The sequence below is a fragment of the Bartonella sp. AP30XZML genome (genome assembly GCF_042195945.1).
Taxonomy (GTDB): Bacteria; Pseudomonadota; Alphaproteobacteria; order Rhizobiales; family Rhizobiaceae; genus Bartonella.
Genome location: NZ_JBHIPJ010000077.1, coordinates 57672 through 115342, shown reverse-complemented (window position 1 = coordinate 115342; position 57671 = coordinate 57672). Strand labels below are relative to the sequence as shown.

At 37.0% G+C, this 57671-nt stretch carries 40 protein-coding genes, 1 tRNA gene and 1 pseudogene (2 of these 42 cut by a window edge); 20 read left to right on the top strand and 22 right to left on the bottom strand.

Annotation, left to right across the window (positions count from 1 at the left end; translation table 11 throughout):
- The 5 genes from ssb to ACFIL2_RS05855 all read left to right on the top strand — a co-directional run.
- Nucleotides 1-218, top strand: partial view of a single-stranded DNA-binding protein gene (gene ssb, locus ACFIL2_RS05875; protein ID WP_375633841.1) — the 3' end only. The gene continues 289 nt to the left of window position 1, outside the view; 218 of the gene's 507 nt are visible here — the last part of the coding sequence; its start codon lies off the left edge, out of view; it ends in the stop codon at nucleotides 216-218.
- Between the two features lie 227 nt (nucleotides 219-445).
- Nucleotides 446-3229, top strand: a complete 2784-nt coding sequence (gyrA, locus tag ACFIL2_RS05870; RefSeq protein WP_375654997.1) for a DNA gyrase subunit A — start codon at nucleotides 446-448, stop codon at nucleotides 3227-3229.
- 24 nt (nucleotides 3230-3253) lie between these two features.
- Nucleotides 3254-3760, top strand: a complete 507-nt coding sequence (gene coaD / locus ACFIL2_RS05865; RefSeq protein WP_375634457.1) for a pantetheine-phosphate adenylyltransferase — start codon at nucleotides 3254-3256, stop codon at nucleotides 3758-3760.
- 2 nt (nucleotides 3761-3762) lie between these two features.
- Nucleotides 3763-4356 (top strand): peptidylprolyl isomerase, encoded by a 594-nt coding sequence (locus ACFIL2_RS05860; RefSeq protein WP_375654998.1) that lies wholly within the window; start codon nucleotides 3763-3765, stop codon nucleotides 4354-4356.
- Between the two features lie 18 nt (nucleotides 4357-4374).
- Nucleotides 4375-4887 (top strand): peptidylprolyl isomerase, encoded by a 513-nt coding sequence (locus ACFIL2_RS05855; RefSeq protein ID WP_375654999.1) that lies wholly within the window; start codon nucleotides 4375-4377, stop codon nucleotides 4885-4887.
- A 305-nt stretch (nucleotides 4888-5192) separates the two neighbouring features.
- Here ACFIL2_RS05855 and ACFIL2_RS05850 read toward each other — a convergent pair whose 3' ends face one another.
- Nucleotides 5193-5315: a hypothetical protein gene (locus tag ACFIL2_RS05850; RefSeq protein ID WP_375633837.1), complete on the bottom strand. Its 123-nt coding sequence runs from the start codon at nucleotides 5313-5315 to the stop codon at nucleotides 5193-5195.
- A gap of 1007 nt (nucleotides 5316-6322) precedes the next feature.
- Between ACFIL2_RS05850 and tgt the strand changes: the two genes are divergently transcribed.
- The gene (gene tgt, locus ACFIL2_RS05845) at nucleotides 6323-7441 is read left to right on the top strand and encodes a tRNA guanosine(34) transglycosylase Tgt (protein ID WP_375680605.1); all 1119 of its coding nucleotides are present in this window, start codon (nucleotides 6323-6325) and stop codon (nucleotides 7439-7441) included.
- Nucleotides 7442-8719: 1278 nt separating this feature from the next.
- Entirely contained in the window at nucleotides 8720-9919 is a 1200-nt protein-coding gene (locus tag ACFIL2_RS05840; protein WP_375680604.1) for an MFS transporter, read from the top strand.
- A 44-nt stretch (nucleotides 9920-9963) separates the two neighbouring features.
- Here the strand turns inward: ACFIL2_RS05840 and ACFIL2_RS05835 are convergent, their stop codons facing one another.
- The 3 genes from ACFIL2_RS05835 to ACFIL2_RS05825 form a co-directional block, all read right to left on the bottom strand.
- Nucleotides 9964-11391, bottom strand: a complete 1428-nt coding sequence (locus ACFIL2_RS05835) for an MFS transporter (RefSeq protein WP_375617767.1) — start codon at nucleotides 11389-11391, stop codon at nucleotides 9964-9966.
- Nucleotides 11392-11509: 118 nt separating this feature from the next.
- Nucleotides 11510-12724, bottom strand: a complete 1215-nt coding sequence (locus ACFIL2_RS05830; RefSeq protein ID WP_375639866.1) for an NADP-dependent isocitrate dehydrogenase — start codon at nucleotides 12722-12724, stop codon at nucleotides 11510-11512.
- A 784-nt stretch (nucleotides 12725-13508) separates the two neighbouring features.
- Nucleotides 13509-13583: transfer RNA gene (locus tag ACFIL2_RS05825), tRNA-Glu, on the bottom strand.
- 1254 nt (nucleotides 13584-14837) lie between these two features.
- On the opposite strand from ACFIL2_RS05825, the gene ACFIL2_RS05820 reads away from it, so the two are divergent.
- A complete protein-coding gene (locus ACFIL2_RS05820) occupies nucleotides 14838-16154 on the top strand; it encodes a homoserine dehydrogenase (protein WP_375633188.1) in 1317 nt (438 codons plus the stop codon).
- Nucleotides 16155-16297: 143 nt separating this feature from the next.
- Nucleotides 16298-17284 carry a class II fructose-bisphosphatase gene (glpX, locus tag ACFIL2_RS05815; protein WP_375634464.1) on the top strand — a complete coding sequence of 329 codons (987 nt, stop codon included), beginning with the start codon at nucleotides 16298-16300 and terminating at the stop codon, nucleotides 17282-17284.
- Nucleotides 17285-17389: 105 nt separating this feature from the next.
- On the opposite strand, the gene ACFIL2_RS05810 is transcribed toward glpX, so the two are convergent.
- Nucleotides 17390-18496 carry a branched-chain amino acid aminotransferase gene (locus ACFIL2_RS05810; RefSeq protein ID WP_375680603.1) on the bottom strand — a complete coding sequence of 369 codons (1107 nt, stop codon included), beginning with the start codon at nucleotides 18494-18496 and terminating at the stop codon, nucleotides 17390-17392.
- Between the two features lie 306 nt (nucleotides 18497-18802).
- On the opposite strand from ACFIL2_RS05810, the gene ACFIL2_RS05805 reads away from it, so the two are divergent.
- Nucleotides 18803-19078, top strand: coding sequence for a hypothetical protein (locus ACFIL2_RS05805; RefSeq protein ID WP_375642999.1), 276 nt, complete (start codon nucleotides 18803-18805; stop codon nucleotides 19076-19078).
- Between the two features lie 176 nt (nucleotides 19079-19254).
- Here the strand turns inward: ACFIL2_RS05805 and ACFIL2_RS05800 are convergent, their stop codons facing one another.
- The 3 genes from ACFIL2_RS05800 to ACFIL2_RS05790 form a co-directional block, all read right to left on the bottom strand.
- Nucleotides 19255-21771 (bottom strand): SPOR domain-containing protein, encoded by a 2517-nt coding sequence (locus ACFIL2_RS05800; RefSeq protein WP_375680602.1) that lies wholly within the window; start codon nucleotides 21769-21771, stop codon nucleotides 19255-19257.
- A 151-nt stretch (nucleotides 21772-21922) separates the two neighbouring features.
- Nucleotides 21923-23680, bottom strand: coding sequence for an arginine--tRNA ligase (gene argS, locus ACFIL2_RS05795; protein ID WP_375636827.1), 1758 nt, complete (start codon nucleotides 23678-23680; stop codon nucleotides 21923-21925).
- Nucleotides 23681-23710: 30 nt separating this feature from the next.
- Nucleotides 23711-24913 (bottom strand): deoxyguanosinetriphosphate triphosphohydrolase, encoded by a 1203-nt coding sequence (locus tag ACFIL2_RS05790; protein ID WP_375636828.1) that lies wholly within the window; start codon nucleotides 24911-24913, stop codon nucleotides 23711-23713.
- Between the two features lie 108 nt (nucleotides 24914-25021).
- On the opposite strand from ACFIL2_RS05790, the gene ACFIL2_RS05785 reads away from it, so the two are divergent.
- The 5 genes from ACFIL2_RS05785 (at nucleotide 25022) to glmS (ending at nucleotide 30564) form a co-directional block, all read left to right on the top strand.
- Nucleotides 25022-25345, top strand: coding sequence for a HesB/IscA family protein (locus ACFIL2_RS05785; protein WP_375639862.1), 324 nt, complete (start codon nucleotides 25022-25024; stop codon nucleotides 25343-25345).
- A 38-nt stretch (nucleotides 25346-25383) separates the two neighbouring features.
- Nucleotides 25384-26373, top strand: coding sequence for a carboxypeptidase regulatory-like domain-containing protein (locus ACFIL2_RS05780; RefSeq protein ID WP_375639917.1), 990 nt, complete (start codon nucleotides 25384-25386; stop codon nucleotides 26371-26373).
- A 46-nt stretch (nucleotides 26374-26419) separates the two neighbouring features.
- Nucleotides 26420-27205 carry a cytochrome c biogenesis CcdA family protein gene (locus ACFIL2_RS05775; protein ID WP_375680601.1) on the top strand — a complete coding sequence of 262 codons (786 nt, stop codon included), beginning with the start codon at nucleotides 26420-26422 and terminating at the stop codon, nucleotides 27203-27205.
- Between the two features lie 13 nt (nucleotides 27206-27218).
- Nucleotides 27219-28568 (top strand): bifunctional UDP-N-acetylglucosamine diphosphorylase/glucosamine-1-phosphate N-acetyltransferase GlmU, encoded by a 1350-nt coding sequence (glmU, locus tag ACFIL2_RS05770; protein WP_375639860.1) that lies wholly within the window; start codon nucleotides 27219-27221, stop codon nucleotides 28566-28568.
- Between the two features lie 172 nt (nucleotides 28569-28740).
- Nucleotides 28741-30564, top strand: coding sequence for a glutamine--fructose-6-phosphate transaminase (isomerizing) (gene glmS / locus ACFIL2_RS05765; protein WP_375636832.1), 1824 nt, complete (start codon nucleotides 28741-28743; stop codon nucleotides 30562-30564).
- Nucleotides 30565-30919: 355 nt separating this feature from the next.
- On the opposite strand, the gene recG is transcribed toward glmS, so the two are convergent.
- Nucleotides 30920-33028, bottom strand: a complete 2109-nt coding sequence (recG, locus tag ACFIL2_RS05760) for an ATP-dependent DNA helicase RecG (RefSeq protein ID WP_375639859.1) — start codon at nucleotides 33026-33028, stop codon at nucleotides 30920-30922.
- A 402-nt stretch (nucleotides 33029-33430) separates the two neighbouring features.
- Here recG and dnaE point away from each other — a divergent pair, with 402 nt between their 5' ends.
- The gene (dnaE, locus tag ACFIL2_RS05755) at nucleotides 33431-36898 is read left to right on the top strand and encodes a DNA polymerase III subunit alpha (protein WP_375680623.1); all 3468 of its coding nucleotides are present in this window, start codon (nucleotides 33431-33433) and stop codon (nucleotides 36896-36898) included.
- 192 nt (nucleotides 36899-37090) lie between these two features.
- Here dnaE and ACFIL2_RS05750 read toward each other — a convergent pair whose 3' ends face one another.
- Both ACFIL2_RS05750 and ACFIL2_RS05745 read right to left on the bottom strand, forming a co-directional pair.
- A complete protein-coding gene (locus ACFIL2_RS05750) occupies nucleotides 37091-38338 on the bottom strand; it encodes an FAD-binding protein (protein WP_375680600.1) in 1248 nt (415 codons plus the stop codon).
- A gap of 52 nt (nucleotides 38339-38390) precedes the next feature.
- Nucleotides 38391-38639, bottom strand: a complete 249-nt coding sequence (locus tag ACFIL2_RS05745; protein ID WP_375617781.1) for a zinc-finger domain-containing protein — start codon at nucleotides 38637-38639, stop codon at nucleotides 38391-38393.
- Nucleotides 38640-38964: 325 nt separating this feature from the next.
- On the opposite strand from ACFIL2_RS05745, the gene ACFIL2_RS05740 reads away from it, so the two are divergent.
- Complete coding sequence (locus ACFIL2_RS05740) at nucleotides 38965-41145, top strand: RNA degradosome polyphosphate kinase (protein WP_375617782.1); 2181 nt, start codon at nucleotides 38965-38967, stop codon at nucleotides 41143-41145.
- Nucleotides 41146-41151: 6 nt separating this feature from the next.
- On the top strand, nucleotides 41152-42669 hold the full coding sequence (gene ppx, locus ACFIL2_RS05735; protein WP_375617783.1) for an exopolyphosphatase: 1518 nt from the start codon (nucleotides 41152-41154) through the stop codon (nucleotides 42667-42669).
- 277 nt (nucleotides 42670-42946) lie between these two features.
- On the opposite strand, the pseudogene ACFIL2_RS05730 reads toward ppx, so the two are convergent.
- Both ACFIL2_RS05730 and rnd read right to left on the bottom strand, forming a co-directional pair.
- Nucleotides 42947-43131, bottom strand: a pseudogene (locus tag ACFIL2_RS05730) (DNA-binding protein).
- A gap of 646 nt (nucleotides 43132-43777) precedes the next feature.
- Nucleotides 43778-44932: a ribonuclease D gene (rnd, locus tag ACFIL2_RS05725; RefSeq protein ID WP_375617784.1), complete on the bottom strand. Its 1155-nt coding sequence runs from the start codon at nucleotides 44930-44932 to the stop codon at nucleotides 43778-43780.
- Between the two features lie 132 nt (nucleotides 44933-45064).
- Here rnd and aspS point away from each other — a divergent pair, with 132 nt between their 5' ends.
- Nucleotides 45065-46858 (top strand): aspartate--tRNA ligase, encoded by a 1794-nt coding sequence (gene aspS / locus ACFIL2_RS05720; protein ID WP_375680599.1) that lies wholly within the window; start codon nucleotides 45065-45067, stop codon nucleotides 46856-46858.
- 773 nt (nucleotides 46859-47631) lie between these two features.
- Nucleotides 47632-49881: a DNA topoisomerase IV subunit A gene (gene parC, locus ACFIL2_RS05715; protein ID WP_375680598.1), complete on the top strand. Its 2250-nt coding sequence runs from the start codon at nucleotides 47632-47634 to the stop codon at nucleotides 49879-49881.
- 339 nt (nucleotides 49882-50220) lie between these two features.
- Here the strand turns inward: parC and ACFIL2_RS05710 are convergent, their stop codons facing one another.
- The 9 genes from ACFIL2_RS05710 to purB form a co-directional block, all read right to left on the bottom strand.
- Nucleotides 50221-51477 carry a multidrug effflux MFS transporter gene (locus tag ACFIL2_RS05710; RefSeq protein WP_375634474.1) on the bottom strand — a complete coding sequence of 419 codons (1257 nt, stop codon included), beginning with the start codon at nucleotides 51475-51477 and terminating at the stop codon, nucleotides 50221-50223.
- A 71-nt stretch (nucleotides 51478-51548) separates the two neighbouring features.
- Nucleotides 51549-51881: a Grx4 family monothiol glutaredoxin gene (gene grxD / locus ACFIL2_RS05705; RefSeq protein ID WP_015856495.1), complete on the bottom strand. Its 333-nt coding sequence runs from the start codon at nucleotides 51879-51881 to the stop codon at nucleotides 51549-51551.
- Nucleotides 51882-51979: 98 nt separating this feature from the next.
- A complete protein-coding gene (locus ACFIL2_RS05700; protein ID WP_005773427.1) occupies nucleotides 51980-52213 on the bottom strand; it encodes a BolA/IbaG family iron-sulfur metabolism protein in 234 nt (77 codons plus the stop codon).
- 58 nt (nucleotides 52214-52271) lie between these two features.
- A complete protein-coding gene (gene purL / locus ACFIL2_RS05695; RefSeq protein ID WP_375680597.1) occupies nucleotides 52272-54482 on the bottom strand; it encodes a phosphoribosylformylglycinamidine synthase subunit PurL in 2211 nt (736 codons plus the stop codon).
- 292 nt (nucleotides 54483-54774) lie between these two features.
- The gene (gene purQ / locus ACFIL2_RS05690) at nucleotides 54775-55446 is read right to left on the bottom strand and encodes a phosphoribosylformylglycinamidine synthase subunit PurQ (protein WP_375633167.1); all 672 of its coding nucleotides are present in this window, start codon (nucleotides 55444-55446) and stop codon (nucleotides 54775-54777) included.
- 11 nt (nucleotides 55447-55457) lie between these two features.
- Nucleotides 55458-55697, bottom strand: a complete 240-nt coding sequence (purS, locus tag ACFIL2_RS05685; protein ID WP_375611546.1) for a phosphoribosylformylglycinamidine synthase subunit PurS — start codon at nucleotides 55695-55697, stop codon at nucleotides 55458-55460.
- 78 nt (nucleotides 55698-55775) lie between these two features.
- On the bottom strand, nucleotides 55776-56540 hold the full coding sequence (purC, locus tag ACFIL2_RS05680) for a phosphoribosylaminoimidazolesuccinocarboxamide synthase (protein ID WP_375634487.1): 765 nt from the start codon (nucleotides 56538-56540) through the stop codon (nucleotides 55776-55778).
- Between the two features lie 173 nt (nucleotides 56541-56713).
- Nucleotides 56714-57262, bottom strand: a complete 549-nt coding sequence (locus ACFIL2_RS05675; protein ID WP_375634476.1) for an RBBP9/YdeN family alpha/beta hydrolase — start codon at nucleotides 57260-57262, stop codon at nucleotides 56714-56716.
- Nucleotides 57263-57330: 68 nt separating this feature from the next.
- A protein-coding gene (gene purB, locus ACFIL2_RS05670) for an adenylosuccinate lyase (protein WP_375617806.1) crosses the window boundary here: on the bottom strand, nucleotides 57331-57671 show its end. The gene runs 967 nt beyond the window's last position; only the last 341 of its 1308 coding nucleotides appear in the window; the start codon falls outside the window, past its right edge — the gene reads right to left on this strand; the stop codon is at nucleotides 57331-57333.

Below are 57671 nucleotides of genomic sequence, written 5' to 3'. Positions count from 1 at the left end.
GTTATACAACAGAGGTTGTTTTGCAAAAGTACCGTGGCGAATTACAAATGCTTGATGGGCGGGGAGCCGCGGGCGGGGAGCAAGGAGCAAGTCAAGGGGGGAGTTATAGTGGTGGCTTTGCCGATAGTAACTCAAATCAGAGAAATACGTTTGGTCAAAATAATAATCAATTGGGAGAAAATTTTTCACACAAATTAGATGATGACGTACCTTTTTAAGAGTCTTTATTTGTCGTATTACGATTACTTTATGATTTGTTTGTTTCAGATTTTTGAAGTTTAGCGAAGTGAAAATTGTTGATTATTATTGGTAATTTTAACATAAATTAATAACATATTGAAAAATATTGTTAAATGACTTTTTGTCATGGGGGAGAAATTAGCATTTTGGTGTATTTTTCGATATAAATAAAGTGAAATGATTCTTTTTTGAAAGTTTTAAAATTGTGACCGATCTTACTCCACACCCAGAACGTGATGTGCTAACAGGTATTGAACCAATCAGTATTATTGATGAAATGCAACGCTCCTATCTCGATTATGCGATGAGCGTGATTGTTTCACGTGCACTCCCTGATGTTCGTGATGGTCTTAAGCCTGTTCATCGACGTATCCTTTATGCTATGAATGAGATGGGGCTTTCTTTTAATAAGTCATATCGTAAATCTGCTGGTGTTGTTGGTGAGGTTATGGGGAAATTTCATCCCCATGGTGATGCTTCAATTTATGATGCTTTAGTACGTATGGCGCAGGACTTTTCTTTAAGAAATCCATTGATTGATGGTCAGGGAAATTTTGGTTCCGTTGATGGTGATCCACCCGCGGCTATGCGCTATACTGAGTGTCGTTTAGAAAAAGTTTCAGAAGAACTTTTAGCTGATATTGATAAAGATACTGTTGATTTTCAGGATAATTACGATGGGCGTGAGCGTGAACCGGTTGTCTTGCCAGCGCGTTTTCCCAATCTTTTGGTTAATGGGTCAGGGGGGATTGCTGTGGGAATGGCAACCAATATTCCTCCCCATAATCTTGGTGAAGTCGTTGATGGTTGTATCGCTTTGATTGATAATCCCGATATCACACTCGATAAAATAATTGAAATTATTCCTGGTCCGGATTTTCCTACAGGGGGTATTATCCTTGGCCACTCTGGTGTTCGTGCAGCTTATGAAACAGGGCGTGGCTCAATCATTATGCGTGCTAAAGTTGAGATCGAAGAAATTCGCAGTGGTCGACAAGCAATTATTGTGAGTGAGATCCCTTATCAAGTTAATAAGGCAACAATGATTGAGAAAATGGCTGAATTGGTGCGCGATAAACGCATTGAGGGAATCTCTGATTTGCGTGACGAATCTGATCGTGATGGATATCGCGTTGTTATTGAGCTGAAGAAAGATGTTGTTGCGGAAGTTGTTTTAAACCAATTATATCGGTATACGCCGCTACAAACTTCCTTTGGTTGTAATATGGTTGCTTTGAATGGGGGAAAACCCGAACAGATGACGTTGCTTGATATGCTTCGTGCATTTGTTTCTTTTCGGGAAGAAGTTGTCAGTCGGCGAACAAAATATCTTTTGCGTAAAGCGCGTGAGCGAGCACATGTTTTGGTTGGACTTGCCCTTGCTGTTGCCAATATTGATGAAATTATAGCGCTTATTCGCAAAGCTCCTGATCCGCAGACAGCACGTGCACAGTTAATGGAGCGACGCTGGCCAGCGATGGATGTCGCGCCTTTGATTAAACTTATTGATGATCCTCGTCATATTATTCATGAGGATGGTACTTATAATCTCTCTGAAGAACAGGCGCGTGCTATTTTAGAATTGCGTTTGCAACGATTGACAGCCCTTGGGCGTGATGAAATCGCTGATGAATTGAATAAAATTGGTGTGGATATTGCTGACTATCTTGAGATCTTGGCATCACGTGTACGCATTATGTGTATTGTTAAGGATGAGTTGAGTGCTCTTCGTGAGGAATTTGCAACGCCGCGACGTACCGTATTTGGTTTTGGTAGCGCTGAGATGGAGAGTGAAGATCTGATCGCATCAGAGGATATGGTGGTAACGGTAAGCCATAGTGGCTATATTAAGCGTGTGCCTCTTAATACCTATCGTGCACAGCGACGTGGTGGTAAGGGGCGTTCTGGTATGTCCACGAAGGATGAGGATTTTGTAACGCGGTTGTTTGTTGCCAATACGCATACTCCGGTTCTTTTCTTTTCATCACGTGGGATTGTTTATAAGGAAAAAGTTTGGCGACTGCCGCTGGGGACACCCCAATCGCGTGGGCGGGCTTTGATCAATATGCTTCCCTTACAACAAGGTGAGCGTATTACAACGATTATGCCTTTGCCTGAAGATGAAGCGAGCTGGAGTGCATTAGATATTATGTTCGCGACAACACGTGGAACTGTGCGTCGTAATAAATTATCAGATTTCGTTCAGGTTAATCGTAATGGTAAAATTGCGATGAAACTTGATGAAGAAGATGAAATTCTTTCTGTTGAAACCTGTACAGAACATGATGATGTTGTTCTAACAACAGCCAATGGACAATGTATCCGTTTTCCAGTTGTTGATGTTCGGGTCTTTGCTGGGCGTAATTCTGTGGGAGTTCGTGGTATCAATTTAGCTAAAGGCGATAAAGTCATTTCGATGACAATTTTAGAGCATGTCGAGGCGACGTCCATTGAGCGTTCTGCTTATATTAAACGTGTAATGAGTGAACGGCGTGCTTCTGGTGCAGATGCTGATATTGAAGATATTATAACTCTTGATGAGGAAGATGGGGGTGCTGAAACAGAGTTAACAGATGAACGTTATGCAGAACTTCATGCACGTGAACAAATGCTTTTGACGGTGAGTGAGTTTGGTTATGGTAAACGCTCTTCTTCCTATGAGTTCCGGATTTCGGGACGTGGCGGAAAAGGGATTCGCGCAACAGATCCATCTAAAACAGCTGAAATTGGTAAATTAGTAGCGGCTTTTCCGGTGAAGGCGCAAGATCAAATTATGTTGGTATCAGATGGGGGGCAGCTTATTCGTGTCCCTATTGAGGGAATTCGTACTGCTGGGCGCTCAACTAAGGGCGTTACGATTTTTAATACAGCTGAAGGTGAAAGAGTCGTATCGGTTGAACGTATTTCTGAACCTGAAGATGATACGAGTTCATTAGATGATGAAAGTGTGAAGCATTCTGATACGATTGATATGAGCGAAGAAAAATAATTTTGAAGAGGAAGGAGTAAAATCATGAAAATTGCTCTTTACGCAGGTTCATTTGATCCTCTTACAAACGGTCATCTTGATGTTTTAAAAGGGTGTTTTGTGTTAGCTGATAAGGTGGTCGTCGCTATAGGTATACAGGCTGACAAAAAAACACTCTTTAGCTTTGAAGAGCGTGTTGATTTCATTATGCAGGTAGGGAAAGACTTGTTTGGTGCAGATTCTAATCGATTGCAGGTTCTTTCATTTAGTAACCTTCTCATTGAGAAGGCGCGTGAAGTTGGTGCTTCATTTCTCGTTCGTGGATTGCGTGATGGTACTGATCTTGATTATGAAATGCAAATGGCAGGGATGAATGGCATTCTGGCTCCTGAATTGCAAACTGTTTTTTTGCCGGCAAGTGTTTCTGGGCGTGCGATAACTTCTACATTGGTACGCCAAATTGCCTCTATGGGAGGTGATGTGACACCATTTGTACCGCCCAATGTTGCACAAGCTTTAAGCTTGAAATACCAATCTTTTAAGGGAGAATAAGTGTGTCTCGTAGAATTTTTGCTGTTTTGATATGTGTATTTTGTTTTTTTTCATTGTCCCCTGTCGCTGGTAATCCTAGCCCAGCAAGTGATGCAAGCCTTCTTGTTTTATCTCTCAACAATGGTGATGTTGTTATTCGTCTGCGTCCTGATTTGGCGCCAAAACATGTTGCGCAAATCAAAAGATTAACAGAGGAAGGGGCCTATAATAATGTTGTTTTTCATCGTGTAATTCCTGGCTTTATGGCACAAACTGGTGATGTAGAATTTGGAAAAAAGGGCAGTAGAGATTTTGATCTGAAACGCGTTGGTATGGGGGGCTCAAATTATCCTAATATACCGGCAGAGTTTTCAAAACAGCCGTTTAAGCGTGGTACAGTTGGGATGGCACGATCACAAGATCCGGATTCCGCGAATTCTCAATTCTTCATTTGTTTTGATGATACTGCTTTTTTAAACGGTCAGTATACGGTTGTTGGAGAGGTTATAAAGGGGATGGATGTTGTTGATAAAATAAAAAAAGGTACGACAAGTAATAATGGATCTGTAAAAAATCCTGATGTTATTAATGCTGCTACTTTACAAGTTGAGAAATGAATCAAGGGAGCTTTCCATATGGCTGAGAATAAAAATCTAGAGAATACTTTAATTCTTGAAACAACAAAGGGCAGAGTTGTTATTGAGCTTTTTGCTGATTTAGCACCTTGTCATGTTGCACGTATTAAAGAACTGGTACGTGAAGGTGCTTATGATAATGTTATTTTCCATCGCGTTATTGATGGTTTTATGGCGCAAACAGGGGATGTGCAATTTGGAAAGAAGGATAGTGATAAATTCGATTTATCACGTGCTGGTATGGGGGGGGCAGAAAAAATAAATTTAACAGCAGAGTTTTCAAATCTTTCTCATAAGCGTGGTACAGTTTCTATGGCACGTAGTCAGAATCCAAATTCTGCTAATTCTCAGTTTTTTATTTGTTTTGCAGATGCTCCGTGGCTTGATCGTCAATATTCCATATGGGGACAGGTTGTTGAAGGTATGGAAAATGTTGACAAAATTAAACGTGGTGAACCTGTTGCAGATCCAGATTCAATTACCAAAGCCGTTATTGCTGCGGATGCAAAATAGTATAAATTATACTGACTTCAATTGTAAGTTTCTAAGAAAAAATACTCTTTTCTGATCAATAAAGGCACACAAAACTATTTTGTAGTATCACGCTTACCTTTTATAATTTCGAGCTAAGAATTGTCCATATATTTACTTCAATCGGATCTTCCTGAAGAGTATAATGTAAAGGATTTGTACAAACACCTGTCAGAATAAGAAAACGCAAAGTCTGTTATGTTATGGTTTTTGTTTGGAAAAGTGTTTTATAAAAAATTCGGCATTTCTCTTCAATTTATTGTTGGTCTATTAATGGTTTTATGATGTTATTTTCCTGAGAGAGCGTGTGCTTTTGTTGCTGCTTGTAAATCAACATCCAATCCTAATGCAGCCGCACACATATTAATACGGATAAGAGCCTTACTAGCTGCTCCAGTTTTGCCTAGCAAGGTGGAAAATCAGCGTTTATGTATATTGGTGTAATCTTTAAAATAAGAATTAATCTTAGAAGAATATAATAAAGGCGCAGAAGTGAAACAAATGGCTAGTCTTGCCATCTCCTTTTTAATTCAACTTTACTTTTTTTAAGTATCTAATGCAATATCTTTTAAATAATGAAGATTATGCATGGACTTACGCTTTTATTTTTCTCGTTTTTTAATAGAGGAACGCTCCAAATGGAATATACTTAATGTTGCACATTTACGTGTTTTTTAAGAAGCATTTCTCAGTACATATCAACATTCACTTCCATAATGACGTTCGTGGCGTGTATAGTTTTAAAGCTATAAATCTATTATGCACCACCATCTTTAAAGCTTGTGAAGGAGCAAGAGGGGGACATCATACGCTTTTTCAGCCTCTAATGTTACGATAGAGCTTTTGATATTTGAGAATCTTTACAAAAAGCATTTTTAGTTTTTTTAAGTGTTTTTACACGTTAATTCCTTTTGTGAATTATCTCAAGTGCCAAGAGCTATCTCAATATTGTAAGGGGATAAATGATTATGCTCATTTGCGCTTTTATTAAGCGTGGGGATCGCCGTGCTCAGCAGATGAAAAATTTTTATCTGTAAAAGTAAACAATATTGTAGGCTGTACAATGCGTTCAGAATTTTCTTCTATGCGTACAAAGTTATTGCTTATGGAAGTATGTTAAGATGAGATTATTGTGATAATAATTTTGTAGTTCTATTAAGGCTTTAGTGCGTTAAGCGTAGGTATTTTGAGGTATGATATTATAAGGATTTTACTATTTTTCTGGAGCTAGATTATTACTTTTATTATGGTGATTTCTTAACAAGAAATGTTCTTTTATCTCGTTTAATTTTTTATGCTGGTTACAATATTGAGCGAATCAAAAATTAATTCATAAAGCTTATGACAATGCTCGTAAGGGGATATCTTTTTTCTTTCTATAGAGATATGCAGTGATGGAATCAAAAAGACGAGAGTTATGATAAAGACATTTCATTATAGAAAAATTGCTCAAGATGGGTATGCACGTCGAGGCGAAATTATAACGGGGCGAGGATGTGTTCGTACACCTGCATTTATGCCTGTTGGAACGGCAGGAACCGTTAAGGCTATGTATATGGATCAGATACGTGATCTTGGTGCAGATATCATTTTAGGGAATACTTATCATTTAATGTTACGTCCAGGAGCTGAACGTGTTGCGCGTTTGGGAGGATTACATGAATTTTCACGCTGGAGCGGACCTATTTTAACCGATTCTGGTGGCTTTCAGGTTATGTCATTGGCGGGAATCCGTAAAATTACTGAACAAGGTGTGATTTTTCGCTCTTACATTAATGGAGCTTACTATGAAATGAGTCCAGAGCGTTCTATCGAAATTCAAGGACTTCTTGGTGCAGATATCCAGATGCAGTTGGATCAATGTATTGCATTACCAGCAACTGAAAAAGAAATGGAAGAAGCTATGGAACTTTCATTGCGGTGGGCGTTGCGTTGTAAAACAGCTTTTGGAGATCAGCCAGATAAAGCATTGTTTGGGATTGTTCAAGGTGGTGATAATATGAAACTGCGTGAACGTTCTGCTCAAGCATTAAAAGAAATCGATTTAAAAGGTTACGCTATTGGAGGGCTTGCTGTTGGTGAGCCGCAGAGTGTTATGACAGCAGTATTGGATACTACTTGTCCGATTTTACCAGAGGATAAACCACGCTATCTTATGGGAGTAGGGACACCTGATGATATTTTACAAAGTGTTGCACGTGGTGTTGATATGTTTGATTGTGTTATGCCAACGCGTGCAGGACGTCATGGTTTAGCTTTTACCCGCTTTGGTAGAATTAATTTGCGTAATGCGCGTTATGCAGAAGATCCACATCCTCTTGATCCACAGTCACTTTGTCCAGCAACACATGATTATAGTTGTGCTTATTTGCATCATTTGATCAAATCTGGTGAATCTCTTGGGGGGATGTTGTTGACTTGGAATAATCTTTTTTATTATCAACAACTTATGCAGGGAATTCGTGATGCCATTGAGGAAGGCTGTTATGCTGATTTTTGCGCTGAAACGTGTGCTCTATGGGCACAAGGACGCTAAAATATTAATCGTAATATAGCACCTCATTTTTTTATTGAATTTATTCTCGCACTTACAAATTTAGTTAAAAATATGAAATTAGAAACATCTTCCAAAATTATAAAATTTCACTATCTTAGGATATAACAGTGCGGTTTTATAAGGGCACATATTCTTTTCTAATTACTATATAAAACAGAAACTGTTACTCCGGTACGCGCTACCTGATCCGGAGAAAAACAGTTTTTCTGTTTCTGATGACTGTTTACAGCAACAATGTTAATGAGGCGTTAGCGAACTCTTAAAGAAGTATGAAAATTGTACTTTTATGAGCTACTTGGTGTTTTTTATTACTAAAGGTAAAGAATGGATTATATACAATCGAACAGATAAATTTTTAGAAAATTAAAATAAAGCTAAAATAAAATTACAAAATTTAAAATGTTATAATTTTATTTTTTAAGTTTTTATATATAAATTTATTTAAAATAGATTTATTTAATATTATTAATATTATAAAACTATATATATTATGTCATAATAAATTAAACAATAATCACAATAATTATAATATATTATAAAATATCAATAGATATATTGAAATAAAAATTATTATATTTATTTTATACTTTGTTTATAGAATTTATCTGAAAATAATCAATAATATATTTACGTGAATATTTTAATTTACAGATAGTGAGTTAGATATCTGATGCGATTCCTCTGTGAGGGAGGGGGAAAGATGCCTAAAAGAGGATATTTAATAAATCTAGAAACCAAGCACTATTATCATGAGAATTTTTAAAAGACTCTATAATAATTTATAAGAATGGCCTAGAGTTGAAATTATAGCTTATCGATTTGGGGGATCTGCATTTAGATAGCAAAAATAAAGCAACAATAATTGGGGGAGAGGTTTTATCTTTGTATCAAGATAATGATGAGATATTGTTCACTTGTTTGAAATGCATTATTCAGCAAATTTTAGAATTATTTATAGGGTATAGTATATCGTTGTAAAATAAATTTTTCACTGTAAATTTCAACGGTTAAAAAGAGGAGACAAAGTTTATTATCTGGTAGATCTGATAGAAATAGGTGAATACGTCTATGATCTTGAGGTTTTCAAAGATTTTCCATTAAAGAATCTTACTTAAAACTCCATAAAATGCTTTATATATCAAAATATTTCTAAAACTTTATTGGGGACTATTGGGCATGCGTATAACAATGTTTTGAATTTTTGTTTGTGTGTATTACAGATATTTACAGTTAAAACTCCTATTCAGAAGTGATGATATGAGGAATTCTTATCAACAAAAGGTTCTTGTATTGGGAATTGATTCGAGAATACGACGTTTAATAATTTTAGCTCTTGCCGTGGGCAGTTTTGCTATTGGTACTGCAGAGTTTGTTGCAATGGGGCTACTGCCAGAGATGGCACGAAGTTCCTATGTTGATATTCCTACCGCTGGTCAATATATTTCTGCTTATGCATTAGGAGTTGTGATTGGAGCACCTCTTTTAGCTGTGGCAACAGCTCAGGTATCACGCAAAACTGTTTTGATAGGATTGATGCTTTTTTATGCTTTAGCAAATATTGCTAGTGCCTTTTTTTCTGATTTTAGCATATTAGTAGTATTACGCTTTCTCAGTGGACTTCCCCATGGAATCTATTTTGGACTTGCGGCTATGGTTGCTTCTTCAATGGTAGAAATGAAAGAACGTTCTAAAGCTGTTGGATATGTTATGCTCGGCTTAACAATTGCAACCGTTTTGGGAGCACCAAGTGCTACTTGGATTGGTCAACTTATTGGTTGGCAGATTGCTTTTATCCTTGTGGGTATGATTGCTTTATTGTGTAGCTTGCTTATTTGGAATTTTTTTCCTTGTGATTCAATTTTTCCAAAAACGAATCCTTTGCAAGAAATGGGTGCATTAAAGCAAAAGCAGGTGTGGCTTCTTTTGTTGATGGTTTCGGTGGGAGCGTCAGGATTATTTTCTGTTTTTACTTATATCAAGCCAACGTTAATGCATATTTCTGGTGTTTCACTTGAGTTGGTACCATTTATCATGCCGTTAGTTGGATTGGGTATGGTGGTAGGAAATCTCTTGGGGCCTAAATTGGCCGTTAAAATTGGTATTTCGCCGATGATATTTTTGTCTATGCTTTGGAGCGTATTTGTTTTTTTTGTTTTTTTCTTTTTATCCTATGCTCCGTTAACAGCGGCAATAGGATGCTTTTTTGTTGGAACTTCTTTTGCTGCTATGCCTTCTATACAAACAAAAATTATGGATGTTGCACTACAGGGACAGATTTTGGCAGGAGCATTAATGCAGTCTGCTTTTAATATTGCCAACGCTCTTGGTGCAGAATCTGGAGCATTAGTTTTAAAATTGGGTTATAATTATGAATATACAGCTGTTTTAGGAAGTGTTCTAACTTTGTGTGGATTAATGGTTTTTTGCGTCTCATGGTATATGGAAAAGCATGCTTAATATTTTTCATTTTTAAAATGAAGAAGGAATTTTTATATTTATTTTTAGTTATTGGAATGTCCTGTTGGGTTTTTTAATATGCAGTAAGAAATGCGCAGTGCTAATGGAATAGCAAGACAAAATAAAAGACCCATGAGCACTATAAGAAGAGTTTTTGCTGCTAAGATCATTCCTATTGTTCCTCCAGGATTAAAGAGACCAGCAAGATTGGTGATGACTCCTGCTAGAGTTGCACTTAAGGCCGCTGAAAATAGTTGTACAGAGGTAAGGGATTCACTGGCACGGAGAGCATCTTCATCATTTGCACATTGTAAGATCCTTGTGAGCAAATGTGGCCATGCTATGCCCGCACTGATTCCAATAGAAAACAGTGCTAAGCAAATAATAAAAATATATTTAAGCGCGGAAACTTCTGTTGGGATGAGCCATAAAAGAATCACTATGCCTAACAGTTTTAATAGGGGCGAGTATACAATGATGTTGCGAATTTTTTTTGTGGAGACACCAGCACTTGAGATGGCTCCACATGTCCACCCTAGGCTCATAAGTGCTGCTATATAACCAGCAATAAGTGGAGCTTGTCCATGAAGCTCTTGAAGAAAAAGTGGAAAATAAAGTTCTATACTGTATACGACTGTTGTCATAACAAGTATCAATGCGTAAACAGAAAAGATTTCAGAAGAGAAAGAAAAGGATTTGCGGGGCAACATAGGATGAGGGGTAGATGATTCGATTTTTGCTAGAACAAAGAGAAGACTAAGTCCGATAACTAATCCGCAAATTTTTGCTATTGTAGACTCCATAGCCCCTCCAACAGAAATAATAAAAATCAATAAGGTGAGTATGAAAAGCTGGAGAAGAGGAAGAGGGGGTGTTGGAACATCGTTTTCATTCTTTTTTGGTAAAAATTTAAAGGCGATGAGTGAGAAAAATATAGCTAATACGCCAATGACCAAAAAGGATGCTCGCCATAGGCCATAATATACAGAAAGCCCCCCGATTGCTGGTCCTAACAAGGTTGATATTCCCCACATTCCAGAGATAATACTTAATGCATGTGACCATAAAGATGGGCTGAAAACAATCCGTACCATGGAATAGGATAGGGATAACAAAGAACCACTTCCAAATCCTTGAATAAAGCGTCCTATTAAAAACAATGGCATAGATGAAGAAATGCTGCACATAAAAGTGCCTAGGGTGAAGATAAGTCCAGAAATAACATACGCATTGCGAGGACCTAATTTCCCTAATATTTTTGTTGCAAGTGAAGTACCCACGAGTGAAGCTGTAATAAAGACAGTAGCTACCCAAGAATAATATATTTCACTCCCAATATGATTCATAAGAGAGGGTAAAATAGTAATAACAATATAAACGTTGGTGGCGTGTAACACAACTCCACCTGTAAACGTTAAAAAGCAAAGACCATTTTTACCCAATAAAAGCGCAGACCAGCCCTGTTTTTTCACTGTTTTTTGCTATTTAATAAAAATTTATCCTCTTTTTACTTATAAGGTACTTCTTTGAATTTGCCAAGAGAAATTCAAAGCTCTGTTTAGAGCTTTGAATTTTAATTTAAGTAATAACTTAATTGCCCATTGCTTTTTTGAGATTCTCATCAATTTTATCGAGGAAACCTGTTGTAGAAAGCCACTTTTGTTTAGGCCCAATCAAAAGTGCGAGATCTTTAGTCATAAAACCTTCTTCGACGGTTTTAATACAAACTTCTTCCAATGTCGTGGAAAAGTTTTTTAACTTCTCATTGTTATCTAGTTTAGCACGGTGCGCTAGTCCACGCGTCCATGCAAAAATAGATGCAATAGAGTTCGTTGATGTTTCTTCATTCTTTTGATGCTGACGATAATGGCGTGTTACAGTGCCGTGTGCTGCCTCTGCTTCAACAATTTTACCGTCAGGTGTCATAAGAACAGAAGTCATGAGACCGAGAGAACCAAAGCCTTGGGCAACAATATCAGATTGAACATCACCATCATAGTTTTTACATGCCCATACATAGCCTCCTGACCATTTAATTGCAGAAGCAACCATATCATCAATGAGGCGGTGTTCGTAATATAATTTACGATTTTCAAATTCAGTTTTAAATTCCGTATCAAATATTTCTTGAAAGATATCTTTAAAACGACCATCGTAAGTTTTTAGAATGGTATTTTTTGTTGAAAGATAAACTGGGACATTCCTTTGTAGTCCATAATTAAAGGATGCTCGAGCAAAATCACGAATTGACTCATCAAGGTTATACATAGCCATAGCAACCCCTGCGCTTGGGGCATCAAAAACATCATGTTCAATAACTTGATTGTCATCACCTACAAATTTAATACTTAATTTCCCTTTTCCTGGAAATTTAAAATCTGTTGCCTTGTACTGATCACCAAAAGCGTGACGTCCAATAATAATTGGCTTTGTCCAGTTAGGAACAAGGCGAGGGACATTTTTACAGATAATGGGTTCGCGAAAAATGACTCCTCCTAAAATATTGCGGATTGTGCCATTAGGTGATTTCCACATTTTTTTTAGGTTAAATTCTTTAACGCGTGCCTCATCAGGTGTGATGGTTGCACATTTTATACCAACCCCATATTTTTTGATAGCATTGGCAGAATCGATAGTGACCTGATCATTGGTTGCATCACGATTTTCGACGGAAAGATCATAATATTTGAGATCAATGTTGAGATAGGGATGGATTAATTTATCTTTGATATATTTCCAGATGATACGGGTCATCTCATCCCCATCAAGTTCAACAACGGGGTTTTCTACTTTGATCTTTGCCATTAGAAGTCCTTTTTTTTAAGCGATACTACTTTATAGCACTTTCAAGTTTATAATGAAAAGTAAAAATAAGGGAAAAAAGCACTCAAATATGATCTTTTAGAATCTATGATCAATAGAGTGTAAATTTTGTTGGAGGGTTTAATTTTTGAAAAGAAGTGATGTGTTTGCAAATCTATAATTATTCTATGATTGATGAAGAATCTGTTTAATAGATAAGGTAGTTAGATCACTGGGGGTCAAGGATTATGCATTTTTATTATCAGAGTTTCCATTTAATAAGTTGATTGTATTCTAAATTATAGTTTCTTGATTTGTTGTGTTAGGTGAATAAGAATCTATTTTTATATCGCATTTCAATTCTAAGATTACGGTCTGTTTGTTTATAGAAAAGTTTAATGTGAAAAGGCACCGTAATTAAAAATGCTTCATATAAGATGTGTTTTGGGGTGAATTTTAGTTTTGAAGGTTGGAAGAAACGTATAAATGATGTGGCTGGTTTTAATTTAAAAATTAACGGTATACGCAAGAATATGGCTTATAAACTCACCGGATCACGAGCTAGAACCTTCTAATTTTTATATTTTATCGATTTTTATTGTTATTAACTTTGCGCAGTAAAACACTATCTTCGAAATGCAACAAAGAAATCAATTATCTAATGATTCTTGTATCTTTTTTACGAAGAGATCCCTTTAAAAATCTTATTCCCTCGTTTTTATTTATGCATTCCTCATTTTTAAGAATACGAATAAAATGAATGTATTACACATAGAAAAAAGAATTATGGTACGCCCAAGGGGAATCGAACCCCTGTTTCCGCCGTGAAAGGGCGATGTCCTAACCGCTAGACGATGGGCGCAAACCATTGATGAGGCTTATAGAGAGGATCTTTTTACTTCGCAAGCCCTCTGTGTCATTTTTTTTGAAAAAAGTGTGTTTTATTGAATAATTTTTGAGCAATTCCTGTTTGGATTGTTTCTTTTCAGTTTGACTAGTAGGCAAAAATGATCAAAACATTATTTTAAGTGTGTTTATTTTTTGCATATTTTATCGTTTGTTATCTTTGCTTGTACATGAGAATATTATTTAACTTGCTAGAAAGAGCCTTTATACAGAAGATTTCTCATTTGAGCTTATCATAAAGCAAAAAACTGTATAATTTATGAAGTATAAAACAAATATTTATTACCAAATTAGCAAATAATACCAATCATACAAAAGTTTTTTTAGGCATAAACCATAGATTAATTTTATTTTAAAAAATATAAATGGATTCTGTATGATGAAAATAAAAATATTAAAGCAATTATTTACAGAATATATTAAAAATATTTTTCTTATCTTTACTTTTACATGTTTATAAGGAATTTAAAATTAAAACCCCTTCATTTGTTCCCTCACATGTTGAGAAGGTTATTTATTTGAAAATGAATTAGCATGGGTAAAGGGTAGATTGAGATTTTTGTCATTTCAATTCGCTAGTTTTTCAAAGAGGTGGCAGTAAGTTTAGGTAAAATATTTGAGTTTTGCAAATTTATTCTCCATATTTATAATATTTCAGAATTATGGTGTGCACATATTAAGTCTTGTTTTTTACTTTAATGTAAGGTTCTATTTTGATATATAAGTGCATTAAGATTTTTGCATTAAAGATTTATATTTCAAACTATGGAATGGTAGGAAGAAATGTGTTATTATTTACTGATCTACATTGTTTTATCCATTCTCTTAATTTTTCATATGAAAGAATGTTTTTTGTTCCGTATTTGTTAATTTAGAAGAGATGTTTTTATTCTTTCTTACTAAGTCCTTAATATTCTTTAACTTGTTATTGATTATTTTTTAGAACTTTTCTTTATGGCAATTTGCATTTATCAGTTTTACAGATTTTCATTCTGAATTAGATATTTTATAAAGATTCTGAAATCTTTGAAGACAATAAATATTATATTTTTAGGAATGTTGATTGAACAAGCGGGAATAATTCTATTGGAGAACATGAAGTGAATAGAGCGGGGTATTTCTTTTGTTCTTATGGATGTAAGTATTCTTTGTGTTGATTGGCACATCATTTAAACGATTTTTCAGTGAAGAGAGGGATCAGTGGTTAATAATGGCAGAAGCTTTAAAAGTTGGTGTTGCGGGACTTGGTACGGTTGGTACTTCAGTTGTTCGAGCTCTATGTGAAAAAGCGAATAGTTTAGCTTGTCAATGTGGGCGATTCATCAAAGTCGTTGCTGTTAGTGCGCGCGATAAAAGCCGTAATCGTGGAATTGATCTCAGTGATATAAAATGGTTTGATTCACCCGTGGAGTTGGCTGCTTCTGATGAGATTGATGTTTTTGTAGAGTTAATTGGTGGTGAATTGGATGTGGTGTACACCGCTGTTAAGAGAGCGCTTGAGGCGGGACATCATGTTGTAACAGCCAATAAAGCCCTTCTTGCTCGACATGGAGTAGAGCTGGCTATAATTGCAGAAAAAAAAGGAGTTTTTCTTCATTTTGAAGCAGCTGTTGCAGGGGGAATTCCTGTCATCAAAGCGATGAGAGAATCACTTGTCAGTAATCAGATATCGCGAATTTATGGTATTCTCAATGGAACCTGTAATTATATATTAACACGCATGTTTACGGAAGGTCTTTCATTTAAAGATTGTTTAGCAGATGCACAGAGACTTGGATATGCTGAAGCAGATCCAAGTTTTGATATTGAGGGAAATGATACTGCTCATAAATTAGCTTTGTTGACAAGCTTGGCATTTGGAACAGCTGTTTCGTTAGATGATGTTTATGTTGAAGGAATTCATAATATTTCGCAAATTGATATTCGAGCAGCTGATGAATTAGGGTATCGGATTAAGCTTTTAGGAGTTGCATTAAAAACGGATTCTGGAATAGAGCAACGCGTTCATCCAACAATGGTACCAACATCTTCAATGATTGCACAGATAAATGGCGTAACCAATGCTCTTTCTATTCAAAGTGATTTATTAGGTGAATTACTGTTTTCTGGTCCTGGCGCCGGAGGAATGGCAACAGCATCAGCCGTTATTGGTGATTTGGCTGATATAGCAAAAGCGCGTTCTGGTTTTCAGTATGCACCTGTTTTAAGACGTCCAGCATTAGAACTTACTCCTCATAAAAAAGCACGTATTTCGCATCATGCAGGGGGTTATTTTATTCGTTTAAATGTTCATGATCGTACTGGTGTTTTTGCCGCGGTTGCAAGGCATATGGCTGATAATCACATCTCATTGGAGTCGATTGTTCAAAGATCTTTTGTAGAAGATCAAATTGAAAAAACAATTATTTTAATTACGCATGAAACAACAGAGGTGAATGTACGACAGGCACTTGCAGAAATTGAAAAAGATGGACATCTTGTTGCAAAATCTCAATTTATTCGTATTGAGCCTATGGCAGAGAATTGATAACTTTCTTGATAATGACAAAAAGGCAAGCTTGAGTTCTTTTGTTTCTTGTGGAAAATTTTCATCTTTGCCAAAAACTTTATTCTTAGTATTTAATAAGGACTCATATTTTTTCTGGTATTCATTCGGTAGGATTTTTTCATATGCCCACAACTCAGAAGATTTTAAATGGACTTGATCGTATTTTGACGCTTGAATTGGTACGTGTTACTGAACGTGCTGCTGTTGCTGCTGCACGCTGGCGCGGGCGTGGCGATGAAAAAGCTGCGGATCAGGCTGCTGTAGATGCAATGCGGCAGGAACTTAATCGATTGCCTATTGATGGTACAGTGGTGATTGGTGAAGGTGAGCGGGATGAAGCGCCTATGCTTTATATTGGAGAAAAAGTAGGTCTTCAAAGTGGGTTGGCGATCGATATTGCACTTGATCCACTAGAGGGAACAACACTTTGTGCTAAAAATATTGCCAATTCTTTGGCAGTAATTGCAATTGCTGAAAAAGGTAATCTCCTTTACGCTCCTGATGTTTATATGAAAAAAATTGCTATTGGTCCTGGTTATCCAAAGGGAGTAGTAGATATAGATGCTTGTCCTACCGATAATATCCATGCTCTTGCGAAGGCTAAAGGAGTGGCTGTTAATCAGATTGTTGTTTGTATTATGGATAGACCTCGTCATGAAAAATTGGTTAATGAAGTACGTGCAACAGGGGCATCGATTCGCTTGATTGGGGATGGAGATGTTGCTGCTGTTATTGATACAACTGATCCAGAAGAAACAGGTATTGATATCTATATGGGGATTGGGGGAGCACCTGAAGGTGTTTTAGCTTCTGCTGCTTTGCGCTGTATTGGAGGACAGATGCAAGGTCGTTTGCTGCTAGATACAGAAGAGAAAATTGCTCGTGCAGCTAAAATGGGGATTAGTGATCCCAATAAAGCTTATACAATGGAAGAAATGGCAAAGGGTGATGTTTTGTTTGCAGCAACAGGGGTGACAGATGGCAATATGCTTTCTGGTGTTAAATTTACATCTCGTTACATTCAAACGGAAACTCTCATAATGCGCTCCCATACGGGTACAGTCCGTAATATTAAAGCGCAGCATAGAGATCATTCAAAATTTGATTAATGCTTTCTTTTTTCGTCATTAAAAATAGAGGGAGTTTTTCTAGGAAATACGCTTCCATGAATCTATTTTTATGGAAGCGTTTATAGATATGAGAATATCTTATTATTATGAGAGCTGGACAGAATGAACCCAGCCATTTTTATCTTCTATGTTCCCTTTTTGAATGCCAACCAATTGTGTACGAAGCTGCTTTGTAACTCCTCCAACTGTTTCATTTCCAATAATAAATTCTCCCCCTTTATATTTAAAACGACCAATTGATGTGACAACGGCAGCTGTACCACAAGCAAAGACTTCTTTAAGGTGTCCACTCTTTGCATCTTCTTGAAGTGCTGCAAAAGAATAAGGACGCTCTTCTATTTTTAATCCCATTTGTTGAGCTAACCTTAAGATTGAATCACGAGTTATCCCTGGAAGAATAGTGCCGTTAAGCGCAGGGGTTACAAGTGTACTATCTGCCATAATAAAGCAGACATTCATACCACCAAGTTCTTCAATCCATTTATGTTCAATCATATCAAGAAAGAGTACTTGGCTACAATTATTTTCAGTTGCAGTTTTTTGTGCCAGTAAGCTTGCTGCATAGTTTCCTCCACATTTTGCAGCGCCTGTGCCCCCTGGACCAGCGCGGCTATAATCTGTTTCAATCCATACATTGACAGATTTTTCTTCTCCTTTGAAATAGGATTCAACTGGAGAGGCTATGATACAAAAAAGATATTCTTGAGAAGGGCGGACTCCCAAAAAGTTTTCATTGCCAAACATAAATGGACGGATATAGAGGCTAGCGTTGGGATGATTAGAAACCCATTTTTGATCAATTTTTACTAATTTATGAACGGCATCCAGAAAAATATCTTTTGGCAATTCTGGCATAGCTAAACGCCTCGCTGATTCTATAAAGCGTTGTGCATTGGCATCAGGACGGAAGAGCAAGATGCGCCCATCTTTTGCTCGATATGCTTTTAAACCCTCAAAAATTTCCTGTCCGTAATGTAAAACGGTACTTGCAGGGTTAATTTCTAAAGCTTTGTATTGAGAAATGATGGCATTATGCCAGCCTTTGTCTTCAGTCCATTGAATAGTACACATGTGGTCTGTGAAAAATTGACCAAAACCGGGACTTTTTAAAATTTCTTCACATTTTTCTTCTGACAGAGGAGATGGGTGTTTTTCTATTTTTAAGGGAAGCGACGATATAGGAGATTTCATAAAAAAACCTTTTGAGTATGTTTCATTTTTATTAATAAAAATAATGAGATATTTTGATCACAACTCTATTATTAACAAAACCTTTGTGTCAATGTTTTATTATAAAACACAAAGAGGTTTATTATAGAATTCAAAGGCTATGATAGATATTTTAATTCTACTCTCGCCTCTTTTTCTCAACTTTATGAAGTAAGCTGGAACTTTTTTCTATAATTATCGTTTTCTCAAAATAAGTATCTGAATAATTTCATATATGCATATTGTCTAGAAATTAAAAGGTAAGGGAATTGAGAAAAGGAATCTACTATGATTGATAAAAATTATCGCACATATGAAGAACGTATGGCAGCAGAAAGAAGAGATAGTGAACAACGTGTTTCAATTGCTAAGGGTATTTTTGCTATTCTTCTTGCGGTCGTTATTCTCTGGTTTGTTTTTGGTTTTTTAGGATCTTTTTTTGCAAAATCTCCTGAACATAGTTCGCGTTATAATACTCCAGAAACAAGCCAAAGCGTAACAACGCCCAAAAAAGATTTAAATTCGCTTCCTTCTGTACCTTATACTTATAAGGGTACGGAGTGATTTTTTTATAAATATAATCTTTTAGATAGGACGAAAATCGACGTAGACTAAAGAATAAAGTCAGCGCAAAGACATAAAAAAGATTAGACGATTTTAATTTCTGAAGTTTTTGATAAGTAATTAAATGGTATGGAAATAAATAATGCAACGGTTTTAATAACCGTTGCATTATTGGTTTAGCGCGTGATGAAGCAACTTCCTCCAGAACTTTTAATGGTTTCACAAAGGATTATGGCTTCATTACGGTCTTGTGTTTGAATCCGAACACGGTAATAAGTGCCTTTTCCTGGTATAAAAGCGGGTTGAATATTTAAAGAACGGGCACCGATAAGGAATCCAAATTTAGATTTCATATTTTTTAAAGAACTTCTAGCGAGCTCATGCGTTGGCTGAGATGCAAGTTGTACGTAATAACTTTCTGAATTTTGTGCTGCGACTCTGTTTGGTGATATGGGGCGAGACGCGGCTGGTGTTTCAACTTGTGTATTTCTTTCTGCATGAGAAGGAATAGGGATAAATTTTTCTTCAATATTTGAGCTAGAATTATTTTCTGCGATTATTTTATCAATATTATTTTTAAGATCATGATCTCTTTCTTGGTCGTTTATATCAGAATTATGCGACGAAACAAGGGACGAATCTTGAAGTTCATTAGAAGCTTGATCAATGCTTTCTTCAGATTGAGCAGCAGTTTTGCTGTTTGTTTGATGCGCGGGGGCTAGTGTAACTGTACCATCTTGATTGACAATAACAGTTTGTACTTCTCGCATTGGAATAGTATGATTTATAGCTTCTGTGACTGCATCTTCAACATCAGATTCATTTAAAGACGATGAGGAAATGTTTGAAGATTCTTCAGGGTTTAATTCTTTTAAATTTTCAGGTTGTTCAGAGTTATCAATAAGAAATTGTTGTGTATTTTCTTGTTTCTCATTTTGTTCAGTTGTTTGTTTATAGATATCTAAATTATGTGCAACATCATTTTTCGTTTCAGTTGTTTCTGGTTTGAATTTAAAAGGCGTATTATCAGCGTGGATAATGACCGTTTCTTCATTTTTTTGTGATGGCATAAAAAAATGCGAATAAGCAGAAAACCCAATTCCTATTAAAATAAGTATAAAAATACCTTTAACGAAAGTTTTACTAAAAATAAAACTTTTTAAGGGAGGAGGAGCTGGTGGATGCGTGGGAACCTCATCTGAGCTTGTATATGATGAATTCTCGCTAAAAGGGGGAAAATTATATTCCATATTGTCAGAAGAAAAATAGTCGGAATTTTGTTCTTTAGAGTTTACATAAACACCTTCTTTTGAATTTTGCATAGACTGATGAAAAACTTCACTAAAAACTTCATTTTTCTGTTGTTTTTGAGAAAAATTATCCGTTTGGACATTTCCTACATTAAGTACATCAGCAAATTCTTCTTCTAAACCACCACTAGTTGGCACATCATATTCTGGCGCTTCATACGGGACTTCTGGAACCATAATAGGACCAGTTTTTTCTACGATTTCCTCTGAAAATTTATAAGTATCAACATTGGGAGGGGGAGTATCTCTGTGCGTATAGTTATGGGCAAAAAAGCCATCCGTTTGTTTTGTATTTAAAGAGGGGGATGAGGAAAGAAACTCATCTAAATTATTTTCATTATATGAAATTTCTCTATTTGGGTTAGAGGCACCTTCGGCGTTATTGATGTATTGGGCTCGAGCCTCATCATATATCGGAACTTTTTCGCCATAAGTTTTTTGTTGTGAGGGGTTTTCTGCAAAAAAATGGGGATAATTGGTTGTATGATCTTCTTGTGAAGCCCCCTTTAAATAAGATTGTCTATCAACTGGTGGAGAATCTAAAGGTGAGGAGAAGGTACTTCTTGTTTGATTTCTTGCAGTGTTTTGTCTTTCTGACATAAGATTAGAAGATGAGAAAAACTCATTTGCCTCTGTAGAAGAGGAGACATCAGGATAATCTTTTTTGATCCAATTTTCTTGATCAGCTGAAATTTTATAGGGATGGTTTACAGGAGTGTCATAGAGGTTTTGATTGTCATCATAAGTTTGTTGTATATCCGTAGTTTTAGGCTGTTGTGAATTTGTTTGTGAAAAACGATTGGTTTGTTCAACAGATTCTGGAATCTCTTTCTTATTTTCGCGCCTTTCAGATTTATCAAAAAAGAAATTTTCTGATTCTGATTGTGAAATAAGGTTACTTTTTTTAAGAAACGGATCAGCACTGGTTGCTGTTGTTTTCTCTTGAGGGGATTGATTCTTTGGGATTGGTAATGGAGAAAGCTCATCTAAAATTTGTTCTTCATCATGACTGCTAGGTGAAGAATATTTCTCTTCAGATAAATTATTTTGTTTTGAATGGTTGAAAGAAACAGTTTGTGCAATATCTGAGGCTGTTGCGTTGCTGGTTGCACGCAAGTCCCATTGTTTTTTTTGATCATCAAGCGGTAAGTCATGTGCTAAATTATTTTCAAGTTCCTCTTCTAGAAAGGACAAATCAAAATCATCATCATGGGATGATGTTTCGGGGTGAGATGTTGATCGATCTGTCTGTAAAGAAGATTGCTCATTTTGGTTTCCGCTTTGTTTGTGCGGATTAAAAATGCGCGTAAGCCTTTCCAAAGGATCATGGTGTTCATGATCGTGTTTTGTTTCGTGTAGATTTTTGCGATCGTTATCGCTCATAGCTTTTCTCACATGGTGATTTGCATCTGCGTGCAATCAATGGTTGATTTTGATTTGTTATATTAAAATTATAAATTTTCCCCCTCTCATGCAAGGATACATGAAAAAGTTTATCAATAGAGTACCTATTGTATGTATTTATAGAACTTTTTCAACGCATTTCTATTGGTGCTTCGACTCCTATGATGGTAAGTCCTGATGATAAAATATTGATAACAGCTTGTATCAACCCCAATCTTGCAAAGGATAACTCTTTATCATCAGGTTGAATAAAGCGTAAATTGAGATTTTCACTCCCTTTATTCCAATGGGTGTGAAAGCTGGAAGCAAGGTCATAAAGATAAAACGCTAATCGATGCGGTTCCTTATGAACGACGGCCTGTTCAATGATACGTGGATATTCAGAAAGTTTGCGTATTAACAATATTTCATGGTCATCTGTTAATCGATGAAGATGGGCGATTAATGTATCATTTGAAAAGCTTTTAATATGAAGCGCTTCTTGTGCTTGACGAAAGACTGAGTGACAACGTGCACTTGCATATTGTACGTAAAAGATGGGGTTATCTTTTGATTGTTCTGTTACTTTTGCAAAATCAAAATCAAGAGGTGCTTCACACTTACGGTATAACATCATAAAACGCACAGGATCACGCCCAACCTCTTCGACAACATCCCGTAGAGTGACAAAAGATCCCGCTCTTTTTGACATGCGTACAGGATGACCGTTGCGAAAAAGTTTTACCAATTGACATAAGAAGACGCTTAATTTAGCTTTATCCCCAGAAATTGCTTTTGCCATTGCCTCTAGCCGCTTTACATAGCCAGCATGGTCTGTGCCTAGAATATAAATCATTTCATCAAAATGACGATTAAATTTATCCCGAAAATAAGCAACATCAGCAGCAAAATAAGTGTAAGAACCATCAGATTTGACTAAAACACGGTCTTGGTCATCACCAACATTTGTTGAACGGAACAAAGTTTGTTCACTTGGTTCCCAATCTTCTGTATTTTGTCCCTTGGGAGGGGGGAGTTTTCCTTTGTAGATATAACCATTTAAAGTGAGGTCGTTAATGGTGTTACGAATGGCGCGTGCATTATCTGCATAAAGCATTCGCTCAGAGAAAAAGATATCATGATAAATATTAAGAGCAGCCAAATCTTCGCGAATCATGGACATCATTGCATGAATTGCACGTTCTTTCACAAGAGATAAGGCTTCATCTTTATCCATCGTGAGGAGTTGGTCACCAAACTCTTGAGCAAGTGATTGTCCCAATGGTATCAAGTATTCTCCAGGATAGAGCCCTTCTGGAATTTCATTAATTTCTTGCCCAAGAGCCTCACGATAGCGCAATAGTACAGAGTGGGCGAGGACTTCGATTTGTTGACCAGCATCATTGATATAATATTCTTTCGTAATGTTATAGCCCGTAAATTGTAGCAAATTGGAGAGAACATCCCCAACAACCGCTCCGCGGCAGTGTCCTACATGCATTGGTCCTGTCGGATTTGCTGAGACATATTCAACATTGACGCGTTTTCCTTGTCCCATTGGGATACGACCATAAGAAGTGCCTGATTCAAGCATGGATTTTATAGCATCTTGCCAAAATAATTTTGTAAGCTTTATGTTTATAAAACCAGGACCGGCAACATCTATATTTTCGATAGAGGAATCATTTTTAAGAAGTTCTATGATTTTATCTGCAAGTGCACGTGGATTGATTCCAATAGATTTTGCAAGCACCATAGCAGCATTGGTTGATAAATGACCATGGGATGAATCACGCGGAGGATCAACAGTGATTTTTGATAAATCTAGATCTTCTCCATTTTTTCCTTTTATATCAGATAATTCAATTGATCTCTTAATTTTTTTTTCGAAGTTTTTAAAGATATTCATATTTAGCTTCCATGATGATGCCAAAAGCCATTAGACGAAATTATCTGTATGGTCAAATAAACGCTGATATTCACGTAGAGCGTAGTGATCCGTCATGCCTGAAAGAAAGTCAGCAATCAAACGTGCTAACTCTTGATTTTTTAAGTGCACTGTTTTGCTCTGCCAACTTTCAGGCATTGTATTTGGATTTTCATAATAACAATTGAATAATTTTTGTACAATGCATTTTGCTGCATTGCGACGACTAAGAACTTGTTCATGGTAGTAAAGATTTTTAAATAAAAAGTTTTTTAGTTCTTTTTCATAAACGGTCATTGTCGGTGAAAAGGTGACAATAGTTTGTTTTGCTTGGTGAATATCGTTTATGCTTGTTGGTTTGATGCGTGCTAAATTTTTTTGTGACTGTTTGATAACATCTTCAACCATGGTTGTTATTTGTCTTCGTACAAGTGTGTAACCGCGACGCGTTTGGTCGAGGTGGGGATGCTCATCTGTTATATCTTTTAATATTGCTGCTGTTAGTGAAACATGTTCAAATTGATCAAGTGTTAAAAATTGCGAACGTAGACCATCATCAATATCATGCGCATTGTATGCGATATCATCTGCAATAGCAGCACATTGCGCTTCTAGTCCTGCAAAACAATCGAGTGCAAGGTCTTGCTCTGCATTGTATTGTAAAATATCGATAGGAACTTCCTTATTCTTCGCGTGAGGACCTAAAAGGGGACCATTATGCTTTACAAGTCCTTCGAGGGTTTCCCATGTAAGGTTAAGTCCATCAAAATTTGCATAGCGCTGTTCTAGTTTTGTGACAATGCGTAATGCTTGTGCATTATGATCAAAGCCGCCATAATGTACCATGGCTTCATTAAGTGCATCTTCTCCAGCATGGCCAAAGGGCGTGTGTCCAAAGTCGTGAACAAGGGCAATGGCTTCGGCAAGGTCTTCATCAAGACACAGGGCACGGGCTAATGTTCTTGCAATTTGAGAGACCTCTATGGAATGGGTTAGGCGAGTACGATAATGATCGCTTTCGTCAGCAATAAATACTTGCGTTTTATGTTTAAGACGTCGAAATGCATTAGAATGGATAATACGATCTCTATCTCGTTGAAAAGGTGAGCGTGTGGTACTCATCGTTTCATGGAATAATCTACCACGGCTTGTTTGCGGATGAGCACTGTACACTGCTCGAGATTGGTAATTAAAGTTGATATTGCCTATATCCATTGCAAGTTGCCCATTATCATCTTAAAATTGAGAGTGGTTTATGACAAATAAACTGCTCTTTGAGTATGGGATACTCTTTCTTGATGGTTTAATGCAAGGATATATAAAATGAATGTGAAAATTTCAGATGTTGCTGCCAAAAAAATTGCACAGATACTTTTGCGTGAACCCGATAAAATAGCATTACGTATTTCTGTTGAAGGTGGTGGGTGTTCTGGTTTTTCTTATAAATATGACTTGGTTTCTGAAATGTGTGAAGATGACCTCGTCCTCAAAAAAGACGGGGCAGTTGTGTTTATTGATTTACTATCACTTCCTTTTATGGAAGGAGCTGAGATTGATTTTTTTGATGATCTTATGGGGCAGTCTTTTCAAATCCACAATCCCAATGCTGTTTCATCGTGTGGTTGTGGTGTAAGTTTCTCAATTTAAATGATGGCTTTGTGATATTGTTTCTTGAAAAAAATATCATGTTGGTCAACAATGTGAGAATGGGTATTCTTATAAAAATAGTGCACCGATGTGTATGGTTGTGCGTGGTGCTTACTTTATTGATCTGGAGCCACTGTGCTTTTTCTGAAGAAGGAGAAGGGAAAGATCAGCAGCAGGGACAATCAAGGAGTTTTATTGTAAAGTCTCAAGAGCAGGAAAAAGAAAATGTAGCATCTCAAACACAACTCATTTTGAATGCTCGATTAACAAATAGTCATCCGGATATTGAAAAAGGGCTTGTCTGGCGGGTTTATGCCCCTATTCTAGGGATTGATAATAAATTACCATTAGTGGCAACCTATAAGGGGGGAAGTGCGCGTTTTGATCTCGAACCAGGAAATTATCTTGTTCATGTCTCATTTGGTCATATGAGTGCTGTGCGCCATATTCGTTTAAAAAATGGACAGAGTCTTGTAAAAAACTTTAATCTTGAGGCTGGTGGAGTCATTTTAAATGCAACACTGCTCAATGGTGTAATGAATGAAAAGGAATTACGTTTTACTATTTATGAGGATGAAAAAGAAAATGATGATACGGGGGTGATTTTATCAAATGTTAAACCCCAATCAGTTGTGCGTTTAAAAGCTGGCCGCTACCATGTTGCTTCCCATTATGGTTCTATTAATGCGACGGCTCGTTCCGATATTCAAGTGGATGCTGGTAAAATAACAGAAGTTACCCTTGAACATCAGGCTGCTCAGATTGTCTTAAAGCTGGTACGACAAGAAGGAGGGGAAGCGCTTGCAGATACAAGTTGGTCTCTTGCCAATGATTCTGGTGATATCGTTTATGAAACAGTTGGTGCTTATGTTTCACTCGTGTTAGCGGAGGGAGAGTATATTGCAATTGCTAAAAATAAAGATAAAATCTATCAAAAAGTTTTTTCAGTCGTTTCTGGTCATGACGAAGATATAAGTGTGGTGGCGAATGAGCAAAATATGCAACGAATTGATGAAGATGTGGATTGATTGTTGTTCATGGGGGTAAACTATGAAGAGAGACGGGGTATGAGTTTTGATTGAAATTTCAACAGTTGGTGTGTTTTTTGCTGGGGCACTCTCTTTTTTGTCGCCCTGCGTTTTGCCATTAGTTCCTCCTTATTTGTGCTATATGGCAGGTGTTGGTATTGATGATTTTCGTTCAGAAAAGCCTGATGAGAAAGTCTTTATCCGGTGGGCTTTATTATCTTCTGTTATTGCTTTTGTTCTTGGGTTTACGACTGTTTTTGTTGCTTTAGGTGCCAGTGCTAGTACAATTGGGAAATTCATCGGTTATTATCGTGATTGGTTTGCCCTTGCTGCTGGAATTGTCATTATTATTTTTGGTTTAAATTTTTGGGGGATTTTCAAGATCGCTTTTTTATTTCGTGAGGCGCGTTTTCAGACCCAAAAAACACCTGCTGGTCCTTTAGGCGCGTATATTATCGGTTTAGCTTTTGCCTTTGGTTGGACACCGTGTATTGGCCCTATTTTAGGTCCTATTATAACGCTTGCTGGAACAAAAGAAACTGTGGGAGAGGGAGCTGTTCTCTTAGCGGTTTATGCATTAGGTCTTGCTATTCCTTTTATGTTAGCAGCTTTATTTTCGAGCAGTTTTATGCGATTTTTAGGAGCTTTTCGTATTCATTTAGGAAAAGTTGAAAAAATCATTGGTGTTTTTCTTATTCTTACAGGGATTTTGTTTTTAACAGGTTCTATGCAGGATCTTTCATTTTGGCTTTTAGAACATTATCCTTCGTTGAGTTATATTGAAGATATTCGTTGGCACAGTATTATGAATTTTTTTGGATTTTCTCGTTAGTCTTATGTGTTTTATGGTTAGAAGTTGTCTTTCTATTGTTCTTGCCGCAGGTGAGGGGACGCGCATGAAATTGTCTCTGCCTAAGGTACTTCATAAAATTGCTGGATTGCCTCTTATATGCCATGTTCTAAAACAAATAGAATTGGCAGGCTCTTCACAATTAGCGGTTGTTGTGGGATATGGTGCTAAGGAGGTTATGCACGTTGTTCAGTCATTTGTAAAAGATGTAATGATTTTTGAACAAAAAGAGCGTTTAGGAACTGCCCATGCTGTTTTGTCTGCTCGTTTAGCTTTGCAAAAGGAGGTGGATGATGTGCTCATTGTTTTTGGGGATACTCCTCTCATTCAGCAAGATTCATTGCACCAAATGCGTGCACAGCTTGCTGATGGAGCAGATGTTGTTTTTGCAGGTTTTCATACCAAATATCCAACAGGTTATGGGCGTCTTCTCGAGAAAAATGGTCAATTGATTGCAATTGTAGAAGAAAAAGACGCTAGCGATGAAGAAAAAAAGATTTCTTTTTGTAATGGTGGAATACTCGCTATGCGTGGAAAACATGCACTTTCTCTTTTAGAGAAAGTTGGTAATAATAATGTGAAAAAAGAATATTACTTAACAGATATTGCTTCTCTTGCAACACGCGAAGGATTAGATGTGCGTGTTGTTGAAGTTCCTTTTGAAGATATTGTAGGAATTAACAACGGTCTTGAGCTTTCTGAGGCTGATTCTTTGTGGCAAAAACGTAAAGCGCGCGATTTAATGTTATCGGGTGTTACACTCTTAAAGCCAGAAACACTCTATTTTTCTTATGATACAGAAATTGAACCAGGGGTGGTGATAGAACCAAATGTTTATTTTGGGTTAAACGTAAAAGTACAATCTGGTGCTGTTATTCATGCATTTAGTTATCTCGAGGGTGCTGTGGTTGGTAAGGATGCACAGATTGGTCCCTATGCACGTTTGCGTCCAGGAACAGAGTTGGCGAAGTCCGTAAAGATTGGAAATTTTTGTGAAGTCAAACAAGCTAAGGTAGGAGAATCTTCTAAAATCAATCATTTAAGTTATATTGGTGATGCCGAAATTGGTGCACATACCAATATTGGAGCTGGTACGATTACTTGTAATTATGATGGATTTAATAAATATAAAACCATAATTGGTGATCATGCTTTTGTTGGGTCTAATACGGCACTTGTTTCCCCATTGGTAATAGGGGATGGCTCTTATGTTGCTTCAGGAAGTGTTATTACTGAAAATATTCCTATGAACAGTATGGCTTTTGGGCGTGCACGACAGGTTATAAAAGAGGGCTATGCGACAAAATTTCGAGAGCGCTTGTTAGAAAACAAACAGAAAAAATGATTATTTTCAGTCTATTCCTTTGTTTCGTGTTAATCTAACGATGGATAGGATGTTTATTCTTAAAGATTGCCGTACTCCATGTTTGAATTATTTTATTATTTATAGTTTTAAATAAAGGCTGTTGGATTGTTTTATAAGATTTAAATCTTAAGATGAGGGTTGGAGCTTTTTAATGTGTGGAATTATTGGAATTCTTGGAAAGAGGTGTGTTACGTCCTTTTTGGTTGAGGGGTTAAAACGTCTTGAATATAGAGGGTATGATTCATCTGGGGTGGCAACAGTCCATAATGGGCATCTTTATCGTGTACGTGCTGAGGGGAAGCTTGTTCATTTAGAAGAAAAATTAAAAAAAACACCTCTGGAGGGAAGTTTAGGGATTGGTCATACCCGTTGGGCTACGCATGGAATTGCTGTTGAACGCAATGCGCATCCCCATGTGACTGAAAAGCTTGCGATTGTTCATAATGGTATTATTGAAAATTTTGTAGAACTGCAAAAGGAACTCATAGAGGATGGTTGTATCTTTGAAACAGAGACGGATACGGAAGTTATTGCACATTTAATAACGCGTGCATTAAAAGATGGTCTTTCTCCGCAAGAAGCCATACGTACCAGTTGGAAAAGGCTGCAGGGGGCTTTTGCTATTGCTCTTATTTTCGAAGGTGAAGATAACCTTATGATTGCGGCTTGTTCTGGTCCACCTCTGGCAATTGGTTATGGAAAAGATGAATTTTTTGTGGGTTCAGATGCGATTGCTTTGGCACCATTCGTTGATTATATTAGCTATATGGAAGATGGGGATTGGGCTGTTCTCACACGGGAGGGTGTTACAATTTATGATGCTAACAACCAACCGGTAAAACGTCCTGTGACGACATTACTCGAAGGGGCTTTATTGATTTCTAAGGGTAATCATCGTCATTTTATGCACAAGGAAATGTTTGAACAACCTGAAGTGATTTCTCATAATTTGGCGCATTATCTTGACCTTGGAAATTATGTCGTTAGACCGCTTGAGAATTTGATTGATTGGAAAAATATTCATCGGCTTCTTTTTGCGAGTTGTGGAACGGCTTATTATTCAACCTTAGTTGCGCGCTATTGGTTTGAGAAATTTGCCGCTTTAAGTGTTGATAATGATGTTGCTTCGGAGTTTCGTTATCGTGAACCTCCTATAACGTCTGATGTGTTATCGCTGTTTGTTTCTCAATCTGGTGAGACAGCTGATACATTGGCTTCTTTGCGTTATTGTCGTGAGCGGGGTGTAAAAACAGCAACAATTGTGAATGTAGAGCAATCAACAATGGCAAGGGAGGCTGATTTTATTCTCCCAACACTTGCCGGACCGGAAATAGGTGTTGCTTCAACAAAAGCTTTTACCTGTCAATTGGCAACGCTTGCTTCACTCGCTCTTAGTGCTGCTAAACAACGTGGCTATCTCTCGGCTCAAATGGAAAAGAAACTGGTTCAACAGTTGGCAGAAGTTCCACGTATTTTAAATGAGGTCTTAAAATTAGAGAGAAAAATTGAATGTATTTGTCGTGATTTGGTGAATGCAAAAAGTGTTCTTTATCTGGGACGTGGAACTTCTTATCCGATTGCTTTGGAGGGAGCTCTTAAACTGAAAGAGCTTTCTTATATTCATGCTGAAGGTTATGCGGCAGGTGAATTAAAGCATGGACCAATTGCTCTGGTAGATGAGACAATACCCGTTATTGTTGTTGCACCTTATGATCGGTGGTTTGAAAAAACTTTTTCTAATATGCAAGAAGTGGTAGCGCGTAATGGTCGTATTATTTTAATAACCGATAAAAAAGGAGCAGAGGTGGCTTTTCTTAAGACCTTATCAACGATCACTTTGCCAGATGTTCCAGAATTTATTTCTCCTATTATTTATGCACTCCCTGTTCAGTTAATCGCTTATCATACGGCTGTTTTATTAGGAACAGATGTTGATCAACCCCGTAATTTAGCAAAATCAGTTACGGTTGAATAAAAGTATATTTTTGAATCTTTTGAAGAATAATCAAGTGTAAGAAATTGATTTATAATAAAGCTTATTTTTCCATTTTTCTCTGTTGAACGAGAATGCTGTAGACAGTTTTTTTCTTTCTCAATCCTTTACGATAAAACAAAAAATATCTTCTTACCTATCAAAAAATGGATCAGCTATGTGAATATAATGGTAAAAAAGACACAATATTGCTTCTACTGTTTTAATGCAGTTGATTTGTTATTCGTTCATGAAGCATAAAGATGGTAAGAGACTGCGTAGATCATTTATGGGTAATTCTAAGAAAAAACCATATTTGAACAGAGAGATATTTAAGTTTTTTATTAGAGGGTCTTTGTTATCCTGCTCGTAAGAGGCGTGCAGCATCGTTGTGTCCGAAAAGATAAAGGAGCAACCGTAAAGCTTGTCCTTGCTCAGAAGAAAGATGAGGATCGTGTTGTAAAAATAAACGAGCATCTTTTCTTGCCATTGACAAAAGATCGCTATGAACAGCAAGGTTTGCTATATGAAATTCTGGGACTCCGGATTGTTTTGTACCTAAAAGCTCTCCTTCGCCTCGTAGGCGCCAATCTTCTTCAGCGATTTCAAAACCATCTTCTGTATTGCGGATAATATTAAGGCGTGTTGCTGCTGTTTTAGTCAGTGGATCTTTATAGAGCAAAATGCAGGAAGATTTTTTATCGCCTCGTCCTACACGTCCACGTAATTGGTGCAATTGTGAAAGGCCAAAATGTTCCGCGTGTTCGATGATAATGATCGAAGCATCTGGAATATCTACTCCCACTTCAATGACTGTGGTTGCAACTAAAATACGTGTATTTCCACATTTAAAAGATGCCATAGCGGCTTCTTTTTCTGCTGTAGACATTTTTCCATGGATCATACCAACGTGTGCTCCAAAGCACTCATGGAGAAATGCAAAGCGGTTTTCAATTGAAGTGAGATCAAGAGCTGTCGATTCCTCCACTAAAGGACAAATCCAATAGAGCTTCTCTCCTTTTTCTAATGCAATTGCGATTCTCTCTATAAGCTCATGAAGACGTTTCAAAGAAAGCGTTGCTGTTGTAATGGGTTGTCGTCCCATTGGTTTTTCGGTAATTTTAGATACATCCATATCACCAAAAGCTGTTAAGACAAGTGTGCGCGGAATGGGCGTGGCGGTCATAACCAGCATATCAGCTTTATTACCTTTTTCTGTAAGAGCGATACGTTGATGGACACCAAAACGGTGTTGTTCATCGATAATGGTTAAAGCGAGATTATTATAAGTAACACTGTTTTGTATGAGAGCATGGGTTCCGATGACAATAGAAACTTGACCTGACAGAATATCATTCACGATATTTGTCCGCAGTTTCCCTTTTTCTCGTCCTGTTAAAAGCGTTGTTTGTAATCCGACCTTTTCGGCAAGAGGAGCGATGGTGGCAAAATGTTGCCTAGCAAGCACTTCAGTTGGTGCCATTAAAGCTGATTGTCCTGAATTTTCAGCAATTTGTGCCATTGCCATCAATGCAACAACAGTTTTTCCTGCGCCTACATCACCTTGAAGTAGTCTTAGCATCGGTTCTGGTGAAGCAAGATCATTTGCGATATCTTCTACTGCTTTTTTTTGTCCGGTTGTGAGTTGAAAGGGGAGGATATTGAGCAATTTTTTAGTATAAATTCCTGTTGATGGTCGAGAAGTGCCAACAAGAGATTTAGTTTTCAAACGCACGAGTCCTAGTGCCAATTGACAAGCGAGCAATTCATCATAGGCAAGACGTTTGCGTGCTGTACTTTCTAAGGATAGATCATTGGGGTTAATGGGCGCATGGATACGGCGTAAAGCAACAGAAAAAGAAGGAAAATTTTGCTGCTTTTTTACATTTTTATCTATCCATTCTGGTAGAAGAGGAATAAAATCAAGAGCGTTTTGTATGGCGCGTCTTAGTGTCTTTACAGTTAGTCCTGCAGTAGAGGGATAGACAGGTTCGATGAGAGGTATCTGATTTGATTGTTCGCTTGGGGCAATATAGTCTGGATGCGCCATTGAAAGCTGTCCATTAAACCATTCAACTTTTCCTGATATAATGACTTTTTTTCCTTCGGGGAGTTGTTTTTTTAGCCAAAGAGGTTGAGCATGAAAAAAGACTAAATTTATTTTTCCTGTGTGATCATGGGCAATAACACGATAGGGAATTCGGTTGTGACCACGGGGTGGTGGTTGATGCTGATCGATGATAATTTCGAGCGTAACAGTATCTCCTTCTTTTGCACAAGTAATGTTGGGACGCATTCTGCGGTCTATAACGGAATGGGGCATTAATTGAAGAAGGTCAATAAGGGTTGCTTCGCGTTGTGTGGGATTAACATCTAAGAGTTTGGTCAATAAACCATAGACTTTAGGTGTAATACCAGAAAGAGTTCGGATAGAATTAAAAAGTGGGGTAAGAAGACTTGGAGGCATGAGCAAATTTAACCTGCCCTTTTTGTTTTTTCTAGACCTTTAGAAGAGCTTTTTGGGGATAAAGTCATAAAGAGCAGGTTGCTTTATTTACACATTGAACTTTAGGAAGAGAAATTAATATTTAAAGAAAAATACAATTAAATGGTCAAAAATTAAAGTGCTTAGATGAGGTATATTGTTTTTCTTTTTATTTTAGGTGTTTATTTGCTGTGAATAGAAGCATTTTCTTGATAGAACTCTCTTATAAATATTAATAAAATTGGGATATTGCTCCTATGTAGGATGATGAATTTATAGCTTTAAAGTTTGATGATAAACAGAAGTTTTTTCTTTTATAAGGGCTGCTGTTTAGCATTTATTTTGTAGTGGGAAATTGTGAGAGTGGTAAAAAATAAAATGCAAATGCAAGAGAACAAAAATTCTCTTCCTCGCTTTATTCATTTGAGAGTGCATTCAGCTTATTCCTTGCTCGAAGGGGCTTTAAAAATCCCCCAAATTATTCAACAGACGATTTCAGATCATGCACCAGCGGTTGCTATTACCGATACCAATAATTTATTTGGTGCTTTGGAATTTTCACAGCATTGTCTTTCTCATGGGGTCCAACCTATTATTGGTTGTCAGCTTACTGTTGATTTTTGTGATGAAAATGATCATTCACGTTTGGCTAAATGGCGTAATCCTTCTGATTTTTGCTCTATTGTTCTTTTGGCAGCTAGCGAAACCGGTTATGCTCATTTGGTTCGTCTTGTGAGCCGTGCTTATCTTGATAAGTGTGATACTGATCCTCCTCATATTAAAGCTGATTGGTTGTCAGAACACAGTGAAGGAATAATCGCTTTAACGGGTGGAAAGGGAGGACCTATTAATCTTTCTTTGGCGGAAGAGAAAAAAGAACACGCTGTTGAGCGCTTAATTTATTTGAAAAAATCTTTTGCGGATCGTCTTTATGTGGAGTTACAACGGCATGGCTCTTATGACCGGAGTGTAGAAGCTGATCTTATTGAATTGGCTTATGCGCATGAAATTCCTCTTGTTGCAACGAATGAAGCCTTTTTTCTGAAAAGAGAAGGGTATGAAGCGCATGATGCGCTGATGGCTGTTTCAGAAGGACAAATTGTCTCTAATCCAGATCGCAAACGTGTGACGCCAGATCATTATTTGAAGTCACAAGATGAAATGGTTACACTGTTTTCTGATCTTCCAGAAGCTTTGGAAAATAGTGTTGAAATTGCATTGCGTTGTCATATTGCCTCGCCTCTTCGAAAACCGATATTGCCTCGTTTTATAGAACAATCTGTTAATTCAGAAACTACTTTAGAAATAGAAGATAGTGAGTTGTTAAATCAGGCTAAAGCTGGTTTGAAGATGCGGCTTGAAACAATAGGGTTGGCTGAAGGGTATACGATTGCAGATTATGAACAGCGGCTTGATTATGAAATTTCAGTTATTACGCGTATGCAATTTTCTGGATATTTTCTTATCGTTTCAGATTTCATAAAATGGGCAAAGGTTCATGACATTCCCGTTGGACCAGGACGGGGTTCTGGTGCTGGTTCACTTGTTGCTTATGCATTGACAATTACTGATGTGGATCCCTTGCGGTTTTCTCTTCTCTTTGAACGTTTTCTCAACCCAGATCGTGTTTCGATGCCAGATTTTGATATCGACTTTTGTCAAGAGCGGCGCGAAGAAGTTATTCAATATGTTCAAAAAAAATATGGACGTGATCAAGTTGCTCAAATTATTACCTTTGGTAAGTTACAGGCACGTGCAGTTTTGCGTGATGTGGGGCGTGTTTTAGAAGTTCCTTATCGTCAGGTGGATTATCTTACAAAATTAATTCCTGCCACACCAGGAAGCCAGGTAGAATTAGCTGATGCTATTAAGGATGAACCTAAATTTGAAGAGGAAAAGAAAAAAGATCCCGTTGTTGGCCGCGCATTAGATATAGCACTTCAGTTGGAGGGACTTTATCGTCATGCTTCAACTCATGCTGCTGGGATTGTTATCGGAGATCGTCCACTTTGGGAGCTTGTCCCGATGTATCGTGATCCTCGTTCTGATATGCCTGTTACACAATTTAACATGAAATATGTGGAACAGGCGGGGCTGGTAAAATTTGATTTTCTTGGATTAAAAACGCTTACTGTTTTGAAAATGGCAGTCGATTTTGTTGCCAGAAAGGGGACTAAAATAGATTTATCAAATATTTCTCTGAATGATGAAGCAACCTATGCTATGATGGCACGTGGTGAAACGGTTGGCGTGTTTCAGGTGGAAAGTTCTGGTATGCGCAAGGCGTTGATTGGAATGAAGCCAGACCGTATTGAAGATATTATTGCGCTGGTTGCACTTTATCGTCCAGGTCCAATGGAGAATATTCCAACCTATAATGCACGCAAACATGGGGAAGAGGAAATTTCTTCTATTCATCCTAAGATAGATCATCTGATTAAAGAAACACAAGGTGTTATTGTCTATCAAGAACAGGTGATGCAGATTGCTCAGGTTCTTGCTGGCTATTCGCTTGGAGAAGCTGATTTACTACGTCGTGCTATGGGGAAAAAAATTCATGCTGAAATGCAAAAACAGCGTACGCGTTTTATCAATGGAGCTGTTGCAGGTGGTGTGGATAAAGATCAAGCTGATATTATCTTTGATCTTTTAGCAAAATTTGCCGATTATGGTTTTAATAAATCGCACGCTGCTGCTTATGCAATTGTTTCTTACCAAACAGCTTATATGAAAGCAAACTATCCCGTTGAGTTTTTAGCTGCTTCAATGACATATGATATGACGAATACAGATAAGCTCAATGATTTTCGGCGTGAAGCATTAAGGTTGGGTATTGAAATTATTGCACCTTCTATACAAACATCTCATCGTGTTTTTGAGGTTGGTGATAACTGTATTTATTATTCTCTTGCTGCCATTAAAGGTGTGGGAGAAACTGTTGTAGATCATATTGTTTCTTGTCGTGGGAATAAGATTTTTAAGGATTTGGAAGATTTTTGTGCGCGTGTTGATCCTCGTATTGTTAATAAGCGTGCGATGGAAAGTTTAGTTTGTGCTGGTGCTTTTGATTGTTTTAACATTGCACGTGAGGTTTTATTAGCCAATCTTGGAACCCTTCATGCGCGTGCACTTCGTATTCTCGATGACAATTCTAGCGGGCAGGTTGATATATTTGGAATGGCAGGCGGATTAAAAGAACCATTGATTTTATCGCAAACAACCCCTTGGTTGCCGGCTGAGAAACTTTATCGAGAATTTCAAGCTATAGGTTTTTACTTTTCCGCGCATCCTTTGGAGGAGTATCAAGTTATTCTGGACAAAAAACGCATTCAGACTTGGGGTAATTTTGCCAATGCCGTTAAAGGGGGAGCAACAGCTGCACGGCTTGCTGGAACTGTTGTGGCAAAAAGCGTGCGCAAAACAAAATCTGGTAAAAAAATGGGAATTATTCATTTTTCTGATACAAGTGGACAATATGAAGCAGTTCTCTTTTCTGAGGCACTCTCGGATTATGAAGAGATGCTAGAACCCGGAAAATCTTTTATTATTACGGTGAGCGCAGAAAATCGTTCTGAAGGAGTTAGTTTGCGAATTGAAACAATTCAGTCTTTGGAAAATGAATCATTACAACAGCATAAAATGATGCGTCTCTTTATAAAAACAGTTGATATGCTTCCACAAATTGAACAAAATTTAAATCTTGGGGGGAATGGAGAGGTTGGGCTTATTTTAATTCAAGAGGATGGATTGCGAGAAGTCGAAATTGCGCTTCCTAAGCGATATAAGGTAAATTCACATGTCGCAAATGCTATGAAATTAATTCAGGGTGTTGTTGATGTAGAATTGAGTTAAAGAAAGATTAAAGATGGGAGCTGATTTTGAGTGGTGTTTTTGCTTTTAGGAGAGCTAAAAATTGAGCTTTTAAAATCGGATTGTAGATTTCGAAAAATATTGCGTTTATTTGAGTAAATTATGATATTTTTTTAGTGTCATAAAATTAAAAAAATCTCGTTCTTTCGTAATATTCAAAGTGCCGGAAGAATTTTATAAGTTTTTATCATTATTTTTTATAGAATTCATCGCATCATACATGTAAAGCCAATTGAGATCTGACATAATGCTCTCTGGTGTACGAATTTTCATCATGAGATTGCGTGCAATTGCTATGGGACCGGTTGCGTGATAGGCTAATCTATTGAAATCTGCGCGTTTTTTTACTGCTGCAATACGGGGGGTGCGTATTGTTTCGTAAAGCGAAAGCGCTTTCGTTAATGAAAAATCTTTCAATGAAAGTGCTTTTGCTAATGTGGCGGCATCTTCGATTGCCATAGCGGCACCTTGTGCTGCAAAAGGTAAGGCAGCATGTGCGCAATCGCCAACAAATACTTGTTTCTCTAAACCGATAAAACGATTTTGTTTCATTTGAAAAAGTGGCCAATAGCTCCATTCATCAATATGATCGAAGATTTGTAAGATTTTTGAATTCCAATCTTTAAAAAGAGATTTGAGTTTTTCTTTATCTCCTTTATGGGCCCATCCTTCTTTTGAATTTTCTCCATGCGTAATGGCGACAAAATTAAAAATTTTTTCTGATGATTGAATGGGGTAGACAACAAGATGATTTTTTGGTCCCATCCAAGCCGTAATTGTCTTCATATTTTGCAATGAAGAACGAAAGTTTTGAGGAAGATTATCAGATGTTGTTGTTGCACGCCAAGCAATAAAGCCACTAAAATTTGCTTTTTCATGAAAAGGAGATTGTTGCCGTAATGTTGACCAAACGCCATCACATCCGATCAGGAGGGGCGTTGAATAAAGCTGTTCTGTTGCCGTATCTGTTTTTATTGTCGTGATTTTAATGTTGCTTGCAGATTGGGTAGAAGATACAATCGTTTCGCCTGCTTTGTATTTGATCAAAGGATTTTCAATCACTGCATTATATAAAATTTTTTGTAAAGCCGCGCGGTGAATCGTCAGATAAGGGGCTTTCCAATATTTTTCTGTTAGATTAATAAGATGAGCCCGTAGATGTATTTTTAAAGATAATCCATCTTTTAACTCAAAAAAATGTGGGATTGTCGCGACTTCAGAGAGTTTGTTAAGAAGTTTCCAGCGAGCAAGAATAGATGTTGCATTTGGTGTCAGTTGAATACCAGCGCCTATCGTTTCAAGTTGTTTACACTTTTCGATAATGGTGCTTGCAATTCCTTTATGAGCGAGTGCTAAAGCGGTGCTTAAACCAGCAATTCCTCCCCCAACGATGATGGGTGATTGTTCTACAAATGATTTCATATTAAACAAGCAGAATTAAAAGAGTAGTTATTAAGAAAGCCAAAAAACGCAATTATAATAGCTTTTCTGGATTATATAAGCATCCTGTTGGGTTTGTTTGATTGTATGATAGTGAGGGAACATAACGATAAAGGGTTGAGCAGTAAGGGCAAATTTTTTCATCTGCTGTTCCCATGTCGATAAAGATATGAGGATGATCGAATGGTTGTGTAGCGCCTACACACATAAATTCTTTCACACCAATTTCGATTGTTTTATATCCAAGGTCATTTTGAAAATGAGGAATGTTGTGATCAGACATGGTGTACAAACTCCAGAATAAATTTTCTCATCAGCTATGATTGGGCTCTTCTATTTTATAGGCGTGAGTTTGTAATAAAGCGTAGAATAATGCAAGCTGCTTTTTAAGACAAATTTCTCTTCTTTTATGCTATATTAGAATAGTTGTCTTACTTTTAGTACTTTGCGCATAGCAATAATTCCAAGTATTTTAAAATATTAAATGGAAAAATGATGAGGGAAGTTAGGCATTGATATATTATTATAATTATAACATATTATCAAATATTATGTGAGATATTTCATCAGGGATTTTAGAAAATGTAAAAGAAAATTATTTAGGATATATGGAACAGAGGGTGGTAGATAAAATTTCTATATCGAATATAACAATGAAAAATCCGGTACGGTTTATTAATCGAGAGTTTTCATGGCTACAATTTAATAATCGTGTTTTGATGGAAGCGGCTAATTCGAAACATCCTTTATTAGAACGTCTACAATTTCTTTCTATTTCAGCTGCAAATCTTGATGAGTTTTTTATGGTTCGTGTTGCAGGACTAGCAGCTCAAATTCGTGCTCGCGTTACAGCGTGCAGTGCAGATGGGCACACTCCACAGGAACAACTTGATATTGTATTAGCTGAGATTTCAAAGCTGCAGGCTCACCAACTACGAGAATTGAATGTTTTATGTGATGAATTAAAAAAGAATGATATTGAAATTATTTGTTCTGATGATCTTTCAGAAATTGAAAAGTCATGGCTTGAAAAATATTTTCTTGAGACAATTTTTCCTGTTTTAAAACCTTTGCCTGTTGATTCTACTCATCCTTTTCCATTTATTCCTAATTTAGGGCTTTCTATTGCGCTTCAATTGTCTGGAGAAACTGATCAGAACTCACACACAGTGTTGTTGTCTATTTCAATGCTTTTAAGGCGTTTTATTCTTCTTCCTCAAGAAGGCAATCATTTTCGTTTTATTGCATCCGAAGATGTTATTTGCCTTTTTATTAAATATGTATTTCCTGACTATGAGGTTAAAGAAATTGGTACATTTAGAGTAATCCGAGATAGTGATATTGAAGTAGAAGAAGAAGCTGAGGATCTTGTTCATTTTTTTGAAACTGCTCTTAAAAGGCGGCGCCGTGGGCAGGTTATTCGAGTTGAGTTTGACGCAAAAATGCCAGAGAGTTTACGCCAATTTATAGCGAATAGTCTCGCTGTTCCTGATAATTGTATTAATGTTCTTGATGGATTTTTAGCGCTTAATACGGTATCAGAAATTGTTTCTATTCCCCGTGATGATCTCAAATTTATTCCTTATATTTCTCGTGTTCCAGAATGTATTCGTGAACATAAAGGAGATTGTTTTGCGGCTATTCGTGAAAATGATATTGTGATTCATCACCCCTATGAGACATTTGATGTTGTTGTCCAATTTTTACGTCAAGCTGCTTGCGATCCTGATGTTGTGGAAATCAAACAAACACTTTATCGTACATCAAATGATAGTCCAATTGTTGGCGCTTTGATTGAAGCAGCTGAACAGGGAAAGTCTGTGACTGCTTTGGTAGAACTTAAAGCACGTTTTGATGAGGAAGCCAATATTCGTTGGGCCCGGGATCTTGAATGTGCTGGGGTTCAAGTTATTTTTGGTTTTATTGCATTAAAAACGCATGCTAAGATGTCATTGGTTGTGAGACGTGAGGGAAAACGTCTTCGCTCTTATGTTCATCTTGGGACAGGAAATTATCATCCCATTAACGCTAAAACTTATACCGATCTTTCTTTTTTTTCCACGGATGATGATATCGCTCATGATGTTGCGTTATTATTCAATTATATTGCGCAATATGAGCGTCCAAATGAAACAATGAAGATTGCTTTTTCACCCTTAACATTGCGTGGTCGTATCTTAAAGCATATTGAGGGAGAAATTGTTCATGCACAACAGGGAAGGTTTGCTGCTATTTGGATGAAAGTTAATGCATTGGTTGATCCTGAAATTATTGATGCTTTATATCGTGCCAGTCAAGCAGGGGTGCAAATTGATTTGGTTGTGCGGGGGATATGTTGTTTACGTCCTGGTATTCTAGGAATTTCAGATAATATTCGTGTAAAATCAATTGTCGGGCGTTTTCTTGAACATAGTCGCATTTTTTGTTTTGGGAATGGTCAAGATTTGCCTAATGAAAATGCACTCGTTTACTTAGGCTCTGCTGATATGATGCCTCGTAATTTGGACTATCGTATTGAAATATTGGTTCCAGTTTTTAATAAAATAGTGCGTCAAAAAATTCTTTTACAGATTATGTTAGCTAATATCATTGATAATCAACAAAGCTTTGATATACTTAAGAATGGAACATCAAAACGTATTACACCGCAGATAGGTGAAAGTCTATTTAATGCGCAGGAGTATTTTATGGCCAATACAAGTTTTGCGGGGGAAAATGAGTCTTTTGAGTCTTCTGTTTCGCGCTTGGTTGCGTTGCATCGGCAACAAGCCGAAATACATAAAGACTAAAATCCAATGACATATAGAGATGCTCAAGGTCGGTTAAAAGGGCGTAAGCCTGTTGCTGTTATTGACATTGGCTCAAATTCTGTTCGGTTGGTTATTTATGAGGGGCTTGTTCGATCACCAACAGTTTTATTTAATGAAAAGATTCTTTGTGGTCTCGGTCATGGTGTGGCGAAAACAGGATTTTTAGAAGAAAAATCGATGAAAATGGCGTTGCAAACACTGAAACGGTTTCGTACGCTTTGTCGACAGATTGGGGCAGATGAGGTCTATACTTTAGCAACAGCGGCAGCACGAGATGCACAGAATGGCGTAGCATTTATTCAGCATGCTGAAGATATTTTGCAAAATAAAATATATCTTCTTTCAGGAAGTGAAGAAGCTATGTATTCAGCATATGGAGTTGTGTCTACTTTTTATCAACCAAAAGGTATTTCTGGGGATCTTGGTGGTGGAAGTCTTGAGCTGATTGATATTGATCATTCTGATGTTGGTGAAGGGATAACGCTCCCATTGGGTGGTTTAAGGCTACAGTATATGTCAAATAATGATAGTGCTGTAGCTAAAAAAATTGTACATGAGCAATTTTATAAATCGTCTGTTGTTCGTACTCGTAAAGGTATAGCACGTTATTTTTATGCAGTAGGGGGGACATGGCGTAATTTGGCAAAACTCCATATGGCAATGAAACACTATCGGCTTCCTGTTATGCATGGCTATGAAGTTGATGCTGTTGAAATGGAGAACTTTTTACGTCTTGTAGCACGTGGCAATATTGATAATATGAGAGGGATTGCAGCGGTTTCTCAGAACCGTCGAAAACTTTTATCTTATGGGGCAATAGTTCTTATTGAACTCATTCAGTGTATGGAGTTTGAAAAGATAATCTTTTCTGGTGCTGGCGTTCGTGAAGGTTTTCTTTATTCACGATTGCCGCAGGCGATTCGACTTTCAGATCCTCTCATTGCAGCATGCACAGAAATGGCTATTTTACGGGCACGTTCACCAAAACAAGCAGAAGAACTCATTGATTTTACGACGAATGCTTTTGAAGTTTTTGGAATTTCAGAAACGGAAAATGAATGCCGTTATCGTCAAGCCGCTTGTCTTCTTGCGGATATTGGTTGGCGTATACATCCAGATTATCGAGGCAATGAAGCAGCAAATCAAATAGCTTTAGGATCTTATCCAGGAATTTCTCATGAAGGGCGCCTTTACGCGGCGCTTGCTGTTTTTTTTCGCAATACGAGTTTATTGGTTGATAAAGAATCTCTTCCCATTTTTCAATTAGCAACTCAAAATATAATTGAAAAAGCACGTATTCTTGGCGAAACTATGCGTATTGCTCATCTTTTCAGTGCTTCTGTTGCAGGAATTTTACCTCATTTATTGTGGCATAGAAAAGCAGATCATATTATCCTGCAGATCCCAAAGAATTACGCTGGATTATTAGGAGAACGTCCTTTTGGACGATTACAGAAGTTATCAAAAATAATAAAACAACCTCTCGCTTTTGAAATTTTTTGATTTTTTTCCTAATTTATTCGTGTTTTATGTCTTATAATATAGGGCTATTGACGAGGGATAAACTAGGTAGCCTATCATCATGAGCTGAACAATAGGACTTGTTCCATAACGCGCCCATGCTAGACACCACGCAAAGCATTTGTTAATGCCTGAGCATTCATAAAAGAAAACATAATTTTTTATTCTGTTATTTGCGTCACAGGATGGATTTTTCACTTCATAAGCTTCATGTGAAAATGAAAAGTTTTGTCCATTTTTACGTGAAAAGGTTTTCTTTTTATGCTGCGTCGTTATAATGTTTCTGTTTAGCTTGCTCGATTATCTTGATAAGATTCGATTGTAACCAACGCGATAAAAAACAAGTTTTAAAGATTTTGGGAGAGATCCATTGGTTACATGACGCTGGAATGTTGAAATACTCATATGAAACAGTTTTGCACTTTTACGGTCTGTCAAAAGAATATCATTTCAGTCATTATAAAATCCTTTCAATATAAAAAATAGAAATAAATCATAACTATTTATTAACCATGATTTTTGAATCCTTTGAAAGGTGTTTAATTTATAAAAAACAGCGCTTTATCATATAATTTCTTATGTGAAAATTTATGAGTCTTATTGAGATGAAATGAGAGAATCTTACGATATTCGGAGGTCTAATTCAATATAAATAACGCTAGATTATCGTTAGAAATCAATATATTGCTTTTGTTAGGTATTTTAGTTGTTATGCTGGCTTGTTTTTGATTGTTAGATTGCAATCTCGGTAGTTTTTTAATATGATATGGTGACGTGAGGCATTATATCTTTGTTTGTTCCTATTTCTAGGCTGCTATTTTTGTAATGAATGCGCTTTTATATCAGAACTTTTTCTTTTCAAAACTTTTAAATAAGGAGCTGTTTGTTTTTTTAGATTATTTTTAAAGGGATTGCTATTTGATTGACCTGATAAAGATTTAGCTATCATTTTAATAAGAGTTTACTATTTAATTTTTTAACTTTGTCAGAAGTAGGCTTTATTTATCCTATTTCCGTTGGCCTATAGGGTATACCAATTGATGTAGATAATGAGTAGCATATAATGGATTTTTCAAAATGAAAATGTAAATTAAAGCTGTTTTGTGTTTATTTTTCCATCGTTACAGTAAAACCCTATCTGGCCCTTTAGCAGTTGTTCGGCTTTTTGACCAAATATTTCATAGCGCCAGCCATTCATAGCGGGAATATTTTTCTTTATTCCTCCATTGGCAATTTTTTCTAAATCATTAGATGTTGCAATAATTTTAGGGGCAATGCTGTTTTCATTTGCAACAATTTTTAATAACACTTTGAGCAGATCGATAACAGCGGCTGTCGTATCATTGAGTGGATTATGTTTAGGAATGGGGGGTAAAGTAGAAAGATCTACCTCTAAGCCTTCGTGGACAGCTTTGATTAATGATTGAGCAATTGAGAGTTTATCCCAATTCTTATTAAGACTGCGCAACCGTTTTAATGCAGATTCATCTTTTGGTTGTTGGGTTGCTATTTCTATAAGACATTCATCTTTTATGATATGACGACGTGGCATATTGTATTTTCGTGCTTCACGTTCCCGCCAAGCTGCTATCTTTTGTAATACAGCAAGTTCACGTGGCTTTTTAATTTTTCCTTTCACTTTTTTCCATGCTTCATCTTCTGGCATATCATAGGTTTTAGGATTTAAAAGGATTGTTATTTCATCGTTCATCCAGTGAGCACGTTGATTTTTTTCTAACCTTTTTTTCAATAACAGGTAAACATCTCTTAAGTAAGTTACATCGGCAAGTGCATAGAGCAGTTGTTTTTCAGACAAAGGGCGGTAACTCCAGTCTGTAAAGCGGGAGGATTTATCAAGATGATGCCCCGTGCAGCGTTGTACAATTTGATCATAGGAGATAGAATCACCAAATCCACAAATTGATCCTGCTATTTGCGTATCAAAGAGAGGGGAAGGAATAACACCTCCAAGATGATAAATTGTTTCAATATCTTGGCGCGCAGCATGAAAAACTTTTACAACTTTTTTATCGATCATAAGGTCAAAAAAAGGTTGTAAATCAATATTTGGTGCTATGGGATCAATCAAAACTGTGACATCTGGTGATGCGAGCTGGATTAAACACAGTTGAGGCCAAAAAGTTGTTTCGCGAATAAACTCAGTATCGACTGTTACAAAATCAGAGGTACGTAGAGCGTTAAGTGCAATTTCAAGATCTGTTGTTTGTGTAATAAGATTCATCATTTTATTATAATTCGATAAATTAAATTTGTGCTTTATTGACTTTATTTCTGAGTTTTTATTCTCATATCTTGACAAATGGTTATTAAAAAGCGTTTGTAGCGCATGTGAATATTATAATCAAAGGCAAAAAACATGCACCGTTATCGCAGTCATCATTGTGCGGCTCTTCGTAGATGTGATGTAGGAACACAAGTTCGTCTTTCGGGGTGGGTTCATCGTGTTCGTGATCATGGAGGAATTCTTTTTGTAGATTTACGTGATCATTTTGGAATCACACAAATTGTTGCTGACCCTGCTTCACCAGCTTTTAAATTTATTGAAAAAGTGCGTTCTGAATGGGTTATTCGTGTGGATGGGGAGGTATGTGCTCGTTCTGATGAGGTTATTAATGCAACGCTTCCAACAGGTGAGATTGAAATTTTTGCACAAGAGGTAGAAATTCTTTCAAAATCTGATGAGCTTCCTTTACCGGTTTTTGGTGAGCCTGATTATCCAGAAGATATTCGATTAAAATATCGTTTTCTTGATTTGCGTCGGGAGACTATGCACAAAAATATCATGCGTCGGACTGAAATTATTGCGGCCATGAGACGGGCTATGCAAAATAATGGTTTTACGGAATTTACGACGCCGCTTTTGACAGCTTCATCGCCGGAAGGCGCACGTGATTTTTTGGTTCCAAGTCGTGTTCATCAGGGAAAATTTTATGCGCTACCGCAAGCGCCACAGCAATATAAACAGTTGTTGATGATGTCAGGTTTTGATCGTTATTTTCAGATTGCTCCATGTTTTAGAGATGAAGATCCAAGGGCCGACCGTCTTCCTGGTGAATTTTATCAATTAGATGTTGAAATGAGTTTTGTTGAGCAAGAAGATGTTTTAGCAACTATGGAACCTATTATGCGTTCTATTTTTGAAGAATTTGCAGATGGAAAAACTGTGACACAAAGCTTTCCTCGCATTTCCTATGATGAAGCAATGCGAAAATATGGTTCTGATAAGCCTGATCTACGTAATCCGATCATTATGGAAGATGTTTCTCAGCATTTTTATAATTCTGGTTTCAAAGTTTTTGCTCAAATTTTAGCGAATGATGAGAATGCACAAGTGTGGGCTATCCCAGCTAAAACGGGTGGAAGTCGTGCTTTTTGTGATCGTATGAATGTATGGGCACAAGGCGAGGGGCAACCAGGACTCGGCTATATTTTCTGGCGTGAAGAAGAAGGAAAATTTGAAGGAGCAGGGCCTATCGCCAAAAATATTGGTGAACAGAGGACTGAAGCAATTCGTATACAGCTTGGACTTGAAAGTGGGGACGCCTGTTTTTTTGTAGCTGGCGATCCAAAAAAGTTTCCATCTTTTGCCGGAGCAGCACGCACAAGGGTAGGGGAAGAATTAGATCTTCTTGATAGAGATAGTTTCTCTTTGGCGTGGATTGTTGATTTTCCATTTTTTGAATGGAATGAAGATGAAAAAAAGATTGATTTTGGACATAATCCTTTTTCCATGCCTCAAGGGGGAGAAAATGCTCTTGCCTGTCAAGATCCTCTTACTATTAAAGCCTTTCAATATGATCTTGTTTGCAATGGTTATGAAATTGCATCAGGTGGAATTCGTAATCACTTACCAGAAATGATGCTTAAAGTTTTTGAACTTGTAGGACTTTCTAAGGAAGTTGTGAAAGATCGTTTCGGTGGTCTTTATCGTGCATTCCATTATGGGGCTCCGCCACATGGTGGCATGGCTGCGGGAATTGACCGCATCATTATGCTGTTGCAAGGTGTTAAAAATTTGCGTGAAGTTGCTTTATTCCCTATGAATCAACAGGCGCTTGATCTTTTGATGAGTGCTCCGTCTGATGTTTCTCCTACACAATTACGTGATTTAGGAATCCGCATGGCTCCTATTCACAAAAATAGCTCATAAAGTTGATAATGGATTGTTTTCATCTTTTCTACGTAGAGTGAAGTTTTGATGCCTCTCAAGAGCCATCGGTGTGTGTGTACTGTTTGTGAAATTTAGATAGGCAAAACGCTATTGTTTAATTTTTTACGAGGCATTTTTATTCCTTGTTTCTATAGTGGCTCTTCTCCTTGTGATAGGTGAGAAAATAATTATGATTGCTTGGTCATGAATAAATTAGAAATAAAAGAATTCTATAATATTCGAGAGTCTCATTTTAGTTGAAAAAAATGAATTATCTTTATATGTCAATATATTATTTGTTTTTTATTGAAGTTTTTACAACGTTGTAGCAGAGAATTGTGTCTCTTCGTTTTTATGAGAATAATGTGATTTTCCATTCTATGGACTTACTCTGAAAAGTTTAAATTTCATAAGTTTTGAATATTTTTTAGTTTTTCATAGAAAAACTGAATGTGGTTGTTATACAATTTATCTTTATAATAAAAGATGATGTTTGAAAGGTGCTTTTGTCATTCCAGAAAAGATGAAATAACTCTTTGTGGGCAGTTAAATTATCGTCGAATTTGACAAAGCTTTCAATAAATTACTTAGGACAAGGGAGGAAGGACATGTATAAATTTTTCAAATTGATATAATTTTCTGTTCATGTTCTAATTGCAGCGTTTGTTTTTATGTAATTGACTTTTAATAAAAAAGCCGACTCATAGAAGCTTTCATTAAATAAATCCTATAAAATAATTTCTTATTATTGTGGGAATTGTTGTTTTAATACTATGTCTGATAAAATGAATTTACCTTTTGATAAAGAACATATTGAACCAATAGAATTACGTTCTGCTTTACAGGAACGTTATTTGGCTTATGCACTTTCTACGATTACACACCGTGCATTGCCTGATGTGCGTGATGGATTGAAGCCTGTCCACCGGCGGATTGTTCATGCGATGCGTCTTCTCAAACTAAATCCTGGACAGTCTTATGCGAAATGTGCGCGGATTGTTGGTGACGTCATGGGAAAATTTCATCCTCATGGGGATTCGTCTATTTATGATGCCTTGGTGCGCTTGGCTCAAAATTTTGCTGTTCGTTATCCGTTGGTTGATGGGCAAGGCAATTTTGGTAATATTGATGGTGATAATGCTGCTGCCATGCGTTATACGGAAGCACGTATGACTGAAGTGGCTGCATTGTTACTTGAAGGAATTAATGAGAATGCTATTGATTTTCGTTTAACCTATAATGAGGAAGATGAAGAGCCTGTTGTTTTACCAGGAGCTTTCCCTAATCTTTTAGCAAATGGTTCTTCTGGTATTGCTGTTGGTATGGCAACATCTATTCCCCCCCATAATGTTGCTGAGCTTTGTGATGCAGCACTCCATTTGATTGCGCATCCCGATGTAAATGATGAGGAATTAAATCAATTTGTTCTTGGTCCTGATTTTCCGACGGGGGGAATTTTAGTTGAACCTAAAAAAAGTATTGAGGAATCCTATCGTGTTGGGCGTGGATTTTTTCGCTTGCGTTCACGTTGGCATCAGGAGCCTGGTAGCCGTGGTTCTTATGTGATTGTTGTGACTGAAATTCCCTATCAGATTCAAAAGTCACGTCTTATTGAAAAAACAGCAGAGTTATTGCTTGCACGCCGATTGCCAATGCTTGAGGATATCCAAGATGAATCAGCAGAAGATATCAGAATCGTGCTGGTTCCTAAAAATCGGTCGGTTGATCCGGAGCTCCTCATGGAGTCTCTTTTTAAATTGACTGACTTTGAAGTAAGATTTCCCCTTAATCTGAATGTTTTGTCTTTGGGAAAAATACCTAATGTCCTTTCTTTGCGAGAAAGTTTGAAGCAATGGCTTGAACATCGTCAGGAAGTGCTTATTCGTCGCTCTCATTATCGGCTGGATCAAATTGATAGCCGATTGGAAATTCTTCATGGATATCTGATTGCCTATTTAAATCTCGATGAGGTCATTCAGATTATTCGTGAAGATGATGAACCGAAAAAGAAGCTGATTAATCGGTTTGAATTAACAGAAAATCAAGCTGAAGCTATTCTTAATATGCGCTTGCGTTCTTTGCGTAAGCTTGAGGAATTTGAAATTCGTAAAGAATTTGAAAGTTTGAAAGCTGAAAAAGAAAAGCTAAAGAATTTGTTAGCTTCTCCTATAAAACAGTGGAAAATAATTTCAGAAGAAATCAAAAAAGTTCGAAACACTTTTGGTCCTGAAACACTCTTGGGGAAAAGACGTACGACGTTTGAAGAGGCACCAAGACATGATCTTGATGATATTCAACAAGCAATGATCGAAAAAGAACCGATTACTATTGTTATTTCTGAAAAGGGGTGGATGCGCGCTTTGAAGGGACATTTGACCGATTATAAAGCACTTTCTTTTAAAGAAGGAGACAGTTTAAAGTTAGCCTTTCCAGCATTTACGACCGACAAGATTGTGCTGATCAGTACGGGGGGGAAGTTTTTTGCTATTGGTGCAAATAATTTACCTGGAGGGCGGGGACATGGTGAACCTATTCGTCTCTTAGTTGATATGGATGATGAGCACGATGTTCTCACAGCTTTTGTGCATCACGCCGAGGAAAAATTGCTTTTGGTTTCATCTCACGGTAATGGTTTTATTGTTTCTTCTGCAGAAGTGATCGCCAATACACGAAAAGGAAAGCAAGTGATGAATGTGAAAGCTCCTGATAAGGTAAAGCTTTGTGTTCCGGTAAATGGTGATCATGTTGCTGTAGTCGGTGAAAACCGTAAAATGCTTATTTTTTCTATTGAACAAATACCAGAAATGAATCGCGGTAAGGGTGTTCGTTTACAGCGTTATAAAGAAGGTGTTGTTGTTGATGCCAAGACTTTTAATTTATCAGAAGGCTTAAGTTGGCAAGATACAGCTGAACGAATCTTTAACCGTCAAGCTGATGATCTCATTGAATGGATGGGAATGCGTGCGGGCGTCGGGCGTTTGGTTCCAAGAGGATTTCCAAAATCAGGAAAATTTATCAATTAAATGTATTTTATACACGGGAAAGTTCCCTATGGTTTTATGATTGTGTAAGATATTAATTTATAAAGATAATTTATTATTTTTATATTGAACGAAAAACCTAAAGCGTAAGTTTTTTCTATTTCGATCTTGTTCAGGTTAAATCAATCAAAACTGTTTTTTAACATTACAGCATTTATAGGTGCTGTCGTGAAATGATTTGATATTTCGAGAGTTGTACCTTTAAACAAACAATGTGAATGTTTAACACAAGAGTGTTCTATTTGGAGATGTTTTATTTTGTCTGATAGGTTTATCTTCTTATTGTTCAAGAGAGATGTTATTAATCTTTCGTAGTAATATTTATTCGTTAGGATTACTATGATATTGCCTAAAAAGATGACCACGTTCAGCCCATAAGACGAGAAGTATGGCAGTGAGACTCAGAAAGAAAAATCCTGCTGAGTTTGGGATGGTTGTTTCATCAAATTGTTGGGCAATAAAAAAGCTGAGTCCTGCACCGATAGATGTTTGAAGAAAGCCGGATACAGAAGAAGCTGTTCCAGCAATTTCCCCCACAGATTCGAGAGAGAGTGTATTGAAATTGGCCATAATGCCACCGCAGGCAAACATCAATATACAGAATAACAGCATGTAAAAAGCAAAAGGAAGGATACCATCTGTTAAGATAGAGCCAATAAACCATACACATGAAGTGATACAAAAGAGCAAAAGCATAGTATGAGCAATACGCCGCATTCCAAGGCGTCCAACGAGTTGAGAGTTCATGAATGATGAGAAAGCCTGAAATGCAGCACCAACTGCAAAGGCAATAGGGAACCAAAGTCCTAGATTATAGATCCCTTCATACGTTTGTTGTGATGTATTAACGGCGGTAAAGATACAGCCTAAAATAATCGAAGTTGCTAGTGTATAGCAAAGTGTTGTGCGATTGGTTATTACAATCCATAAATTATGTTTGACTGAAGAAAAGGAAAGAGAGCGTTGCGCATAAAGAGTTTCCGGCAAGCGGAATTGAATCCAAATCATCAACCCGAAACCAATCATTGCCATGAAAATAAAAATATATTGCCAATGTCCGAGCTGTAAAATGATCTGTCCTGTTGCGGGACCAACCATTGGTGCAACAAGAAAAACCATCATAACAATAGACATAACTTCTGCCATTTTTCGACCACTGTAAAGATCACGTACGACGGAAACTGTAAGAACCCGCATAGCAGCTCCTCCAATACCTTGTAAGATACGCAAAATAAGTAAAAGAGAAAAATCAGTTACAAAGGCACAGCCAATCGCCGTAAATGAATAAAAAGCAAGACCAATAAGAATAAGTTTACGTCGTCCATACCTATCGCTTATTGGACCGAAAAATATTTGAGCAATACCATAGCTAATAAGATAACTCGAAATGATATAATGTTGATCATTTTCATTGAGAACATTTAAACCATCTAAAATATTAGGCATAGCTGGCAGCATAATATCAACAGCTATAGCGTTAATAGCCATGAGCGAAGCAATAAGAATAACAAATTCTTTATAGCCAATTTTTTTTCTAATCGCATCACTATGCGTTTGTTCATCGACTGAATACGACATATGGCATCCTTGAAATAGAAATTTCGTCTGAAAACAGCTCTTTTTAAGAGTCTGAATAAAATGAAAGATACCTATGATTGATTACAGGGAATATTTTTTTCTTTCAAAAGTTCCTGTAACTCATTGTTTTGAAACATCTCTTTAACAATATCACAGCCTCCGACAAATTCACCCTTGATATACAGCTGTGGAATTGTTGGCCAATTTGAGTAATCTTTAATTCCTTGACGCAATTCGTTAGAAGTTAAGATATTAATTCCTTTATAATTCAATCCTAAATAGTCAAGGATTTGAACAACTTGTCCTGAAAACCCGCATTGCGGAGCATCAGGTGTTCCTTTCATGAATAAAATGACGTCGTTTGTTTTAATCTCGTTGTCAATAAAATCATGAACAGTGGTCATTTTTATCCCTCGATATTTCAGATTTTTATAAGTGTGTAATTTATATTCATACTGTTTTTAATCGTATTAAATGAGTGAATGCAAGAAGAAATTTTAGATTATTTTGGGATATTTGTTTGCAACATTAAGGCGTGAAGGTCATTTCCCATATTGCCTTTAAGGGCATCATAGACCATTTTATGTTGTTGAACACGGGTTTTACCACGAAAACTTTCAGAAATAACTTCTGCAGCATAATGTTCCCCATCTCCAGCAAGATCACGAATTGTTACAGTAGCATCAGGAATGCCTTCACGAATAAGCGTTTCAATTGCATGGGCACTCATTGCCATCATTATTCTCCTATGTTGTTCATTTTTTTATAAAGGCTGTTTAAGAGAAAAACAATTTTTACTCTTCACCCATAAATTGTGGAAACCAGTTTTCATAGGCTTTTGTGAGTTTGTCTATAGAAAGTTTTAGTATTCCATCTATATCAAGTGCATCACCTGCAACTTGACCTAGCTCTGTTAAAGAAACTGCACTTATTTGTGCGAGCTCTTTAAGACTATTAAGAGAGTGAGGTTTGACGGCTAAAAGATAACGTCCTTGGTCTTCTCCAAAAAGTTCTGCATGATGGGGTGATTTATTGCTTAATTTTACTTTGATTCCTTTACCTGCTTTAATCACCATTTCAGCAAGTGCTATCGCTAATCCTCCGTCAGAAATGTCATGAGCAGCATGAACAAAACCACGATGTATGACATCTCGAATAAATTGACCATGCTTTTTTTCAAGTTGTAAATCTACAGGGGGGGGGGCACCTGCATCAATATTTAAAATGTTACGTGCATAGATTGATTGTCCTAAATGGGAGCCACAATTTCCTACTAAAACAAGAATATCTCCATTTTGCATACCACTTATTGTTACCATTTTAGACCAATCATTAAGAAGACCTACACCAGCAATTGTGGGGGTTGGAAGAATGGCATCCCCATTTGTTTCGTTGTAAAGAGAAACATTGCCTGAAACGATAGGAAAATCGAGGATTCTACAAGCTTCTCCTATACCTTTAATAGCAAAAAACAGCTGTCCCATAATTTCAGGTTTTTCAGGGTTACCAAAATTGAGATTATCTGTAGCAGCCAGTGGTGTTGCACCTGTCGTACTAATGTTTCGCCAGCATTCTGCGACAGCTTGTTTTCCTCCTTCATAAGGGTCTGCTTCACAATAGCGAGGTGTTACATCAGAAGAAAAAGCAAGAGCACGTTTGCTGTTGTTTCCTAAACGGATAACGCCTGCATCACCTCCTGGACAAACAAGGCTATTTCCTTGGATAAGAGTATCATATTGTTCATAAACCCATCGCCGAGAACTTTGATCAGCAGAATTCAATAAGCTCAGAAGCGCATCACCAAGATTTTCAACTTTTTTGACGTCTTCTGCTTTCAAGGATGTTTTTTTTGCCGGCTCACTCCAAGGACGATCATAAACAGGCGCTTCATCACCAAGCTCTTTGATGGGAAGATTGACAACTTCTTCCCCTTGATGAGATACACGAAAACGTAAATCATCGGTTGTTTTCCCAATGATAGAAAAATGCAGCCCCCACTTATGAAAAATTGCTTCTGCTTGCTTTTCTAGTTCTGGTTTAAGAACCATGAGCATGCGCTCTTGACTTTCAGAAAGCATCATTTCATAGGCTGTCATGTTTTCTTCTCGAACAGGAACTGTATCGAGATTAAGCTGTATCCCTAGATTTCCTTTTGCACCCATTTCAACGGCAGAAGAGGTAAGTCCTGCTGCCCCCATATCTTGAATAGCAACTACGGCTCCAAGTTCCATGAGCTCTAAACATGCTTCAAGAAGACATTTTTCTGTAAAAGGATCACCTACTTGAACAGTTGGGCGTTTTTCACTGATTGAATCATCAAATTCAGCAGAGGCCATTGTTGCCCCACCGACACCATCACGTCCTGTTTTTGCACCAAGGTAAACAACAGGGAGTCCGATGCCTTGTGCTTTAGAATAAAAAAGGGCGTCTGTCTTTGCAATACCGGCGACAAAAGCGTTAACAAGGATATTGCCATTATAACGCTCATCAAAATTTACTTCTCCACCAACCGTTGGAACACCAAAAGAATTGCTGTAACCACCTATTCCAGAAACAACACCAGAAACAAGATGGCGTGTTCGTGGGTGATCAGGAGCACCAAATCGCAATGCATTTATAGCAGCAACAGGACGGGCTCCCATTGTAAAGACATCACGTAAAATACCACCAACACCTGTCGCTGCACCTTGATAAGGTTCAATATAAGAAGGATGGTTATGGCTTTCCATTTTGAAAACAACACATTGTCCTTCGCCAATATCAACAACACCAGCATTTTCACCAGGTCCTTGGATGACACATTTTCCTTCTGTCGGAAGAGTTTTTAGCCATTTTTTAGATGATTTATAGGAACAATGCTCGTTCCACATTGCAGAAAAAATTCCTAGTTCAGTAAATGTGGGTTCTCTACCGATTAACGTCAGGATACGTTGATATTCATCTTCTTTTAGCCCGTGTTGTGCAATGAGTTCTGGTGTAATAGTGATGTTATTGCAAGGCTTCATGAGTATTTATCCGTCAAATTAATCGAAATTTAGTATTTTTATTTTTTTACCTAGCAGCTTATATTATAAACAATAATGTTGTTTAATAATAAAAATATTTATAGACAGTAAGCTAAAGATTTTGTCCGTTTGTTTGGTGGGATTTAAGACTAAAAATGGTCTTAAATAATTATGTGTTTAGAAAATAATATCCATTGTTGTTTGTGAAGAGCTTTGTTTATAGATTTATGATGCGAGAAATGGTATAAATCCTTGTTTTTTTAAATTATGGAGCGCGAGTACTTTTGCAGCATTATCCATTTACTAACTCTAAAGCACTTTGAAAAAGTAAACGACCGTCAGTACCTCCGTGGGCGGGTTCAATAAAGTTTTCAGGATGGGGCATCATACCAAGAATATTACCAACTTTATTAACAATACCAGCAATATCTTTCATTGAGCCGTTCGGGTTTGTATTTTCTGCATAGCGAAAAACAATTTGTTCATTGTCTTCCATTTGTTTCAATGTTTCACTATCAACAAAATAATTTCCGTCATGATGGGCAACAGGACAACGAATAATTTGTCCTTTAGAATAATATCGAGAAAATTTTGTCTTGGCGTTAACGACTTCAAGTTTGATTTCACGACAAACAAATTTTAAAGAAGCGTTACGCATTAAAGTACCGGGTAATAATCCTGCTTCCAACAAAATTTGAAATCCATTACAGATACCTATTATTGTCGTACCTTCTTGTGCTTTTTCACGAATGGCTTTTAAGACGGGAGTTCGCGCTCCAATTGCACCACATCTTAAGTAGTCGCCATAGGAAAAACCACCAGGAATAATAATAACATCTACATCTGGAATTGTTGTTTCTGTTTGCCAAATTTTTAGTGGCTCAACTCCCGTTATATGATGTAATGCTGCAATCATATCTCGATCACGATTTAATCCAGGAAGTTGAATGATGGCAGTTTTCATGAGCGTTTCACTTACAGAAGTTCGATTGTATAATTTTCAATGACAGTATTTGCGAGTAACTCTTCACACATTTGTTCAAGTTTTTTCTTTGCAGTTTCAGAAGGTAGATCATCAAGAACAATATCAAAAACCTTTCCTTGACGAATAGATTGAATGCCTTCGAAAGCCAAACTTTTTAAAGCACCGACAATCGCTTCTCCTTGTGGATCAAGAACGCTTTCTCTTAAAGTAACTGTAATGCGTGCTTTCATTTTTTGCTTCCTGCTTTTTAAAAGAACCTCTCCTTTGAAGAGGGGTGTTTGTATAAGGTGATGTTTTTTACCTTGTTTTTACTTTACGAGAACGGGACCACTTGGTCGTGTTGGTTCGTTTTCATTTATAATACCAAGACGTTTGGCAACTTCTTGATAGGCATTAATAAGCCCTCCCATATCACGACGAAAACGGTCTTTATCCATTTTTTCTTGTGTGTGCATATCCCATAGTCGTGCAGAATCAGGAGAGATTTCATCAGCAAGAACAATGCGCATTGTTTCATCTTCCCACAGGCGACCAAATTCCATTTTAAAATCAATTAATTGGATGTTAACACCGGCAAAAAGCCCAGAAAGAAAATCATTAATACGAATTGAAAGTTGCATGATATCTTCTATCTCTTGTGGGACAGCCCACCCAAAAGCTGTGATATGTTCTTCCGTTACCATAGGATCATCGAGAGAATCATTTTTATAGTAGAATTCAATGATGGATTGCGGAAGCGGGGTTCCTTCTTCCAGTCCTAAACGCTTAGCAAGAGAGCCGGCAGCAACATTGCGAACAACAACTTCCAACGGAATGATTTCCACCGCTTTAATAAGCTGTTCGCGCATGTTTATACGTTTGATAAAATGTGTTGGGATGCCCAAACGTCCAAGATGGCTAAAAATATGTTCCGAAATTCGGTTGTTTAAAACCCCCTTTCCGTCGATAATTTCATGTTTTTTTGCATTAAAGGCAGTTGCATCATCTTTAAAAAATTGAATATAAGTCCCTGGTTCAGGTCCTTCATATAAAATTTTAGCCTTGCCTTCATAAATACGGTGGCGACGATTCATCATGATTCTCTATTTATCTTGAGAGGTTTTTAATAACATTGATAAATGATACTATCCTAATTGATAGAATTTCTCAATGATATTGCTATGATACTTTTATAATTTTTATCATTACACGTTTATCCAAAGGTGAAGATACATAAGCGATGAGAAAGAAGATCACCTCTTTTGGATCAAATTTTTGCAAGAAAGTGAGAGAGGACCATAAGCCCTTCAGGCCAAGGTCCGTGTCCGGATTCTGCGTTAATATGGCCAGAATACCCAGCATCAACAAAGAGTGATCCCCAATCATTGGCAATTTTTTCTGCTACTGAAAATTGACAAAACTCATCGTTGCGACTGGCTATGACAATAGAAGGAAAAGGAAGCTTTTGGCGATGATAGGGGCCAAATGTCATTAAATGTTTGGGACGTATTTTTTCATTGGCGACATCTGGAGGGGCAACAAAGAAAGCGCCACAAATTTTTTCTGTATTGTGTACAGTTGCATGAATAACACTGGGAACTCCTAATGAATGAGCAATAAGCATAACAGGTCTTTGAGCTTTTGCGATGGCGGTTTTAACTTTGTTAACCCACTCTTCACAAACAGGCTTTGACCAATGGAGTTGTTCAATGCGGCGGGCTGTCGACAATTTTTTTTCCCAGCGTGTTTGCCAATGATCTGGACCAGATCCTTTGTAGCCAGGAACAATAAGAATATCGAGTTGATTTGCTTTCATGAATTGTTTTCTTTGTTACAACAGATTTTTGATCATAGGTGGAATGGATTTTGGTTTTCTATGTCGCTTTATTGTTCTTCAAAAACACGTTTAAAAATCGTATTGATATGTTTGGTGTGGTAAGAAAGATCAAATTTTTCGCGAAGCTCTTCTTCACTTAAAGCTTTGGTAACATCTTTATCGTTGAGGAGTTCTTCTAAAAAATCTTTTCCTTGTTCCCAAACTTTCATCGCATTTCGTTGTACAATCCGATAAGAATCTTCACGACTAATCCCTGCTTGTGTGAGTGCTAAAAGAACCCGTTGTGAGTGAACAAGACCGCGGAATTTATTGAGATTTTTTTGCATATTTTCTGGATAGACAATGAGATTTTCAATGACAGATGTGAGGCGAGAAAGAGCAAAATCAA

Coding starts and splice junctions, on each gene's coding strand:
- coaD (WP_375634457.1), top strand. CDS start 3,254: ATGAAAATTGCTCTTTACGCAGGTTCATTTGATCCTCTTACAAACGGT.
- ACFIL2_RS05855 (WP_375654999.1), top strand. CDS start 4,375: ATGGCTGAGAATAAAAATCTAGAGAATACTTTAATTCTTGAAACAACA.
- tgt (WP_375680605.1), top strand. CDS start 6,323: ATGATAAAGACATTTCATTATAGAAAAATTGCTCAAGATGGGTATGCA.
- ACFIL2_RS05840 (WP_375680604.1), top strand. CDS start 8,720: ATGAGGAATTCTTATCAACAAAAGGTTCTTGTATTGGGAATTGATTCG.
- ACFIL2_RS05830 (WP_375639866.1), bottom strand. CDS start 12,724: ATGGCAAAGATCAAAGTAGAAAACCCCGTTGTTGAACTTGATGGGGAT.
- ACFIL2_RS05820 (WP_375633188.1), top strand. CDS start 14,838: ATGGCAGAAGCTTTAAAAGTTGGTGTTGCGGGACTTGGTACGGTTGGT.
- glpX (WP_375634464.1), top strand. CDS start 16,298: ATGCCCACAACTCAGAAGATTTTAAATGGACTTGATCGTATTTTGACG.
- ACFIL2_RS05810 (WP_375680603.1), bottom strand. CDS start 18,496: ATGAAATCTCCTATATCGTCGCTTCCCTTAAAAATAGAAAAACACCCA.
- ACFIL2_RS05805 (WP_375642999.1), top strand. CDS start 18,803: ATGATTGATAAAAATTATCGCACATATGAAGAACGTATGGCAGCAGAA.
- ACFIL2_RS05800 (WP_375680602.1), bottom strand. CDS start 21,771: ATGAGCGATAACGATCGCAAAAATCTACACGAAACAAAACACGATCAT.
- argS (WP_375636827.1), bottom strand. CDS start 23,680: ATGAATATCTTTAAAAACTTCGAAAAAAAAATTAAGAGATCAATTGAA.
- ACFIL2_RS05790 (WP_375636828.1), bottom strand. CDS start 24,913: ATGGATATAGGCAATATCAACTTTAATTACCAATCTCGAGCAGTGTAC.
- ACFIL2_RS05785 (WP_375639862.1), top strand. CDS start 25,022: ATGAATGTGAAAATTTCAGATGTTGCTGCCAAAAAAATTGCACAGATA.
- ACFIL2_RS05780 (WP_375639917.1), top strand. CDS start 25,384: ATGTTGGTCAACAATGTGAGAATGGGTATTCTTATAAAAATAGTGCAC.
- glmU (WP_375639860.1), top strand. CDS start 27,219: ATGGTTAGAAGTTGTCTTTCTATTGTTCTTGCCGCAGGTGAGGGGACG.
- glmS (WP_375636832.1), top strand. CDS start 28,741: ATGTGTGGAATTATTGGAATTCTTGGAAAGAGGTGTGTTACGTCCTTT.
- recG (WP_375639859.1), bottom strand. CDS start 33,028: ATGCCTCCAAGTCTTCTTACCCCACTTTTTAATTCTATCCGAACTCTT.
- dnaE (WP_375680623.1), top strand. CDS start 33,431: ATGCAAGAGAACAAAAATTCTCTTCCTCGCTTTATTCATTTGAGAGTG.
- ACFIL2_RS05750 (WP_375680600.1), bottom strand. CDS start 38,338: ATGAAATCATTTGTAGAACAATCACCCATCATCGTTGGGGGAGGAATT.
- ACFIL2_RS05745 (WP_375617781.1), bottom strand. CDS start 38,639: ATGTCTGATCACAACATTCCTCATTTTCAAAATGACCTTGGATATAAA.
- ACFIL2_RS05740 (WP_375617782.1), top strand. CDS start 38,965: ATGGAACAGAGGGTGGTAGATAAAATTTCTATATCGAATATAACAATG.
- ppx (WP_375617783.1), top strand. CDS start 41,152: ATGACATATAGAGATGCTCAAGGTCGGTTAAAAGGGCGTAAGCCTGTT.
- rnd (WP_375617784.1), bottom strand. CDS start 44,932: ATGATGAATCTTATTACACAAACAACAGATCTTGAAATTGCACTTAAC.
- aspS (WP_375680599.1), top strand. CDS start 45,065: ATGCACCGTTATCGCAGTCATCATTGTGCGGCTCTTCGTAGATGTGAT.
- parC (WP_375680598.1), top strand. CDS start 47,632: ATGTCTGATAAAATGAATTTACCTTTTGATAAAGAACATATTGAACCA.
- ACFIL2_RS05710 (WP_375634474.1), bottom strand. CDS start 51,477: ATGTCGTATTCAGTCGATGAACAAACGCATAGTGATGCGATTAGAAAA.
- grxD (WP_015856495.1), bottom strand. CDS start 51,881: ATGACCACTGTTCATGATTTTATTGACAACGAGATTAAAACAAACGAC.
- ACFIL2_RS05700 (WP_005773427.1), bottom strand. CDS start 52,213: ATGGCAATGAGTGCCCATGCAATTGAAACGCTTATTCGTGAAGGCATT.
- purL (WP_375680597.1), bottom strand. CDS start 54,482: ATGAAGCCTTGCAATAACATCACTATTACACCAGAACTCATTGCACAA.
- purQ (WP_375633167.1), bottom strand. CDS start 55,446: ATGAAAACTGCCATCATTCAACTTCCTGGATTAAATCGTGATCGAGAT.
- purS (WP_375611546.1), bottom strand. CDS start 55,697: ATGAAAGCACGCATTACAGTTACTTTAAGAGAAAGCGTTCTTGATCCA.
- purC (WP_375634487.1), bottom strand. CDS start 56,540: ATGAATCGTCGCCACCGTATTTATGAAGGCAAGGCTAAAATTTTATAT.
- ACFIL2_RS05675 (WP_375634476.1), bottom strand. CDS start 57,262: ATGAAAGCAAATCAACTCGATATTCTTATTGTTCCTGGCTACAAAGGA.